The following is a 55,390-nucleotide window of genomic DNA, read 5'->3' on the forward strand; positions in this document are numbered from 1 at the left end:
CGGCGCCGTCGAGCGCCGCCACGCGCTGCGGATCACGTATTACACGGCGACCCGCGACGAGACCTCGGAACGCGTCGTGGACCCCATGCGGGTCCTCGTCGTCGGCCGCTGGGCCTACCTGGAGGCGTGGTGCCGCCGCGCGCAGGCGGTCCGGCTGTTCCGGGTCGACCGGATCGACGCCTCCACGGTGCTGGAGGAGCCCGCCCGCGTGCCCGTCCAGGCCGAGCCGACCGACACCCGCACCGGCACCCTCTTCCGCCCCACGCCCGACCTGCCGCTGATCACGCTGCGGGTCGGCCGGGGCGTGCGGTGGATCACCGAGCAGTATCCGTGCGAGGAGGTCGTGCGGGGGCCGGGGGAGCACTGGACGGTCTCGCTGCGCGCCTCCGACCTGGACTGGGCCCGCCGGATGGTGCTCGGCCTGGGCGCCGAGGTGTCGGTGGTCTCGCCGCCGGCCCTGGCGGAGTCGGTCGCCGCCGAGGCGCGGGCCGCCCTGTCCGCCTACGACGCGCCGGTCCCCGCGCTGCCGTAGGTCCACCGCTCCCCGTTGCGCCGCGCTGCCAGGGTGTCCGTCGTGGTCTAAGGTCGGTAGGTGCTCTGGTGGATCTCGGGCGGCATCGTCCTGCTCTCGCTCATCGTCCTCGTCGCCGCGGTGATGTCGACGGCGGGCCGCGTGCGTCAGTTCGATAACACCGCGCAGTCCCTGCAGCGGCGGCTCCTCGACGGCGAGAAGCGTCTGCAGCCCCACCTGGCCCGCCTGCAGCAGACCGCGGAGGCCATGCAGCCCCGCCTGGAGGCCATGCAGGAGCAGGCTTTGATCATCCAGGCCAGGCGCGGCGAGCTGGAAGACGCAGATCAGCGCCCTGCCGCCCGGTAACAGTAAAGAAACCTGGCGGATCAACCGGGCAATTAGCACCGTTGTCCGGACGGATGGTTGACGATCGGGCACCGGACCGTCAACACTCGTCAGGACTTCAGCGGCCGGACCCCTTCCCGCAACCCGGCCTCTGCCCGTCACCCGATGTCACCAGTACGATGGGTCGGGCAATACAAGACTGTGAGGTGGCTTCATAATGGGTGCACTCAGGCCGTGGCACATCATCGTGCTCGTGGTGGTGCTGATCCTGCTCTTCGGTGCCAAGCGTCTTCCCGACGCGGCGCGGTCGCTCGGCCGTTCGCTGCGCATCATCAAGGCGGAGACCAAGGGCCTCGCCGATGACGATGTCGACGCGAAGGCGGAGGCCCAGTCGGGTCGCGCGCCGCTGTCGGGCACGGTCGACGACAACAAGCCGTCGCCGGCTCCCATCGTCGACCCGGTCAACCGCGTTCCCGAGCGCTGAGGCGCCGTTCCGTCGTGAGTATCCTCGCCCGGCGGCGGAAAGAGCCGTCGCAGTTTGAGCGTGCCGCAGACGGCTCCATGAGCCTCATGGAGCACCTGCGCGAGCTGCGCACACGGCTCTTCAGAGCGTGCATCGCAATCCTGGTCGGCACGATCGTCGCGTGGTTCATCGCCGAGCCGGTGCTCAACTTCATCCAGCAGCCCTACTGCGACCTGATGGCCTCCAAAGCGATCCAGCAGTCGGCCAACCATGCGCTGCCGGACGGGTACAAGTGCCCGTTCGTCCAGCTGGGTGTCACGGACGTGCTGGTCCTGAAGCTGAAGCTGTCGCTGTGGCTCGGGCTGATCCTGGCCGGCCCGATCTGGCTCTACCAGCTGTGGGCGTTCATCGCGCCGGGCCTGCACCGGCACGAGCGCCGCTGGGCATATCTGTTCGGCGGGCTCGCCGGCCCGCTGTTCGCCGCCGGCGCCTACCTGTCGTTCGTGGTGGTCTCCGAAGGCCTGATCTTCCTGCTCAACATGACCGGCCCGGACATCTCCACCACGCTGGAGATCACCCGCTATGTCGACTTCGTGACCGGAATGATGCTGGTGTTCGGGCTGGCGTTCGAGTTCCCGCTCGGCGTCATGCTCGCCAACATCGCCGGCATCGTCACAGGCCGGAAGCTGCTGGGCTGGTGGCGGTTCGCGGTCTTCACCACGTTCGTCTTCGCCGCCATCGCCACTCCGACCGCGGACCCGTTCGGCATGACCGCGCTGGCCCTGGCCCTGTCGGCGCTCTACTTCGCAGCCGTCGGCTTTGCGCTGTTCAACGACCGCCGTCGCGGCCGCAACCGCCCGACGTATGCCAACCTCGACGACGACGAGATCTCGTCCCTCGACGACTACGTCCCAGAGCCGGTCGGCGCCGCGACCTCGGTCGGCGGCTACGACCCGATCGATGCCCCGACCTCGGTGGACGCTCCGACCCCGGTCGAGCGCCCGCGCTCCCTCGACAGCCGCTACGACGACATCACCTGATCCGGTCCCGCTCGGTGACCGCTGACCATAAACGGCCGACCTGACCGTTACCGCGCCCGCCATGGCGAAAGGCCCCGGCGGGCGCGGTGCTGTCTTTGCGCCGCTTGCTCCACGGGGATGTGAAGTCTGCTCGTCACGCAAGGTTCTGAGCGGTTCGCGACGATCGCCTTGCCGCCGGGCGCCACTCCTGCGGCGCCCCGCGATCGTCTGGAGGGCTGTCTCGCACGCTCTTCGATGTCTGAGGGGCGGTCGAGTGGGACGCTGGCCGGGGTGGGGTGCGGGGCCCTAGCATCCGTGCGTGAACATCGCGCTGCTCGCCAACCCGACCGCCGGTAAAGGGCGGCGGGCCGCATTGCTGCCCGAGGTCGTAGCGCGGCTCGAGGCCGGCGGGCACGCGGTCGACGTGGTCACCGCGACCACCCGCGACGGCATGGTCGAGCGAGGCAGGGCGGCCGTCGCCGGCGGGAAGGCCGTGGTCGCGATGGGCGGCGACGGGACCGTGCACCTGGGGCTGCAGGCGGTCGCCGGGACCGGGGCGGCGTTCGGGATCGTGCCCGCCGGGACCGGCAACGACTTCGCGGTCCGGCTGGGGCTGCCCGGCGACACGCTGCACGCCGCCGACGCGATCGCGCGCAGCACGGGGACACGGGACGTGGACCTGGCGCGGGTGGAGGGCGGCGACGGGACCACGGCGTGGTTCGGGGCGGTGATGGCGGCCGGGTTCGACGCGTTCGTCAACGAGCGGGCCAACCGGATGCGCTGGCCGCGCGGGCCGCAACGGTACAACCTGGCGATCGTCGGTGAACTGCTGGCGTTGCGTGCCCGCAGGTACACCATGCGGATCGACGGGAACGAGAGCGTCTTCGAGTCGGTGCTGGTCGCGATCGGCAACACCGAGAGCTACGGCGGCGGCTTCCGGATCGTGCCCGGCGCCGACCCCGCCGACGGGCTCCTCGACGTGGTCGTCGCCGAGCCGCTGAGCAGGCTGACGCTGATGCGGCTGCGGCCGAAGGTGTTCAAGGGCACGCACGTGCGGGACCCGCGGGTGTCGACGTTCCGCGCGAAGACGGTGGAGCTGGCCGCCGAGGGGGTCACCGTGTACGCCGACGGGGAGCGGATCTGCCCGCTCCCCGTGACGATCACCTGTGTGCCAGGTGCGCTGAACCTGATGTGTTAGGCGGCGTTGTGGATGCGGACGGTGACACCGTTCGCGGACGGGGTCGTGGAGACGTCCGACTCGGTGACGCCGTCGGGCAGCGAGAAGCTGCGGCTGAACGAGCTGGAGCTCGACGAGCTCGACGTGAACGTCGCGCCGCCCTCCGAGCTGTGCGACGAGGTGCTGGTGCCGCCGCCGCCCTTGATGGTGAGGCGGCCGCCGGACACCTGGACGTCGACGTTGCTCGGGTCGACGCCGTCGACGGTGATGACGAGGTCGTCACCCTCGGTCGCGGTCGACACGGAGGCGGCGTGGGAGCGCGAGGCGGCGTGGTCGACCTCGGACTCGATGCGGGCGAGGGCTTCTGACGGGTTCCAACGGCCTAACGGCATGGTGTCCTCCGGATAAGACGATCGGTATTCCCCTGCACTGTCGCTGCCTGGCGGGGAGCCGACAAGCGCACAGGCGGTGTTGCGACACAGGTTTCCCAACCGCGACGGAATTTAAAGCAGCCGCAGCACGGCGCTGAGGCCGTGGACCTTGCCAGGGTCACTCTCCGGGAGGACAAGGACGCTGCAGCCGGCCGCGGCGGCGCCCGCGTCCGCGGGGGAGTCGCCGACCATCAGGGTCCGCTCCGGGTCGGTCCGCAGCGTCGCGCACGCCTTCCAGAATATCGCCGGATCGGGTTTGCACCTGCCCACCTCGTACGACAGGACGAACGCGTCGACGAGATCCGCGAAACCCAGCTGGCCGGCCAGATCACGCAGGTCGAACCCGATGTTGGAGACCACGGCGACCGGCACGCCGCGCTCCCGCAGCGCCTGCAGCGTCGGGATGGTGTCCGCGTACAGCTGCCAGCCGTCGGCGACCAGCAGGCGGTCGTAGAGGGCCTCGGCCAGGTCCGCGTCGACGGTCGCCGCCAGCCCTTCGTAGGCGGCCCGGTGCGCCCGCACGGACAGGTCACGGTCCGCCCACACCTCGGCGAGGTGCGCCGGCACCCGGTGCGGCTTCGGCCCGCCGGCCCGCCCGGCCGTCGTCAGCCGGTCGGCGAGGACCGTCGCCCGGCCGCGGTCCAGGGTGGTGCCGAGGCTCGAAGCGGCTGACGTCACCCACCTGACGGGGTCCTCCACCTGCGCGATCGTCCCGTGGAAATCCAGGAGCACGGCCTCGACGGGCCGCCATGGACTTGGTGGTTCAGCGCTTTCCGGCACGCCAGCACGATACCCATGAGCGGATCCGGGCATCTTTCGCCTAGCCTTGGGGTCATGAACACCCCCGCCGAGCGGTACGAAGCGGCGCAAAGGCGGGCTGAGCGTCCTGCCCTGACCGAGTTCGTCGAAGAGCTGGAATTCGCCCTGGACCCGTTCCAGGTGGACGCGTGCGACGCCCTCGAACGCGGCACGGGCGTGCTCGTCTGCGCGCCGACCGGTGCCGGCAAGACCGTCGTCGGGGAGTTCGCGGTCCACCTGGCGTTGCGGCAGGGACGCAAGTGCTTCTACACGACGCCGATCAAGGCCTTGTCGAACCAGAAGTACAACGACCTCGTGCAGCGCTACGGCGCCGGGCGCGTCGGGCTGCTCACCGGCGACAACGCGATCAACGGTGACGCCCCCGTCGTCGTCATGACGACCGAGGTCCTGCGCAACATGCTGTACGCGGGCTCGGCGACCCTGGAGGGCCTGTCCTACGTCGTCATGGACGAGGTGCACTACCTCGCCGACCGGTTCCGCGGCGCGGTCTGGGAAGAGGTGATCATCCACCTGCCGGACTCGGTGACGCTAGTCTCGCTGTCGGCGACCGTGTCCAACGCGGAGGAGTTCGCCGACTGGCTCGTCACCGTGCGTGGCGAGACCACGGTCGTGGTCAGCGAGCACCGGCCGGTGCCGCTGTGGCAGCACATGCTCATCGACCGCCGGATGTTCGACCTGTTCCACGACGCCGAGGCCGCGCAGAAGCACGACGTGCATCCTGAGCTGCTGCGGTACCACCGTGAGATGCTCCGGCGCGCCGAGCTCGCGGGACCGAGGGGCGGCCGCCGCAAGGGCCCCTACCGGCCCGAGATCGTCGAGCGGCTCGACCGTGAGGGGCTGCTGCCGGCGATCCTGTTCATCTTCAGCCGGGCCGGCTGCGACGCCGCCGTCCAGCAGTGCCTCGCCGGCGGCCTGCGGCTCACCGCCCCCGACGAGCGGGTCGAGATCCGCACCATCGTCGAGTCCCGCACGAAGCACATCCCGAGCGAGGACCTGCAGGTGCTCGGGTACTGGGAATGGCTCGACGGCCTGGAGCGGGGCCTCGCCGCGCACCACGCGGGGATGCTGCCGGCGTTCAAGGAGGTCGTCGAGGAGCTGTTCGTCCGCGGCCTCGTCAAGGCCGTGTTCGCCACCGAGACCCTCGCGCTGGGCATCAACATGCCCGCCCGGTGCGTCGTGCTGGAGCGGCTCGTCAAGTACAACGGCGAGGCGCACGTCGACCTGACCCCGGGGGAGTACACGCAGCTGACCGGCCGCGCCGGGCGCCGCGGCATCGACGTGGAGGGGCACGCCGTCGTCGTCTGGGCGCCGGAGCTCGACCCGCGGCACGTGGCGGGTCTCGCCTCCACCCGCACCTACCCGCTCAAGTCCAGCTTCCGGCCGTCGTACAACATGGCGGTCAACCTCGTGGGCAGCGTCGGCATCACCGAGGCCAGGGAGCTCCTGGAGAGCTCGTTCGCGCAGTTCCAGGCGGACCGTTCGGTGGTCGGGCTGGCGCGGCAGGTGCAGCGCAACGTCGACACGATCGCCACCTACGGCGCCGAGACGAGGTGCCACCTCGGCGACTTCGACGAGTACTTCGGCTACCGGGTCGCGATCGCCGAGCGGGAGCGGGCCATCGCCCGGCAGGGCGCCCAGCAGCGCCGCGCGGCGGCACTGGAGTCCCTCGAGCGGCTGCGCCCCGGCGACGTCATCCGGGTGCCCACCGGCCGCCGGGCCGGCATCGCGATCATCATCGACCCGGGGATCGGCGGCCGCGGGTTCGGCGAGCCCCGCCCGCTGGTGCTCACCGAGGACCGGTGGGCCGGCCGGATCTCCGGCGCCGACTTCACCGCCGCCGTCGAGTCCCTCGGCCGGGTCAGGGTCCCGAAGCAGTTCAACTACCGCTCGGCCCAGGACCGCCGGGACCTCGCCGCCCAGCTGCGCCGCCTGTCGCTCGACCCGCCGCCGCGGGGACGTAGCCGCAATCGGGATATTTCGGACGACGCTGAGCTCGACCAGCTACGGGCCTCCATGCGGCGGCACCCGTGCCATCAGTGCCCGGAGCGGGAGGAGCACGCCCGCTGGGCGGAGCGCCGCTGGCGCCTGGAGCGCGACACGGAGGCGCTGCGCGGGAAGGTCGCCAACCGCACTGGCTCCCTCGCCCGCACGTTCGACCGGGTCTGCGGGCTGCTCACCGACCGCGGCTACCTGTCGGCGGGCGGCACCGTCACCGACGCCGGCCGGATGCTGGCCCGGATCTGGTCCGAGACGGACCTGCTCGTCGCCGAGTGCCTGCGCCGGGGCGTGTGGGACCGGTTGAGCGCGGCCGACCTCGCCGCCGCCGCGAGTGTCCTGGTGTACGAGGCCCGCCGCGAGTCAGACGACCGCGCCTCCATCCCGCGCGGCGACGTGTCCGAGGCGATCGACGCCACCCTCCAGCTGTGGTCGGAGGTGCGCGAGGACGAGGACTCCCGGGGCCTGCAGCTGACCCGGGAGCTCGACCTCGGTTTCGTCTGGCCGGTGTACCGGTGGGCCCGCGGCGAGTCCCTCACGAAGGTGCTCGGCAGCGTCCACGGGCTGGAGGGCGACATGCCGGCCGGTGACTTCGTGCGGTGGTCCCGTCAGGTCCTCGACCTGCTCGGGCAGCTCGCCGACGCACCCGGCGCCTCCGACGGCGTGCGCCGCACCGCCCGGCAGGCGATGGGTGCGATGACCCGGGGCGTGCTGGCATACAGCGTCATGACGTAGTGACACAGCGAGTTTTCACCCGGTCGGATTAGAAAATTTCGTTCGGATCCGCAATGATGCATTTCGCCGGGGGGCCAGTTCCGGCACGGGAAGGAATCATCGTGGGAGAGCTGCACCATTTCACGTACGGGCCGATCACCCCGATCTTCGCGTTCGCGATGTCGTTCCTGGGTTCCCTCCTCGGTCTGGTGAGCACGGCCCGGGCACGGGCGGCCACCGACACCCGGCGACGCGCCTGGCTGCTGGTCCTCGCGGCCTGGGCCATCGGCGGCACCGGCATCTGGGTCATGCACTTCATGGCGATGATCGGCTTCAGCGTCGTCGGCTCCCCGCTGCGCTATGACGTGCCCATCACCGTCGCGAGCTTCTTCATCGCCGTGGTCACGGTCGGCATCGGCCTGTTCATCGTCGGCCTCGGCAAGCCGTCGCTGCTGAAGGTCCTCATCGGCGGCCCGATCACCGGCGTCTCCGTCGCCTTCATGCACTACACGGGCATGGCCGCGATGCAGATCAACGGCTCGTTCGACTACAAGAGCAACCTCTTCTTCGCCTCCTACGCGATCGCCGTCGTCGCCGCGACCGTCGCTCTCTGGTTCACCGTCGTGGTCCGCGGCATCCCCGCGACGATCGCCGCGGCGGCCGTCATGGGCGTCGCCGTCTGCGGCATGCACTACACCGGCATGGCCGCCATGCACGTCAACCTCACCACCGACAGCCTGGCCACGGTCCCCGGCGTCGACGTCAACTGGTTCCTCGCCCCGATCGTCCTGTTCGTCCTGGTCGTGGTTATCGCCCTGGTCAGCGCCGTCATGGCCGTCCCCTCGGAGCGCGAGCAGGCCGAGACCGCCGCCGTCATGGACAAGATCGCCGCCGGCGACGCCATCCGCACCGCCACCGCCGGCCCGGTGTTCGGCGGCGGATCCAACACCAACACCACCCCGGCCGCCCCCGGCACCGGCCAGGCGTTCTCCGCCCGCGCCGCCAACGGCATCGCCGACGCCCGCCGTCAACGCGGCCGCTGACCGCTCAGCCACTCCCCACCGCCGTCGGGCAGGGCGCTACGCCCCTCCCGGCGGCGGCGCTGTCTCCTCTCCGAACTGCCCCGCCGCTCGCGGCGCGCCGGGTGAGGGACCGGTGAGCGGCGCGGCCGCTGACCGCTCAGCCACTCCCACCGCGCATCACCGACCCCGCGCAGCTGCCCACGGAGACGGCCGCGCTCCCCACCGACCCCCGTGGGTGGCGGGGTGCGGCTGTCGACACCGGCCTCGCCCGGCACCGGCTCGGCGACACCGCCCATGTCAGCGGCGGACCGGCACCGGGCGCCCCACCGCCACGACCAGGACAACGAGGAACGCGAGGCTCGCGGGAGGGGGAGAGGAAGAGGAATCTGGGGAGACCGTCGCTGGGCGGTGAGCGCCTGGCGGATAATGGGCGGGTGACCGAGGCCCGGCCCCGACTCAGGCGCACTGTCGGCGACTCGCTCGAGGACTTCGAGCGGGACCTGATCTCCAACCTCTACTACCAGCGTGGCACGACGATCCAGTCGGCCAGCGGGCCCGACGGGTATCACACCCTGGCGGTGACCGTCAGGGACAGGCTGGTCGACCGGTACGCGCGGACGGCGGCGGCGCACTACGCGGCCAATCCGCGGTTTGTCTACTACCTGTCGGCGGAGTATCTGCTCGGGCGGCAGCTGCGGCAGAACCTGCTGTACACGGACACGGAGCGGTGGGTCCGGCCGATCGCCGAGGACCTCGGCGTGTCGCTGGAGGCGCTGGAGGTGTACGACGTCGAGCCCGGACTCGGCAACGGCGGGCTCGGGCGGCTGGCGGCGTGCCTGCTGGACTCCATGGCGACGCTGGACATCCCGGCGGTCGGGTATGGCATCCGCTACGAGTTCGGCATCTTCAAGCAGACGTTCCGCGACGGGCAGCAGGTGGAGCGGCCCGACGACTGGACGTTCTACGGCAACCCGTGGGAGTTCCAGGCGCCCGACGACCGGCAGCTGGTCGGCTTCTACGGCGCCACGAAGGACGACCCGGCAGACCCCGAAGGCCTGAGGAAGATCTGGACGCCGGGGGAGACGGTGCGGGGCGAGCCGAGCCACATGCTCGTGCCCGGGTACGGCACGGAGACGGTCAACATCATCCGGCTGTGGCAGGCGCGGGCCAGCCGCGAGTCGTTCGACCTGGCCAGGTTCGGCGTCGGGCAGTACGTCGAGGCCGTCGACGACATCGTGAAGGCCGAGAACATCAGCAAGGTGCTCTACCCCGACGACAGCACCGAGCCCGGCCGGGAGCTGCGGCTGAAGCAGCAGTACTTCCTCGTCGCCTGCTCGCTGCGGGACATCATCCGCCGGTACCGGCTGCGCAACAGCAACTGGAACGGCTTCGCCGACAAGGTCGTCATCCAGCTCAACGACACGCACCCGGTCATGGCCGTCACCGAGCTGATGCGGCTGCTGGTCGACGAGCACAGGCTGGCCTGGGACGAGGCGTGGACGATCACCCGGCGCACGTTCAACTACACGTGCCACACGCTGCTGCCCGAGGCCCTGGAGACGTGGCCGGTCCGGCTCCTGGAGCGGCTCCTGCCCCGGCACCTCGAGATCATCTACATGATCAACCACTTCTTCCTGGAGGAGGTGCGGCAGGCGTACCCCGGCGACGACGACATCGTGCGGAGGATGTCCATCATCGGCGAGGGTGACGAGCGCCGGGTCCGGATGGCGCACCTCGCGGTCGTCGGCAGCACCGCCGTCAACGGCGTCGCCGAGCTGCAGACCAGACTGCTCGCGGAGACGACGCTGCACGACTTCGCGACGCTGTGGCCCGGACGCTTCCGCAACATCACCAACGGGGTGACGCCGCGGCGGTTCCTGCGCATGGCCAACCCGGCGCTGTCGGAGCTGATCACCGACGTCCTCGGTGACGAGGGGTGGCTGACCGACCTGGAGCGGCTGCACGGGCTCGGCCCGCACGCCGACGACCCCGCGTTCCGCGCCGCGTGGCGGGACGTGAAGCGGCACAACAAGGCCGGGCTCGCCACCGCCGTCGAACGCTCCACCGGCGTCCTCGTCGACCCCGAAGCGCTGTGCGACGTGATGATCAAGCGGTTCCACGAGTACAAGCGGCAGCAGCTGAAGCTTCTGCACGTGATCACGATGGTGAACCGGATCCGCGCCGACCCCGGCGCCGCCTACGTGCCGCGCACGGTGCTCTTCGGCGGGAAGGCGGCACCCGGGTACCACGCGATGAAGCTGCTCATCCACCTCGTCAACGCGGTCGCCGACGTCGTGAACACCGACCCGGTCGTCGCCCGGCACCTGCGGGTGGTGTTCCCGCCGGACTACAACGTGACGAAGGCGCAGTACGTCATCCCGGCCGCGGACCTGTCGGAGCAGATCTCCCTCGCCGGCAAGGAGGCGTCCGGCACGGGCAACATGAAGCTCGCCCTCAACGGCGCGCTCACCATCGGTACCCTCGACGGCGCGAACATCGAGATCCGTGACCGGGTGGGGGCGGACAACTTCTTCCTCTTCGGCATGGACACGCCGGCGGTGGCCGCGCTGCGCCGGTCCGGCTACTCGCCGCGGTCGTTCTACGAGGCGGACTTCGAGCTGCGCCTCGCCGTCGACACGATCGCCTCGGGCACGTTCGCGAAGGGCGACCGCGGCGTGTTCGCCCCCGTCGTCGACGCGATGCTGGGCCGCGACGAGTACATGGCCCTCGCGGACTACCGGTCCTATGTGGACTGTCAGGACGCGGTCGCGCAGGCGTGGACGGACCAGGAGCGGTGGACCCGGATGTCGATCCTGAACACGGCCCGGTGCGGCTTCTTCTCCTCCGACCGGACGGTCCGCGAGTACTGCGCCGACATCTGGAAGGTGGAGCCGGTCAGGGTCAGCCGGTAGCGTGCCGCTCCTGGGCCGCCTGGGCGGCGTCGCCGTGGCGCCGCGCCCAGGCGCCCATGGAGCGCATCGGCTCGATGGGCGCCGCGCCGGCCTCGGTCAGCTCGCAGTCGACGCGCGGCGGCGCCTCCGCGTACCGGCGGCGCCGCACGAGACCATTGGGACTCCAGGCGGCGCAGCGCGTCGCCCAGGACCTTCAGCGCAGGGCGAACTCGTCGGCGAGCCGGCCGGTGACGAGCTCGGCGTGGTTCGGCGAGGGCGTGGGCGGGTCGTCAGGCGGCGAGGGCGTCGACGATGCGTCTGGCGGCGCCCTCCAGGCCCCAGCGTTCGGCGAGGGCGAGCAGCGCGTCCGGGTCGGCGGGAGAGGTCGGCAGCTTGGTGTCGACGTCGCCGAGGTCGATGGTGCGGGCGACCGCCACCACGTCGCGGGCCGCCGTCAGGTAGTCGCGGCCCGCGACGATCTTCGCGCGGAGGCCCGGGGCGAAGCCGGACGCCGGGTCGTCGAGCGCGGCGAGGATGCCGTCGAGGTCGCCGTACCGGTCGACGAGGCGCGCCGCCGTCTTCTCCCCGACGCCCGCGACGCCGGGCAGCCCGTCGGACGGGTCGCCGCGCAGCGCCGCGAAGTCGGCGTAGCCCGCGGCCGGGACGCCGTACTTCGCGTGCAGGGCCGTGTTGTCGAGGACCTCCAGCTTCGCCACGCCGCGTCCGCAGTACAGGACGGTGACCCCGCGGGCGTCGTCGATGAGCTGGAACAGGTCGCGGTCGCCGGTGGCCACCTCGACTGGGCCGGGCTCGCGGGTGGCGAGGGTGCCGATGACGTCGTCGGCCTCGAAGTCGTGGGCGCCGACGGCGGTGATGCCGAGCGCGGCCAGGAACTCCAGGATGATCGGCACCTGCACCGACAGCGCGTCGGGGACCTCCTCGCCGCCGGCCGGGGTCAACCGGTGGGACTTGTAGGACGGCAGCAGCGCGACCCGCCACGCCGGCCGCCAGCTCTCGTCGAGGCAGCAGACGAGCCGGTCGGGCCGCCGGCCGCGCACGAGGGTGGAGAGCATGTCGAGGAAGCCGCGGACCGCGTTGACCGGGGTGCCGTCGGGCGCGACGGCCGCCTTCTCGGGCACGCCGAAGAACGCGCGGAAGTAGAGGCTGGCGGAGTCGACGAGCAGCAGAGGTCGGGCCACCCGACCACCCTACCGATGTTCCCTACCGCAGCACGTGCACCCGGGTGGTCGTGCCGGTCTGGCTGGTGTGCCGCTGCACGAGGTCGGCGAGGTAGTGCACCATGACGAGCCCGCGCCCGCCGCGCCCGCGGGCGGGCTGGAGGCGGCCGGCCATCACGTCGGTGAGGTGGCCGAAGTCGCGGACCTCGCAGACCACCCGCTCGTCGTCGTGCCAGGTGCGCAGGGTGCCGGACCCGCCGCCGTGCATGATGCTGTTGGTCGCCAGCTCGTTGACGGCGCTCTGCAGGTCGCCGATGCGGTCCGGCACCAGGTCCGCGTCGAGGCCGACCTCGGCGACGGCGCGGCGGACCCTGACCAGGTCGTCGACCTCGAAGCGCAGCGTCGTGGCGCCGAACGGCGGCTCCGACAGCGGCACGTTGTAGGTGTCGGTGATGCCGTACGGGTCGTAGGCGTCGCTGGGGGACCGGCCGCCGCCGTCGATCATCACCGGGTGCGTGGCGTAGGCGTCCTTCACCACCTGCGACTCGAGGCGGCTCGTGTCGTAGGGGCAGAGGATGGCCGCCTCGTGCCCCTGGAACGCCACGTTGATCATCGCCTCGTGCTGGACGCAGGCGGGATACTCGTCCTCGGAGCGGCCGGGCCAGATCGGCTCGCCGATGATGCGGACCCGCCGGCCGGCGTGCTGCTGCAGGAACCGGGTCAGCACCCACGGGATGATCCGGCCGGGGTTGCGGCCGGCCTCGGTCATGTCGTGGAACGCGACGACCTCGGCGAAGGCGCCGAGCCGCTCACGGATCAGCCGCACGTTGGCCGGTGGGGCGGCGACGGCGACGGGCTCGCCGAGGGAGACGCCGTCATAGATGAAGTTCATCGTGCCGTCGAGATAGGTCGCATGGTCGTTGTACAGGAGCGCCTCGTGGACGAACGGCTCAGTGAGCCGGTCGCCGGTGACGGTGCCGCCGTGTGCACTCATGAGATGCGCTGCTCATCTCGATTCGGGAACGGGTCGGGTCCGTGGATCGACCCGGCCTTTACTCAGGCGCCGAATGTAGACTACGCCACACCTCGCCGGTCGACACCTATCCGTTGGTATCGACCTCGGGCGGTCGACCCAAAACCCAAACGAACGTTAAGCTTGGACGCGTGTCCCAGAAGGAACAGCGACTCCGTGCCGCGCAGCTCGCCGCCACCACCGCCGGGCTCGACGCGTTGCTCATCCCACCCAGCGCCGACCTGCTATATCTCACGGGTTACGACGCGCACGCGCTGGAGCGGCTCACGCTGCTCGTGCTGCCCGCCGACGGTGAGCCGACCCTGATCGTGCCCCGGCTGGAGCGGCCCGCCGCCGAGGCGGCCGACCCGCACGGTGTCCGCATCGTCGATCACGTGGACGGTGCGGACCCGTATGACCTGGTGACCGCCGCGCTCGGCGGAGCGAAGCCCGACGCCGTCGGGCTCGGCAACCGGATGTGGGCCGAGCAGGTCCTCGCCCTGCGGGCCGCGCTGCCGTCGGCCGAGCAGCGCCTCGCCGGCGCCGTCCTCGCCGGGCTGCGGCTGCGCAAGGCACCCGACGAGGTCGAGGCGCTGCGCCGCGCCGGGCAGGCGATCGACGCCGTCCACGCCCGGATGGGGCAGTGGCTGCGGGCCGGCCGCACCGAGAGCGAGGTGGCCGCCGACATCGCCGCCGCGATCCGCGCCGCCGGGCACGCGACCGTCGAGTTCACCATCGTCGCGTCCGGCCCCAACGGCGCGAGCCCGCACCACGGCACGTCCGACCGGGTGATCGCCGTGGGCGAGCCCGTCGTCGTCGACATCGGCGGCCGGATGCCCGACGGCTACTGCTCGGACTCGACCCGCACCTACTGCGTCGGCGAGCCGCCCGCCGAGTTCGCCGCCTACTACCGGGTGCTCCTCGAGGCGCAGCGGGCCGCGGTCGCCGCCGTCCGGCCCGGGGTCACCGCCGCGTCCGTGGACGCCGCCGCCCGCGACCTGATCGCCGCCGCCGGCTTCGGGGACGCGTTCCTGCACCGCACGGGCCACGGCATCGGCCTGGACGGGCACGAGGACCCCTACATCGTCGCCGGCAACGACACCCCGCTCGAAGAGGGCATGGCGTTCTCGATCGAGCCCGGCATCTATCTCGCCGGGAAGCACGGCGCCCGCATCGAGGACATCGTCGTGTGCACGGGCACCGGCGTCGACCGGCTGAACACGCTGCCGACCGACCTGGTGATCCTGTGACCGCCGTCGAAAGGATCCTGCCGACGCAAGAGGCGGCCGACCTCATCGGCCTGGTGCAGGAGATCGCCGACGGCGAGCTGGCGCCGCGCGTCGACGACTTCGAGGCCCGCGCCCAGTTCCCCCGCGAGCTGTTCCGCCTCCTCGGCCGCGCCGGGCTGCTCGGGCTGCCGTTCGACGCCGAGCACGGCGGCGGCGGCCAGCCCTACGAGGTGTATCTGCAGGTCCTGGAGGAGATCGCGGCCCGCTGGCTCGCCGTCGCCGAGGGCGTGTCCGTGCACAGCCTCGCCTGCTATCCGACGGCCGCGTTCGGCACCGAGACGCAGCGCAAACGGCACCTGCCCGACATGCTCGGCGGCGAGCTGCTCGGCGCCTACTGCCTGTCCGAGCCGCAGAGCGGGTCCGACGCGGCGGCGCTCACCACCCGTGCGGAGCCCGACGGCGACGGGTATCGGATCAGCGGCACGAAGGCCTGGATCACCCACGGCGGCAAGGCGGACTTCTACAACGTCTTCTGCCGCACACCCGAAGGCATCTCGTGCCTGCTGGTGGACGCCGGCACCGAGGGGCTGCTGCCGCAGGCGCCCGAGCGGACCATGGGGCTGCGGTCCTCGACCGTCGCGCAGATCGTCCTCGACGGCGCGCACGTGCCCGCCGACCGGCTCCTCGGCGACGCCGGCGGCGGGTTCAGGATCGCGCTGAGCGCCCTGGACGGCGGCCGGCTCGGCATCGCCGCCTGCGCCGTCGGGCTCGCCCAGGCGGCGCTGGACTACGCGGTCGGCTACGCCAAGGAGCGGGAGCAGTTCGGCAGGCCCGTGATGGAGTTCCAGGGCGTCGGGTTCATGCTCGCCGACATGGCCACCCAGGTCTCCGCCGCCCGGGCGCTGTACCTGTCCGCGGCCAGGCTCCGCGACGCCGGCCGCCCGCACGGCGCCGAAGCGGCCAAGGCGAAGCTGTTCTGCACCGACGCCGCGATGAAGGTCACCACCGATGCCGTGCAGGTCCTCGGCGGCGCCGGCTACGTGCAGGACCACCCCGTCGAGCGGTACATGCGCGAGGCCAAGGTGCTGCAGATCTTCGAGGGCACGAACCAGATCCAACGTCTGGTGATCGCCCGGTCGCTCTGAGGATCGCGGCTGCGTCGACGTCGCGTGTCAGGTTAGGGTTCGTGCCGTGGAAGAGACCGATCGCGCGATCGTCGCGGCCCTCGCGGCCGACGGCCGGCTGTCCTACACCGACCTCGCCGAGAAGGTCGGCCTGTCGGTGTCCGCCGTGCACCAGCGGGTCCGCCGCCTGGAGCAGCGCGGCGTCGTCAAGGGCTACACGGCGCGGCTCGACCACGACGCGATCGGGCTGCCGCTGACGGCGTTCGTGGCGATCCGCCCCATCGACCCGTCCCAGCCCGACGACGCGCCCGACCGGCTCGCGAAGCTGCCGCAGATCGAGTCGTGCTATTCCGTCGCCGGCGAGGACTTCTACCTGCTGCTCGTCCGGGTCGAGAGCCCCCTCGCCCTGGAGCGGGTGCTGCAGGAGATCCGGACGGCGGCCAACGTCATCACCCGCACCACGGTCGTGCTGTCCACGCCGTATGAGAACCGGTCGCCGAGGATCTAACGCCGGGCGCGGGTGATCGCGTCGCCGACGCCGGCGGTGTCGGACAGGTCCGGCAGCACCACGTGCGCGCCCGCCGCCGCCAGCTCGCCGGTCGTGTAGCGGCCCGTCGCCACGGCCACCACACCCGCGCCCGTCGCGAGCGCCGCCTCGACGTCCAGGGGCGTGTCGCCGACGAGGACCGTCCGGCGGCCGTCGAAGTCGCGTCCGTACCGGTGCCGCGCCGCCGTCCTCGCGATGTCCACCAGGTTCGCCCGGACGGCATGGCTCCAGCCGTAGGCGCCCGCGTCGAGATCCAGGTGCTCGACGAGCCCGAACGGGCCGAGCTTCACCTCCGCGATCCGCCGCAGGTTGCCCGTCAGCACCGACTGCACCCCGGCGAGGGACGTGACGGCGGCCAGGGCGCCCGGCAGTGCCCGGCCGCGCACCGGCAGCAGGTGCGCCAGCTCCTCGAACGCGGTCTCCGCCGCGACCCGCAACGCCTCCAGGTGCTCCTCGTCCGCCGGTGCGCCGTTGAGCCGCAGCACGTCGTGCGCGATCGCCCGGTCGGTGCGCCCCGCCATCGCCGGCTGATGCGCGACCGGCCGCCCGTGCTGGCGAAGAAACGCCAGATCGTAGGCCTCACGACCCAGTCCATCGACGTCGACGAGCGTATGGTCAACATCCCAGAGCACCAGAACCTCGTCCACGAGACGCACTGTAGCGAAGCGAGGCAGAATGAGGCGGATGGGCGACATCGTGGTGGTCCGGCACGGCCAGACCGAGTGGAGCGCCGGTGGGCGCCACACCTCCAGGACCGACATCGACCTCACCCCGGAGGGTGAGCAGCGGGCCCGCGCGCTCAGCCGGGCCTTCGTGACGGCGGGCTTCGTCGCCGTCGTCAGCAGCCCCCGCCGGCGCGCGCTGCGCACCGCCGAGCTCGCCGGCCTCACCGTCACCGAGGTCGACGCCGACGTCGCCGAGTGGGACTACGGCACGTATGAGGGCCTCACCACGCCGGAGATCCTGGCCGGGCGGCCGGACTGGGACCTGTGGACCGACGGCTGCCCGGACGGCGAGTCGCCGGAGCACGTCACGGACCGGCTCGACCGCTTCCTGGCGCGGGTCCGGCCGATGCTCGTCGTCGGCGACGTCGCCGTCGTCAGCCACGGCCACGCGTCCCGGGCCCTGGCGTCCCGGTGGATCGGCGAGCCGGTCACGTTCGGCGCGCGGCTCAGCCTCGACACCGCCACCCTGTCCGTCCTCGGCCACGAGCACGACCAGCCGTCGATCCGCACCTGGAACTCGGCGGTATGAATCCCGCCGATAAATAGGGTTGTCGTCGTCGTGGATGCGCCCTATTGTTTTCATCAACACCGGATGAAACACGAATCGACAGGAGCCAGGCCATGACGCGGCACCCTTCCGAAGCACCGCAGCGGCGCCGGCCGCTCGGCGGCGGGGAAGTCGTGCTCAATGGCGGTCTCCGCGGATATCTCTGTGAGCGACTTCTGCAGCACCAGGGCAGGTGGAGCGGCTAGCATCCCGCTGGCACAACACCCCACCGCCCTTCCCGCAACCGGGAGCAGGGCGGTTTTTCTTTGCCCTCGCCGGCCGATTGACGCTGTTCTTTGACAATTCAAAAGTGGATGACGCACGTCTATATAAAGTGCGAAACAAGCGCCCGTGAGGCTGAGGAAGGTAGACCACTGGACTCTCAATCCGGAAGACCGGGTTCAACCCCCGGACGGGCGACGCAGCTCTGGTGGACTCGGCGGACACGCCGGTTTTCCGAACCGGAGAAGAGGGTTCGATGCCCTTGAGCTGTTCTGGTGCCCGGGGATGGGAACGCGAGGGGGACGCTCGCCTCCCGGGGCACCGGTACGTGCGGTTGTAGCTCAGTGGTAGAGCGTCGCCTTGCCAAGGCGAAGGTCCCGGGTTCAAGTCCCGGTTGCCGCTCCGTTGCTCGAGCCCGGGCGGGCCATCACCCCGCCCGGGCGCCTTGCAGGCTGGTGTAACCCGGCAACACATCCGGCTCTGAACCGGACATTGGGGGTTCGAATCCTCCGCCTGCAGCGCAAGCCCTCGTGGTCCAAAGGTAGAGGCACGGCGTTGAGGTCGTCGTAGTTGCGCGTTCGAATCGCGTCGAGGGCACGGCAGTACAGGCAGCACAGCACAACATGTCTTCGTAGCTCAGTGGAGAGAGCACCAGGTTGCGGACCTGAAGGTCGCTGGTTCGAGTCCAGCCGAGGACACGCAGTACCGCGCGCCGCTGGCTCAATGGGTAGAGCGGCTGGCTCTTAACCAGCGTGTTCGGGGTTCGAGTCCCTGGCGGCGCACTGCGGGGTGGAGGAGTTCGGTCGTCCTCGCCGGTCTCATAAGCCGGAGCATCGTGGGTTCGAATCCCACCCCCGCATCGTCGTGCAAGTGCTCGGCGCGGTGGACGAATTGGGAGAGTCGCCCGGCTTTCACCCGGGACACTGTGCGGGTTCGAGGCCCGTCCGCGCTACTGGACCGATCCGGCGTCGCCCAATCGGCAGGGCAAACGGCTGTTAACCGTTCAGGTCCCGGTTCGAGTCCGGGCGCCGGAGCAACACCACCATCATGCGGGTGCGCCGACGTCGGAGAGTCGGGCCTGGCTGTAAACCAGGTGCATCGCTCAGGGGGTTCGAATCCCTCCACCCGCACGCACCGCACGCCTTCGTAGCTCAGTGGAGCAGAGCGCCAGGTTCCGGACCTGAAGGTCGCTGGTTCGAGTCCAGCCGAGGGCACGCACGACCATGACCGTATGCCCGAGGGGTGAGGGAGCCGCCTGCAAAGCGGTACACGCCGGTTCGAGTCCGGCTCCGGTCTCAAGATCCGTCGTCCACCGGTCCATGAGACCATGTCGAAAACGCGGGAGCGGCTCCGTTTCCATGGTGACCGCTGCGCCGGACGGGCGCCGCGGCGGGGACGTGAGGAGCCTGAGATGGCGAAGTACCTGCTGATCGTGGACTACAACGGCGGCGACGTCGACACGCCGATGGACGAGTGGGCGCCGGAGGAGATCACGGCGCACATGGACTACTACGGCGCGCTGCGGCAGGAGCTGCTGGACAGCGGTGAGCTCTTCGACCAGCACGCGCTGACCGGCCCGGAGCACGCGAAGGTCGTGACCTGGGACGGGTCCGGCGCGCCGGTCGTCAGCGACGGGCCGTTCGCCGAGTCGAAGGAGATGCTCGCCGGGTTCCAGATCGTCGACGTCGTCGATGAGGCGCGCGCCATCGAGATCGCCGCGAAGATCTCCTGCGTGCCCGGACCGGGCGGGGTGCCGCAGCGGCAGCCGATCACGGTCCGGCGGGTGATGGACGCCGCCGACTACGAGCTGCTGACCTCCGAGGTCTGAGCCGGTGCGGGACCCTCTCGAGGACCTGCTGCGCGAGCTGGCTCCGCAGGTCCTCGGCGCGCTCGTGCGCCGGTTCGGGGACTTCGCCGCCGCGGAGGACGCCACCCAGGAGGCACTGCTGGCGGCCGCGACCCACTGGGACGCGGTCCCGGACAACCCGCGGGGCTGGCTGATCCGCACCGGTGAGCGGAAGCTGCTCGACCAGCTGCGCGCCGACCGGGCCAGACGGCGCCGGGAGGTGCTCTCGGTCGAGCCGCCGCCGCAGGTATACGACCGTGACGACACCCTTACCGTGCTGTTCCTGTGCTGTCATCCGGAGCTGAGCGAGGCGTCGGCGATCGCGTTGACGCTGCGTGCCGTCGGCGGGCTCACCACCGGCGAGATCGCCCGGGCGTTCCTGGTGCCGGAGGCGACGATGGGGCAGCGGATCAGCCGCGCCAAGCAGCGGATCCGCTCCCTCGACGCGCCGTTGCGGATGCCGGACGGGCCGCAGTGGGCGTCCCGGCTGCGGTCCGTGCTCCACGTCCTGTATCTGATCTTCAACGAGGGGTACGCCGGCGGCGGTGGCGAACTCGTGCGCGCCGGCCTGTCCGGTGAGGCGATCAGGCTGGCGCGGATGCTCCGCGAACTGCTGCCCGGCGACGGTGAGGTCGCCGGGCTTCTGGCGTTGATGCTGCTCACCGACGCGCGGCGGCCGGCCCGCGTCGACGCCGCCGGTGATCTCGTGCCGCTCGCCGAGCAGGACCGCGGGCGCTGGCTGCGGCCGCTGATCGCGGAGGGCGCGGCGGTGCTCGACGCGGCGTTCACCGCCGGCGCGGTCGGGCCCTTCCAGCTGCAGGCGGCGATCGCCGCCCTGCACGACCGGGCCGCGAGCACCGAGGGGACCGACTGGCCGCAGATCCTTGCGCTGTACGAGCTGCTCGAACGCATGACGGGCAGTCCCGTCGTCGCGTTGAACCGGGCGGTGGCGGCGGCGATGGTGCACGGGCCGGCCGAAGGGCTGCGACTGCTGGAGACGCTGGACGCGCGGCTGCCGGGCAGTCACCGGCCCGACGCGGTCCGCGGGCACCTGCACGAGCTCGCGGGCGACACGACGGCGGCGGCCGCGCACTACCGGGCGGCCGCGGCCGGCACCGCGAGCACCCCGGAGCGGCGCTACCTGACCATGCGCGCGGCCCGGCTCAACCACGCGGAAAACTGTCGTACCCCCGACGTACCGTGAGCGCATGACAGACGTCGAGACTTTTGTCGCAGGGGTGGCCGACGAGCGGCGGCGCGAGGAGGCCAGGCACCTCGTCGCGCTCATGGGTGCGGTCACCGGTCAGCCGGCGGCCATGTGGGGCAGCGCGATCATCGGCTTCGGCTCGCGGCACTATCGCTACGAGTCGGGCCGGGAGGGCGACGTCGCGCTGGTGAGCTTCTCGCCGCGCAAGGCCCAGACGGTGCTCTACCTGACCGGCGGCATCGACGTCTATCAGGACCTGCTCGACCGGCTCGGGCCGTATACGGCCGGCAAGGGCTGCCTGTATCTCAAGCGTGTCGCCGACGCCGACGACGCCGTCCTGCGCGAGATCGTCCGCCGGTCCTACAACATGATCTTGTAACGAGGGGTTCACGAGACATTCATGCCCTGATATATGTCGATGCGTGACGTCACCCGTCACGGATGGACCCACTCAGGGAGGGCCAGTGAGAACAAGCATTGCGGCGCTGATCGGCGCCGTGCTCGTCATCCCCGCGACGGCAACCGCCGCGTTCGCGGGACCCGCCGTCGAGGTGTCGGGCGGCCCTGCCGCCGACGCGGCCGGCGCGTCGGCCGCCGGCCGCGCGCTGCGGCTGCACGCCGCCGACGCGAAGGTCGCGGGCGGGGACGCGTTCCAGGTCTACCGCACCGAGGTCGACGCCGGCGGCGCGGCCCACGTGCGCTACACCAGGACCTATCACGGCCTGCGCGTCTACGGCGGCGACGTCGTCGTGCACACCGACGCCAAGGGGGCCTATGCGGGCACGTCCAACAGTCTCGACGCGCCGCTGCGGCTGAGCGTCACCCCGGCCGTCGCCGGCGTCGCCGCGCAGCGTGCCGCGAAGGCCGCGTTCGCCGGCCGGGTGACCGCGACCCGCACGCCGCAGCTCATGGTCGACGCGTCCAGCGGCACCGGGCGCCTCGCCTGGGAGAGCGTCGTGGAGGGCTGGGCACCCGACGGTCAGACCCCGTCGGTGCTGCACGTCGTCACCGACGCGACCAGCAACGCCGTCCTGGGCACCTGGGACGAGGTCGAGACCGTCGCCGGCACCGGGAAGACCATCTACTCGGGCAACGTCAGCATCGACACCACGCTGAGCGCCGGCACGTATCGGATGAGCGACCCGTCGCACGGCAACAACACCGCCTGCGACATGAACAACACGACGTCCGGCACGTGCACCGTCTTCACCGACGCCGACAACACGTGGGGCACCAACGCCAACAGCAACCGGCAGTCCGCCGGCGCCGACGCCTACTTCGGCGCCGCGAAGACGTTCGACTACTTCAAGAACGTGCACGGCCGCAACGGCATCTTCGGCAACGGCACGGGCGTGCCGTCGCGGGTGCACTACGGCAGCGCGTATGTCAACGCGTTCTGGGACGGGTCGCGGATGACCTACGGTGACGGCGCCGGCAACGCCCGGCCCCTGGTCTCCCTCGACGTCGCCGGCCACGAGATGGCGCACGGCGTGACGGCCAACATCGTCTCCGGCGGCCTCACCTACTCCGGCGAGTCCGGCGGTCTCAACGAGGCCACCAGTGACATCTTCGGCTCGATGGTCGAGTTCTACGCCAACACCGCCAGCGACCCGGGCGACTACCAGATCGGCGAGAAGATCAACATCCGGGGCAACGGGACGCCGCTGCGCTACATGTACAACCCCTCGCTCGACGGCTCGTCGCACAGCTGCTGGTCGACCAGCACCAAGAACGTCGACGTGCACTACAGCTCCGGCCCGGCGAACCATTTCTTCTTCAACCTCGCCAACGGCACCGGCAGCACCGCCTACGGCACGTCCCCGGTCTGCGGCTCGGCGCCCGCCGTCACCGGCATCGGCCGGTCGAAGGCCGAGCTGATCTGGTTCCGTGCCGTGAACCTGTACTTCACGTCCAACACCTCGTATGTCAACAGCTCCAACCCGGGCAACACGGCCCGGGCGTATTCGCTGCGCGCCGCGTCCGACCTGTACGGCAACTGCTCCACCGAGTACAAGGCGGTCAGGGCCGCCTGGACCGCGGTGAACGTCGCCGGCAACGACGCCGCCTGCCCGTAACCGGGCCCTCGGTGAGGCCCGGCCACCGCTCGGTGGCCGGGCCTTGCCATGCCCGGGTGAGTGACCGGCGACCGGGCTCGCCGGTCACGCACGTCGGGGTGCGGTCAGCACTCCTCCGCGGCGGCGGTCACGGGGTCAGCCAGGTGCGGAGCGGGGGCATCGCGGCGTCGGTGACGATCTGCACGTCGGACTCGTGGGGGGTGCTGGTGCCCTCCATGCCGCCGAACATGAGGGCCGTCGTCACGGTGCCGATGCGGATGTACGTGTCGAACGTCGTGACCTCGCCGTCGACCTCCTCCGTCGCCGGGTTGAGCCGCGGAGCGGTGGTCTCGATCCGGAACGCCTCGTCGCCGACGCCCTGCAGCGGGACCAGCTTGTAGGAGCGGCGGCCGTGCTTGTCGGGTTCGCTCGGGCAGGCGGTGACAGCGGCGCGGAGCTGGCTCATGAACGCCTCCGCCTGGCCTGCCTTCCAGATGGTGACGTTCTGGTTGATGATGTCGGCGGCCGACCTCCCCGGGTCGCCGACGTGGTGGAAGTGCGTGTCCCGGTTGCGCTGCGCGACGATCTGGGTCCTGGCGGGCAGCGCGCCCTTGCACGGGGCGCCGAACGTGACCGCGCCCCGGTCGGCGTCGGCGATGTCGGACCGGTTCGCCGCCGGCAGCTTCAGCATCGCGGTCGCGGGGATCGACGTGGGCGCCTTGGCCGTGGACGATCGTGTCGACGGCGCTTGTGCCGAGGGTGCCTGTGCCGAGGGCGCCGCCGACGCGGACTGCGACGGTTCGACGGTGACGACGGGGTCGGCGCCGCGGTGCCGCAGCACGCCCCAGGCGGTGCCGGTGACCCCGACGGTGACGGCGACGACGGCGGACGCGAGGAGGACCCGGGTGCGGGCGCGCCGGTCGGCCCGGCGCCGGATCGCCTGCGGCGAGCCGAGCGGTTCGCCGGCCGCGTCGCGGGCCAGGGCGCCGTACAGGTGGCTGAGCTCAGGCATCGTGCACCCCCACGCTGCGGGACGGATCGAGGTCGCTGAGGATCTCCGCGAGCCGGGCCCGTCCCCGCGACAGCCACGACTTGACGGTGTTGGGGGTGGTGCCGACCTCCTGCGCGATCTGGTCGACGGTGAGGTCGGCCAGGTAGAACAGCGCGAGGGCCTGCCGCTGCCGCACCGGAAGCTGCCGCAGGGCCCTGGTGAGCAGGACCGTGTCCTCGCTCGGCGGCCCGGCCGCCGCGGGTGGCCCGGTCCGCGCGGCGACGCTCAGCCAGCCGCGCTGCCGCCGCCACCGGTCGGTCGCCAGCCGCGTCACGACCAGGCGGATCCACGCCTCCGGCGACGGGTGCGCCGTCACCGTGTCCCACCGCCGCCAGGCCCGCGCGTACGCCTCCTGCACGATGTCCTGCGCCTCCGCCCGGTCGGCGATCACCGCGTAACCGAAGCGCAGCATCCGCACCGACGTGGTGCGGTAGAACTCATCGAATGCTCTTGGGTCCCGCACGTCCCCGTTCGCCCTCCCCGGTTGTGTGCCCGTCCTGTCCTGTAAGTGGATACGGGCGAGCGGCCCCGCAGGTTGCAGGCCCCGGCGGAGTGTAGACGCGGGTCAGAAGACGCGGAGCCGGCCGAGGGGCCCGACGAGCTCGCGCTCCTCGTATGCGAGGTGTGACAGCAGCGTGTCCCTGAGCAGCTCGACAGCCTTGCCCACCTCGCCGATTCCGTCCGGCCGTGACACCATCGCCACCAGCGCAGTGTCGACGCGTTCGAGCACGTCGGCGATCACGTGGTGCTCGGCCTCGAGGCGGTCCACGACGGGCACGAGCCGCGGGTCGGCCGCCCGTAGCCGCGGGAACAGCTGCACGTCCTCGAGCGTGTGATGGGTGGTGACGACCCGGCAGTAGCTCTCGCAGTACGTCCCGAGCGTCCACGAGTTCTGCCGCATCGTCATCGTGTTGATCATCGACCGCGCCGCACCCACGTCCATGGTGCCGGCGGCGACCTGCCCGACGAGGTCCCGCAGCTGCTCCAGCTCCTGCCGGAGGTGGTCGTGCACGTCGACCAGATGCTGCCCGGACGCCCGCTCGGCAGCGGTCAGCGGCACCTCGTCGACAGGCCCCGACGGACGCTGCGCCTCGTCCCACACCGTGATCCCCGGCGACGCGCCTTCGATCGTCGCTCCGGCGTCGGCACCCCTACCACCCGCGCCGGCCGCGCCGCCCCGTCCGGCGGCGACCAGGTCGCGCACCCGCGGTGCCACATCCTCGGCGAACCGGCGCAGCTCGGCGCCGCCGCCCGCCTGGACCATGAGGATGAACGTGCTGATCCCCTCGCCCAGGGCGAGGTCGGCCAGCTGCGGCGCCCACTGCTCGACGGGCCCGTCCAGGGGCGCCTGCCCGGCGACGATGTTGTACAGCCGCCGCACGTCCTTCGGGTCCCGCCCGGCACCGGTCGCGGCCTCGTCGATGCGCCGGTTGGCCTCGGCGAGCTGCGGCGGTGGCACGTACGGCGCACTGGGCAGCCACCCGTCGGCGACCCGGCCGACGAGCCGCAGCATGCGAGGCTTGACGCCGCCGATCCAGATGCCGATCGGGTGCGCCGCGGGCGGCCCGGGGTGCGCGCCGCGCAGCCGGTAGTGGGCGCCGTCGAACCTGGCGCTGCGCTCGTCGCTCCACAGCGCGCGGATGACCCGCACCGCCTCCTCGAGGGCCTCGATCGACGCGCCCGGCGTGAGCACCTCTGCGCCCATCCCGGCGATCGCGTCCCAGAACGCGCCCGCGCCGAGCCCGAGCTCGACCCGCCCGCCGGTGAGCACGTCCAGCCCCGCCGCGGCCCGGGCGAGCACGGCGGGCGGCCGCAGCGGTAGGTTGGCGACGTTGGGGAACACGGTCAGCCTGCTGGTCCGCGCCGCGATGAACGACAGTAGCGTCCACGCGTCCAGGAACCGCGCCTGGTAAGGATGATCCTGGACGCTGGCCAGATCCAGCCCGAGCTCCTCGGTGAGCACGGCGAGCCGCAACGTCTCCCCGGCGGTGGCCGCCTCGGCCGGCAGGAACGTCCCGAACCGCAGCTCATGCCCATAGTCGGTCATGCAGATATTCTGCCACACAGACGATTTCCGCCCACGGCCCGCCCCTGTGAGCATCCCCACCGAACCACGTGCCACCCCCGCGCCCCTCGTTCCCCCGCCGGTTGCAGGACACTGTGGCGCCACGAAGGTCTGACAGAATCGGGGGCGTGGACGGCACGGGGACTGGCGCCCGGTTCGGTGAGGTCGCCGAGGTGTACGACGATGCCCGCCCCGGCTACCCGCCGGAGGCCGCCGCGGCGGCACCGTCCTGGACCTGCGGACCAGTCTGACGCTCGCCCGGCGGGCGGTGGTGGCGTGACCGGAGGAGAATCGGCGGCATGTATGTCATCAAGGAGCGGTTCTTCGACATCGGCGACGATTTCGACATCACCGACGACTCGGGACAGGTGGTGCTGCACGTCGACGGCAAGGTGCTGAGCCTGCGTGACAAGCTCGTCATCGAGGATCCGCACGGCGCCGAGGTCGCGTCCGTGCACCGGCACCTGATCGCGTTGCGACCCACGTACACCATCGAAATCGGTGGCGAGAAGGCCGCTGAGGTGCGCAAGAAGCTCTTCACGCCGTTCCGCGAGAAGTTCACCGTCGACCTGCCGGGCGACGACGACCTGACGATGACCGGTGATCTGTTCGACCACGAGTACACCGTGGAGCGCGACGGTCGCGAGGTCGCCTCGGTGTCGAAGCGCTGGCTCAGCATCCGCGACAGCTACGCGGTGCGCATCGGCGACGGCGAGAACCATGTCCTGATCCTCGCCGCCGTCCTCGCCCTCGAGCTCGCGACGCAGCGCGAGAAGGACGAGGAGGAGAAAAAGAAGGCAGCGCTGCAGGACTGAGTCACAGCGTCCAGTAGCCGGCGTCGCCGTCGGCGAGCGGGGTCGCTGTCACCGGGCCCGGACGCCGTCCATGAGCAGGTCCAGGAGCCGGCCGGCCTGCTCGCGCTGCTCCGGGTCACCGGTGGCCAGGCAGATGCCGTTGATCGCCGTCAGGAGGTCGACGGGGTCGACGTCGGGACGCAGGACGCCGGTGGCGGCGGCGAGCAGGTCGCCCACCGCGGCGACGAGTCGCTCCCGGCTGTGCGCGAACGGCGTCCCGCCCGCGGCGATCACCATCTTCAACGCGTCGGCCAGCCCGCGCTTGGTGGCCATGTAGTCGACGAAGCGGTCCATCCACACGCGCAGCGCCCGGTCCGGCGGCTCCGCGGCGATCAGCTCCGGCACGGCGTCGCACAGCCGGGCGACTTCGGTGCGGTAGACCTCCTCGATCAGCGCCTCCCGGGTCGGGAAGTGCCGGTAGAGCGTGCCGATGCCGACCCCGGCCTGCCTGGCGATCGCGTCGAGGGTGACCTCCGGGGCGTCGGCGAGGGCGACGACCGCGACGTCGAGAAGGCGGGCGCGGTTGCGCTGCGCGTCGGCCCGCAACGGTCGCTGGGACATCACACTCCCCGAGGGTTGGCAATCGGAGGATGCTCCGCTTATCGTGGGGAGCGGGTAGTGGAGGCTCCTCCACTTCCGATCTTACAGGGGGACACCATGGCACCCATCACCACGCCGTTCGGCCGCGAGTCGACCGCCCGGCAGGTCATCGAGGGCATCGACCTGACCGGCCGGCGTGCCGTCGTGACCGGCGGCGCCTCCGGCATCGGCGTCGAGACCGCCCGCGCCCTGGCCGGGGCGGGCGCGGAGGTCACCCTGGCCGTCCGCGACGGCTCCGCCGGCGACCGCACCGCCGAGGACATCGCCGCGACCACCGGCAGCAAGCAGGTCCACGTCGCCCGGCTCGACCTCGCCGACCAGGCGTCGGTGCGCGCGTTCACCGCCGCGTGGGACGGCCCGCTGCACATCCTGGTCAACAACGCGGGCGTGATGGCCACACCGCTGATGCGCACGCCCGAGGGCTGGGAGATGCAGTTCGCGACCAACCACCTCGGCCACTTCGCGCTCGCGACCGGCCTGCACGCGGCCCTCGCCGCCGAGGGCGCCCGCGTCGTGAGCGTCAGCTCCAGCGCCCACCTGCGCTCCGGCATCGCCTTCGACGACATCCACTTCGAGCACCGTGCGTATGAGCCCTGGTCGGCATATGGGCAGTCGAAGACGGCCAACGTGCTCTTCGCCGTCGAGGCCACCCGCCGCTGGTCCGGTGACGGCATCCTCGTCAACGCGCTCATGCCCGGCGGCATCCGCACCGGCCTGCAGCGCCACGTCACCGAAGAGGAGCTCGACCGCCTCCGCGCCGCCGCCGGCGTCGGCGCCTTCCAGTGGAAGACCACCGAGCAGGGCGCCGCCACGTCGGTGCTGCTCGCCACGTCCCCGCTCCTGGACGGCGTCGGCGGCCGCTACTTCGAGGACTGCAACGAGGCGGGTCCGGTGGAGGAGGGCGACAGCCGGCGTGGGGTCGCGGCGTATGCCGTGGACCCGGCCTCCGCCACCCGCCTGTGGACCGTCTCGGAGACCACCCTGGCCCGCTGACGCGCCTGCCCACCCCGCTCGGACGGGGCCGGCCCCGGGTGCCCGGACGGACACTGCGCGACCCGTTCCCTGGTGAGGGGGGCGGGTCGCGCAGCATCGACGAAGGGCTAGATGCGGACCGCGACGACCGTGTAAGGGGTGGTCGGGGTCGGGGGAGTGGTGAAGCGGGCGTTCGGCAGGTAGAGGCGGTCGCCGAACCTGGCGACCGTGGTCGGCACGTCGAAGCGCGGATCGGTGACCGAGGCGATCAGGGTGCCGGTGCGGCCGTCCTTCGAGAGTTTCACGGACGTCAGCAGGTTGGCGCGGTTCTGCACCACATACAGGGTGCGGCCGACGGTCAGCAGGCCGTCGCCGTTGACGAGGGTGAGGCCGGCGATGCGCGACGTGTTGCCGGTGGCGGGGTCGACCCGGAAGAGGAACCCGGTGCTGGACTGCACGGCGATGAGGGCGCGGCCGTCGGGGGTGAGGGTGATGCCGTTGAAGTTGAGACCGTCGGGGTTGAGGACGAAGTCGCCGGTGAGGGGGAGGGTCTCGAACGTCGCGGGCAGCGCGCCGTGGCGGCCGAGGGTCAGCTTGTAGATGACCGCCTTGTTCGAGTCGGTGAAGTAGGCCGCGTGCGAGGTGAGCACCACGTCGTTGACGAACGTGGGAGCACCCGGAGCGAACTGGTAGGAGGCGAGGACCGCACCCGTGCGGACGTCGATGACCCGGGCGTTGCCGGCGTTGCCGCCGGAGACGAAGAGCCGGCCGCGCTGGTCGGTCTTCATGCCGAGGGACTGGGTGCCGACGGCGGGGCTGATGACGGCGCCGGTGCCGGTGATGAGGTTGGCGCGGTAGATGCGGCCGTCGGCGCGGGAGCCGAAGTAGGCGAAGGGGCCCGGGCCCGTCGCGATGCCCTCGGGCTGGAAGCCGTCGGGCAGGTTCAGCGTCGCGGGCAGGGACGTGGTGGTCGAGGCGGACGCCGGTGCGGACACCAGCACCGTGGCCAACGCGACGGTCAGGACGGCTGTGACGCGCAGGTATTTCGACATGTCGTTGTGTACCCCGGATTCGGCTGGTCGAGTTCATGTCCCGGCGGATCCGCTCGCCGGTGCCCGTGGGCGGGCGGGTGCCGGCGCGAGCGGGACCGGCCGTCCAGAGGTCACAACGGTCGCATCGGCGGTGCGGGACGGTTGTTGAGCGTTCCGGACCCCGCCGGCCACGAGCACCGGCGGGGTCCGGAGAAAAAGCGCCGGCCCGGGAAGCCGCCGCCGGGCAGAAGCTGCCTACAGGAAGCGGTAGGCCGTCCCGCCGCGCACCGGTGCGACCCGCACGCCGGAGCTGGGGTTGGCGGCCTCGACGACCTTGCCGCCGCCGATGTAGATGGCGACGTGCCCGGACGTGTGGATGACGTCGCCCGGCATCCACTGCCCGGACGGCACGCGCCGGCCGCGGGCGGCGATCTGCTCGCTCTGGTGCGGCAGCTTGATCCCGGCCCGCGCGTAGGCGGCCGACACCAGGCCGCTGCAGTCATACGTGTTCGGCCCGGAGGTGGCGTACACGTAGCGCTTGCCGACCTGCGCGAGGGCGAAGGACACCACGGTCCCGGCGGCGCCGGACGGCGGCTTCACGGTGGTGGTCGACGACCCGCCGGAGCCGGTGGTCTTCTTCGGTGCCGGCTTCTTCGTCGCCGGCTTCGACACCGGGGGAGCGGCGATCACCGGGCGGGTGTCGGCGTCGCGGGCGCTCGGCGCGGCGTGGGCCACGAGCCGCAGGGTCCGGTACGCCTTGTCGGCGTGTTCGTAGGCCGCCAGCTGCGTCTCCTGCTCCGCGAGCGAAGCCGGGGCGGAGACGTCGAGCGGGGGTGGTGCCGGTTGGGCCGCTGCCGCGGAGGGTCCGAGCCAGACGGCGGTGAGGGCGAGGGCGGTGGTGCCTGCTGCGATGCGGTGCAGCGGCTGACGTGCGTTCAGGATGACTCCACGGTCGGCCCGGTGCTCTCGTGCGTGTCTCGGGGATGCCTGCCGCTGTGGAAGCCGGCCGGGCCCCGAAGTACCGGGCGAATCGGACGATGTGGTTGCCGGCCGTCATGAGGGCCGTGGGCGACGCTAACCGCACCATCCGCTCCGCGTTGTCAGGCGTGAAATCACTCACAGACGTGATTGCCCGCCTGGATCCGTGAATCGCCGGATATGTCCGAGCCGAACGGCCCACCGCGAAGGACCCGGTCGACCGACCTCTCCCGGCGACCTCACGTTCCTGACCGGATCAACCGCATATGCTGCGATTCATGGGTATTCCGTGGGCTCTCCACGTCCGGGCGCTGCGGATCGGCGTGTTGCTGGCCGTCGCGACGACGGCGACGGCCTGCGGCGGCGGGAACAACCCGTCCGCCGGGGCCGGCTGCGCGCCGTACTCCGGCTACGAGGGCCACCACGGCACGACCGTCACCGTCTCCTCGTCGATCCGCGACGTCGAGGCGGACAAGCTCGCCAAGGCCTGGGAAGGGTTCCAGGTCTGCACCGGCATCGCCATCGAGTACGACGGCTCCGCCGGCTTCGAGGCCGAGCTGCCCGAGCGGGTCAAGGCCGGCAACGCCCCGGACCTCGCGCTCTTCCCGCAGCCGGGCCTGCTGACCAGCATGGTCCGGGCCGGCGCCCTCAAACCGGCCGGCCCGCAGGTGGCCGCCAACGTCGACCGGTGGTTCTCCGCCGACTGGAAGCGCTACGGCAGCGTCGACGGCGTCCTGTACGGCGCACCCGTCGACGCCAACGTGAAGTCCTTCGTCTGGTACTCGCCGAAGTACTTCACGGAGCACGGCTACACGGTGCCGAAGACGTGGGCGCAGATGCTCGACCTCAGCGACCGCATCGCCGCCGACGGGGTGAAGCCCTGGTGCGCGGGCATCGAGTCCGGCGTGGCGACCGGCTGGCCCGTCACCGACTGGCTCGAGGACACGCTGCTGCGCACCGCCGGGCCCGACGTCTACGACGCGTGGGTCGAGCACCGGATCCCGTTCGACGACCCCGCCGTCGCCGCCGCGCTCGACCGGGTCGGCGGCATCCTGCGCAACCCGGCCTACGTCAACGGCGGCTACGGCGGCGTCGACAGCGTCGCCACCACCGCGTTCCAGGAGGGCGGGCTGCCGATCCTGCAGCACGACTGCGCGATGCACCGGCAGGCGTCGTTCTACAGCACGTGGTGGCCGTCGACGGCGAGGGTCGCCGAGGACGGCGACATCTACGCGTTCTACCTGCCGCCGGTCGACCCCGCCGCCGGCCGTCCCGTGCTGGGCGCCGGGGTGTTCGCGGGCGCGTTCACCGACCGGCCCGAGGTGCAGGCGCTCGCCGCGTACCTCGCCACGCCGGACTTCGCGGGGCGCCGGGCCGTCAGCGGCGACATCGTCAGCGCCAACAAGGGCCTCGACCGCGACCTGCTCACCTCGCCGGTGTCGAAGCTGTCCGCGGAGCTGCTGACCGACCCGGCGGTCACGTTCCGTTTCGACGGCTCGGACCTGATGCCCGCGTCCGTCGGCGCAGGCACGTTCTGGACCGAGATGACGGCGTGGGTGAAGGGCACCGACACGGCAACCGCGTTGCACCGCGTCCAGGGCACCTGGCCGGGCGAGCCGTCTTAGCTTCAGCCGCCGCACGCCGATGTCAGCGGTGTGTACAAGCGGGTGCGGCGCTGGGCAGGCGACCGCCGGATCGCCACGAAGATCATCAGTGTGTCGCTCGTCGTCACCGCGATCTTCACCGCGTCCGGCGTGGTCGGGCTGCTCAACCTGCGCCGGCTCGTCGCCGAGCAGGACCACGAGTACAAGGTCAACGTCGTCGCCCTGGCGAGGATGACCGCCGTGCGCTCGGCCGTGGGCTCCCAGCAGGAGTCCGTGCTGTCCTACATCCTGTCCGAGCCCGGCTTCTACCGCGACAGCTACGCGGAGGTCATCACCGAGACCGACAAGGCCATCGACACGGACGTGGGCGCGCTGACCCGCATCGGGTTGCCCGCCGCCGAGCACGAGAGCCTACGTTCCTTCGCGGCCACGATCACCATGTGGCGCACCGCCCGCGACGCGGCCCTCGAGGCGGCCCGCTCCGGCGACCAGCGCAAGGCCGCGTCCGTGGTGCTCGTGCGCTCGGAGGCGATCGCGCGGGCCGTCAAGGACCGTGCCTCGAGCTTCCTGGACCAGCTCGTCGACGCCGTCGACGACGGTGCCCGCCGGACCCGGGCCAACAGCGTGCGGACCGCCCAGCTGATGGGGCTGCTGCTCGGCATCGGCGCGATCACCGCCGTGCTGTTGTCGGCGCTCGCCGCCCGCACCATCTCCAGGCCGCTGCGGGAGGTCGTCGACGTCCTCGCCAGGGTCGCCCGCGGTGACCTCAGCCGCCGGGTCGAGCTCGACCGGGCCGACGAGGTCGGGCAGATGGGACGATCGCTCAACGAGACGCTCGGCGTGCTGCGCAACGCGTTCGAGGAGGTGCACCACCGCGCCTCGCACGACGGCCTGACCGGCCTGGCGAACCGGGCGCTGCTGCGCGAGCGGCTCGGCGCGGCCCGCGACCACGCCCGGCAGGGACTCGCCGTCGCGATGCTGCTGGTGGACCTCGACGGCTTCAAACAGGTCAACGACGCGCACGGGCACGTCGCCGGCGACCATCTGCTCACCGTCGTCGCCGACCGGCTCCTGGCCGGGGTCCGCCCGTGCGACACCGTGGCCCGCCTCGGCGGCGACGAGTTCGCGGTGCTGCTCGACGGCATGGCCGGCCGTGAGGACGTGTACGCCGTCGCCGACAGGCTCCTCGCCGACGTGCAGGTCCCCACCGTCCACAACGGCGCCACGCTCACCCCGCGGGCCAGCGTCGGCGTGTCACTGTGGGACGGCGAGATCCCGATCGACGACCTCATGCACGACGCCGACGTCGCCATGTACGCCGCGAAGACCGGCGGCAAGGGCCGCGTCGTGCACTGCCCCCGGACCCGGACCGGCACCCCGACCTGAGGACGGCGACCCCGGGGAGCCGGCCGGGAACGCGGTCACCGGAAGGCGTCGGCGGGGTCCGCGTAGGCCATCATCAGCACGACCCGGCCGTCCTCGACGGTGAATACGTCCGCGACCGTCGCCTCGTGCCGGCCGCCGTCGCGCAGCACGCCCCACACGTGGTGCACGATCACGATCTGGTCGCCGCGGCGGTGCGCGACCGGCTCCGAGTGCAGCTCCGACCAGCCGTCGTAGGACGCCCGCAGGTACGCCGCGACCGCCGCCGGCCCGCGATGGTGCCCGCCGCCCGGGAACTCGTCGGGCTCCACCCAGTCCACGTCCGGCGCGAGACCGGCAACCGCGGCGTCGATGTCACCCTGGGCGAACGCGGTATAGGCGCGCAGTACCAGAGCGATGTCGAGGTCGAGCTCCTCCGCCGTCCAGGAGCCGCCGCCCGCGCTGTGCTCCGGTGCGGGCAGGTCGGGCACCCGGGAGTACCGGCGACCCCGCCCTTGCAGGCCGGTCCGCGCCGTCACCGGCAGCGCCACGAGGTGCACCCCCGCGGGGACCGCGAGCCGGCCGGTGCCCCACCGCACCCAGACCGCGACGCGGCCCGCCCCGGCCTCGGCGGCGAGCTTGTCCACGGTCCGCTTCCGGTCGCCGTGGTCGACCTCCACCACGACCGGCGGGCCGTCCGGCCGGGCGCAGGCGACATCCAGGACGGAGTGCTGCCGCTCGTACGGCGGCGGCAACGGCACCACGCTCGCGGCGCGGCGGTACGTGCGCCACCCGCGGCCCTCGGCCCACGCCACGACCGCGTCGACGAGCAGGCCGGTGACGTCGTCGGCACCGCGGTCGGCGAACGTGACGGCCTCCAGTTCCGCGACGAGCGACGCGACGATTTCCACAACAGCACGCTACAAGGCCCGCCGCAGCGAGTTGCCGACGCGACGATGTCCATGCTGGAACGCTACAAGGCAGACGCTCTGGCACGCTCAAAGGTTGATAGCCCTGCAGATGGGATTTGTCATGTTGAATCGGTCATGGCGCGTGGTTAGCGTCCGAACCATGACGAACAAGCTCACCCGCCGCGCCGCCATCGCGCTCGGCGCCGGTGCCGCCGCCGTCCCCGTCGTCGGCGCGCCCGCCTCGGCCGCCCCCGCTCCCGGTGCCGCTCCTGGGGCCTCTCCCTCTGCCGGGACCGACCGCTCGCTGCCGCCCGCCGAGCGCATCCGCCGCGTGTACGAGCGGCAGAAAGCACGCGCCGGCGGCACCTGGCACTCGCACATCGCCCTGGTCGACGCCGCCGGGGTGCCGCAGCCGGTGGTGCAGGACGACGCCGACCACGTCACCAAGGGCTACAGCGTGCAGAAGCTCGCCGTCGCCACCGCCGTCATGGACAAGATCGACCGCGGCGAGCTGCGCCTGGACCAGAAGCTGGACCTGCGGGCCGACATCATCCTCGGCGGCACCGGCATCTACTTCCTGCACACCGTGTGGGGCGACGACATCACGGTCGCGAACTTCCTCACCGCGATGCTGCTCGTGTCCGACAACACGGCGGTGCGCATGTGCGGCCGGGTCGTGCCCGCCCTGGAGATCAACGAGATCCTCGCCGCGAAGGGGTTCACGCACACCCGGGTCGAGCCGGTCGCCAACCCGAACCGGTTCTTCCTCGGCGACACCACCCCGCGCGAGATCCACGACCTGCTGTGGCGCCTGGCGACGAAGACGCTGCTGAAGCCGGCGTCGTGCGACTTCCTGCTCGGCGTCCTGCGCTGGATCAACGGCTACCACGACGGCATCCGCCGCAACATGTCCTCGTCCGAGCGCAGCCGGGTCGCCTCGAAGTACGGCCAGGACTTCAACACCCTCGGCGCGTCCCGGCACGAGGCCGGCATCATGTTCGGCGCGGACGGCGCCCCGGCCCTCGTCTACGGCCTGTTCGCCGAAGGCCTCGGCGACCTCGACAACTACGGCGCGACGCACCCCGCCGTCGAGGCGCACGCCGTCCTCGGCAGGGCCATGTTCGACGTCGTCGAACGCACCACCGTCCCGGCGATCACCGCCAAGCAGCCGCTCAAGCCCTTCACGGCGGTGGACGGCGGCTGATCCGGTCCAGGACCGCGTCGAGGAGCGGGCCCGGCGCCTCGTCCGGGATCCAGTGGCTGACGCCGGGCAGGGTCACGAAGCGGAAGTCTCCGGTCACGTACGCCGCGCACCGCCGGGCGGCGTGGCCGGAGATCGCCACGTCCCGGTCGCTCCAGACGAACGTGGTCGGCACCGTGACCGGGCCGAGCCCCTTGAGGTCGTGGCCGGAGATCGCCCGGTACCAGTTGAGCGCCCCGGTCAAATGCTCCGGCGGGATCGTCCGGTGCCCGGCCGCGATCCGCCGCAGCAGCGCCCCGCCGCGCGCGGCCAGCAGCTTCTCCGGCAGCCACGGCGTGCGGAAGAACACCATGTACGCCGACTTGAACAGCTGCGCCGGATCCCGCTGTACCGACGTCGCGTACGCCACGGGGTGCGGCACGGACACGGCGGTCAGCGTGCGGACCCGGTCCGGGTGCCGGCCGGCGAGATGCCAGGCCACCGCGGCGCCCCAGTCGTGCCCGACCACGTGCGCGTCCGGCAGCCCGAGCGCGTCCAGGACGGCGACGGCGTCGGCGACGATCTCGGCCATCCGGTAGGCGTCCCTGCCCTCGGGCCGGGCGCCGGGGGAGCAGCCGCGCTGGTCCAGCGCGAAGGTGCGCAGGCCGGCGTCGTGCAGCCCGCCGGCGATGCCGTCCCACTCGCGGCTGTCCTGCGGGAACCCGTGCAGCAGCAGGACCGGATCGCCCCCGTCCGGCCCGCCGGTGTGCACGTCGAAGGTCAACCCGCGAACGTCGATGCGCATCGGGTGACGGTACATTGAGGCGCATGGTCGATCGGTACCGGTCGCAGTCCGCCTACAGCGACCCGGGTCCGTATGCCGGGCTGCTCAACCACCTGCCGACGGACGTCCCGGGCCTGGTGGGCGTGGTGCGCAACGTGATCGTGCACTACTACGCGCAGGGCCTGTCGTTTGTGGGCGAACGACTGTCCGAGGTGGACGCCCGGTGGATGTCGCGGATCCTCGCCGCGGACCGGTCCCGGCACACGCGCCCGCTCGGCGCGCCCCGTGAGCCGAAGACCCGCGTCGTCGGCTGCGCCCGCGACTTCACCCTCCTCACCGTCGCCGCGCTGCGGCACCGCGGGGTCGCCGCCCGCAGCCGGATCGGGTTCGCGGGCTACTTCGGCGACGCGTTCCACTACGACCACGTCGTCGCCGAGTACTGGAACGGTGAGCGCTGGGTCCGCGTCGACGCCCAGCTCGACCCCGCCACGCCCGATGTCGACACCTTCGACGTGCGGCACTTCATCACCGCCGCCGAGGCGTGGACCCGGCACCGCCGGGAGGAGATCGACGCCGACAACTTCGGAGCGGACCCGGTCGGCCCGTACCGCGGCCACCGCTTCCTGCTCGACCAGGTCCGGCACGAGCTCGCCCACCGCGAGCGCGACGAGCTGCTGCTGTGGGACGAATGGGGCGCCGTCGACGAGGACCTCGCCGACTGGGTCGCGCAGCGCCTCGTCGCCGCCGACGCGGGCGACGCGGACGCCGAGCAGGAGCTCACGGAGCGTTACGCCACCGACGCGGCCCTGCACCCGGGCGGCCGTGTGCACTGCGTCTCCCCGAGCGGCCTGGACGCGTGGGTGGACCTCTGACCACTGTCGTGCGCTGAGACCGCCGGCCTGGACGCGTGGGTGGACCTCTGACCGCCGTCGTGCGCTGGGAACCGCCGGCCTGGACGCGTGGGTGGACCTCTGACCGCCGTCGTGCGCTGAGACCGCCGGCCTCGATGCATGGATCGGCCTGCAGGCGCTCTGGAGGTTCCGCCGGGAGGGAAGAAACACATCGGTGGGGAAAAGGCAGCGGGCGGTGGTGCGCATCCTGGACAATGGCCTGCGGCGTGATCACAGGTCGATCACGTTCACTGGGTGCCGCCAACCGCGCGGCGGGGGGAAAGCGTCGGAGGTTGTGTGAGCCCAACTCTCGGCGGGGTGACGGGGCCCGCCCAGCGGGCGACCCTGCCCACGATCCCGCGTCAACGTGTCCATGACCGCGTCACCGGTACACCGGCGGCACCGGCGAGCCGCAGGACCCGCGTCGCGACCGTCGGGGCCGTCCTCGCCGGCGTGGCGGTGCTGCTGCTCGGCTATCTGCGGATGGCCCGCGCCACCCCCACCAACAGCGACGCCGCCGCCAACGCGCTGCAGGCGTGGGACATGCTGCACGGCGACGTGCTGCTGCGCGGCTGGACGCTCAGCGACGTGTCGTTCTACCCGACGGAGCTCGTCCAGTATGCGCTGATCGAGGTCTTCTACGGCCTCGACCAGGACGTCGTGCACGTGGCGTCGGCGACCACCTACATCCTGCTGATCCTGTTCGCCGCGCTCGTCGCCAAGGGCACCGCGACCGGCCGCGCCGGGTGGGCGAGGGTGGCGGTCGTCGTGGCGACCCTGCTCGTCCCGCAGCCGCACGGCGGGTGGGCGATCGTGCTGTACGCGCCCGACCACACCGGCACGGCCGTGCCGCTGCTGCTCGCCTGGCTGCTCGTCGACCGCCGGGACACGATGCCGCTGCTGCGGCGGTGGTGGCCCGTCGGGGTGCTCGTCGTGCTCGCCCTCGCGCAGGTCGCGGACCCGCTGGCGATGTTCGTCGGCGCGGCCCCGCTGGCCCTGGTCAGCGCCGCCCGGCTCGTCCGGGACCGCACGTGGCGGGGCACCGACGCGCACCTGCTGCTCGCCGGCGCCGGGTCGATCGCCCTGGCGCACGCGCTGCTGGCCCTGATCTGGTGGGGTGGCGGCTTCGCCGTCCACTCGCCGGTCGCGCGCTTCAGCCCCGTGGCCGACCTCGGCGGGCACGTGGTCACCGCGGCGACGGCGACCGCGCACAACTTCGGCGCCTACCTGCCGACCCTCGACGGTCCGGTCGACCTCGCCGCAGGCCTGGTCAACCTGGCGATGCTGCTGCTCGCCGTCGCCGCCGTCGGCACCGTGGTCGCCAGGTTCTTCCGCGCCGGGGGTGACAGCGACCGGGTCGGCGAGGTGATGACCGCCGCGATCCTGGTCAACCTGACCGCGTTCGTCGCCTCGACGCAGGCCGGCGACATGGGCAGCGCCCGGCAGATCGTCACCGTCCTGCCGTTCGGCGCCGCCCTCGCCGGGCGGATCTGGGGCGAGCGGCTCCTCGCCGCCGGCCCGGCCGCGCGCCGGGTCATGGCGGCCGCGGCCGTCGTGCTCGTCGTGGCGTTCGCGACCCAGTCCGCCGCCGCGAAACCGGAGCCGCCGGAGGCGCACGAGGTCGCGGCGTATCTCGACGCGCACGACCTGCGCTACGGCCTGGGCAGCTACTGGGGCTCCAACACCATCACCGTCGCCACCGGCGGGCGGACCAGGGTCGCGCCGGTCATCGGGCCCGACATCCGCTCGTTCCGCTGGGAGTCCGACGCCGACTGGTACGACGCGACGAAGTACGACGCGCGGTTCCTCGTCGTGGACCTCAAGCACGCCCGGTACGGCACCGTCGACGCCGCCGTCAGCCAGTTCGGCCCGCCGGTCGAGCGGCACGACTTCGGCCGGTGGGCGCTGCTGATCTACGACCACAACCTGCTCGTCGGCCTGCCCGCGCAGTGCGGTGGACTCGCCGCCGCGACCCACACCCACTGCCCGCCGCTGGCGCCGAAGATCCCCGGCGCCGGCCTCCTGGAGAGGTAGCCGCCCGGTCCCGCGGGCCCGCGTGGAGTCACGGCGCCGGCCCGGGACCGGTTCGTGCGGCGGACCGTCCTGTCGCGGACAGGCATAGGCTGTCGTCATGGCGATCGAGTTCTCCGAGACGGTGCCCGTGGGCGCTCCGGCCGAGGTGGTCGGCCGCATCATGTCCGACGTGGCCCGCTGGCCGGAGTGGACGGCGTCGGTGTCCGTGGTGCGGCGCGCGGCGACCGGGCCGCTCACCGCCGGCGAGACGATCGTCGTCGAGCAGCCGAAGCTGCCGCCGTCCACGTGGACCGTGACCAGGGTCGGCCCGACCGGCTTCGAGTGGACGTCGCGGTCCACCGGCATCCGCAACGTCGCCGGGCACTGGGCCACCGACGCCGGCGACGGCACCAGCGTCGCCGTGCTCACCCTCTCCTTCGCCGGCCCGCTCGCCCGGCCGTCGCTGCTGTTCTATTCGGGGCTCGTCCGGCGGTACATGGCGATGGAGGGCGAAGGCCTGTGCGCCGCCGCGGAACGTCACGGCTGAGCCTCCGAAAGTTTCGCGGCTATTTCGAACCTGGGTCCGTAGGTGTACGGTCCCGGGCAGGCGCCGGGACCGGCAGCTGCTTTCGAAACGTTGCGAGAGGGCGGTGGCATGGCGACGAAACGCCCGACCATGGCGGAGATCGCGCGCGAGGCCAACGTGGCGATCTCGACCGTGTCGAAGGTCCTCAACGGGCACACCGACGTCTCCAGCACCACCCGCAAGCACATCGAGCAGCTCCTCGCCGACCGTGGCTACCAGCGCCCGCACGCGTCGCGCCGGCCCGGCCGCCGCAGCGACCTCGTCGACCTGGTCATCAACGAGCTCGACAGCGTCTGGGGCCTGTCGATCCTGACCGGCGTCGAGGAGGTCGTCGAGGCCGCCGGCCTGGGCCTGGTCGTCTCCGCCGTGCACAACCGGGAGAGCCTGACCAGGCGGTGGCTGGAGTCGCTGCTCGCCCGCGGGTCGCAGGGCGCGATCCTGGTGCTGTCCGAGCTCAGCGAGCACCAGCGGGCCGAGCTCTCCCGCCGCCGCATGCCGTTCGTCGTCGTCGACGGGGTCAGCCAGCCGCCGCCGGACGTGCCGTCGATCGGCGCGACCAACTTCGCCGGCGGGTACGCCGCGACCGAGCACCTGGCCGGGCTCGGGCACCGGCGGATCGCCGCGATCGGCGGGCCGGAGCAGCTGCAGTGCACCCGCGCCCGGATCGCCGGCTACCGGGCCGCCCTCGAGTCCGCTGGGATCGCCTCCGACCGGCACCTGGTGCGGTACGGAAACTTTCATCACGACGGCGGCCTGCGGGCGATGGCAGGGTTCCTGGCGCTGCCCGACCCGCCGACCGCCGTGTTCGCGGGCAGCGACCAGCAGGCGACCGGGGTCTACGAGGCGCTGCGGCAGGCCGGGCTCGGCGTCCCGCACGACGTGAGCGTCGTCGGCTTCGACGACCTCAACTTCGCCGGGTGGACGGCGCCGCCGCTGACCACGGTCCGCCAGCCGCTGCACGAGATGGGGGTCGCCGCCGCCCGGACGCTGCTGCGGATCATCGCGGGGGAGCGCCTGGAGTCGACCCGGATCGAGCTCGCCACCCGCCTCGTGGTCCGGGAGAGCACGGCCGCGCCGGCGCTGGTGCCGTCCCTGTAACGGCCGTCATACCCGCCATGCGGGATCGGGGCTGCCGTGACCAGCGGTGGAGCGCGACGATGAGGGCATGGGCAAGGTCTACGAACGCATCGACGGCCGGCTGCGCGCCTTCATCGAGACGCAGCACATCTTCTTCACCGCCACCGCGCCCCTGTCCGGCGACGGCACCGTCAACCTGTCCCCGAAGGGGCTGACCGGGTCGTTCGCCGTGCTCGACGAGCTGACCGTCGCCTACCTCGACTTCGCCGGCAGCAACGCCGAGACGGTCGCGCACCTGCGGGAGAACGGGCGGATCACGCTCATGTGGTGCGCGTTCGACGGGCCGCCCACCATCGTGCGGGTGCACGGCCGCGGCGAGCCGGTGTTCCGCGACGATCCGCGCTGGCCCGAGCTGATGGCGCACTTCCCGGGCATCGACACGACCCTGCACGGGCTGCGCGCCGTCATCGTCGTGCACGCGGAGCTGATCCGGGACACCTGCGGCTACGCGGTGCCGTTCATGACGTACGACGCTGACCGTGACCTGCACGGCAGGCGCTTCGCCCGGGAGGACGACGCTTCGCTCGGGAAGTACTTCGAGAGCAAGGAGCACGTCGCGGTCAGTATCGACGGGCTGCCCGGCCTGCCGCTCCCGCTGCCGCCGACCCCCGCCGGGGTGACCTCGGCGGTACAGGACGGAACCTGACCGCACCCGTCGGCAGGATGGGTGCTGACAGCGAAGTCTCCGCGAACGAGGGTCCAGTCATGCCGGGTAACGTGCCACCTGTCGCCGACGAGCGGTCAGGGCGGCTCACGTTCCTCGACCAGCAGCGTCCGGGAGGCCGGCCGGCCCTCCGTGGCGCCACCTGCCGGCCGCTGATGGCCGCCGCGGAGGGCTGGCCGGCCACGCCCTGGGTGCAGCCCTGGGAACCGGCCACCGCCACCGCGCAGCCGGTCTAGCCTGGGGTTCATGGCAGTCCCCGCGAGGCGCGCGGCCGTCGCGGCGCTCGCCGCGGCGGTGACCGCGAGCGGCACCGCGATGCTGTCCGGCGCGGGTCACACCGCGCCGGCCGGCCGGCTCGCCGCCGTCCAGGTGTCCCCGGCGCCGGGCCCGGCGCGGGTGGACCGGCCGATGCCGGTCGACCCGTCCGCCTCGGGGTCGGTGGCCGCGTCGCCGTCGATGTCACCGCCGCCGCCCGGCTCGTCGCCGTTCGCCTCGGGGTCGGTGTGGGCGGCGGTGAACTGCGCGACGGTCCGCATCCGGCTCAGCGGCGGCGGCCCCCCGACCGACTCCGGTGGCCCGCTCGTGCCGCCCGCCGCGACCAGCGTGACCCGGTGCGAGACGCCCCTCGCCAGCAAGGCACCGGCGGTGACCGGGGTCGCCGCGCCGAGGGTGCTCACCGGCGGCGTCGACCGGCTCACCGCCGTGCTGAACGCGCTGCCGACCCTGCCCGCCGAGCAGGCGTGCCTGCCGATCACCATGCCGGTGCAGCTGAGCCTGGTGTTCACGTTCCGGGCGCAGGAGCCCCTGGTCGTGGTCGTCGACCCGACCTGCTCGGCGCTGATCGCGGGGGACCGGGCACGGTCGTACACCACCATGAACCCGATCCCCGTCTTCGACGCCCTGTTCAGCGCCCAGCCCTCCCCGGGCTGACCGCCCGGGGAGCCCGCCCGCGGCGTCAGCCCAGCTTGAGCCAGAGCGCGCCGAGCGGCGGGACGCGCAGCCGCGCCGAGGCGGGCAGCCCGTTGCACGGCTCGGAGACCGCCTCGACGGCGCCCATGTTGCCGACCCCGGAGCCGCCGTAGACGTCGGCGTCGGTGTTGAGGATCTCCGCCCAGCGGCCGGTGAACGGCAGGCCGATCTGGTAGTGCTCGTGCGGGTGGGCGGCGAAGTTGACGATGATCGCGACCGCGGAGCCGTCGGCGCCCCACCGCAGGTAGGAGAAGACGTTGCCGCTGGAGTCCTCGTTGTTGATCCAGCGGAACCCGTCGGGCGTGATGTCCTGGCTCCACAGCGCCGGGGTCCTGCGGTACACGCCGTTGAGGTCGCGGACGAGCCGCTGCAGGCCGGCCCGCTGCGGGTCGTGCAGCAGCCCCCAGTCCAGGCCGCGCTCCTCGCTCCACTCCTGCTCGTCGCCGAGCTCGCAGCCCATGAACAGCAGCTGCTTGCCGGGGAACGACCACATGTAGGCCAGCAGCGCGCGGGTGTTGGCGAGCTTCTTCCACAGGTCGCCGGGCATCTTGCCGACCAGCGAGCCCTTGCCGTGCACGACCTCGTCGTGGCTGATCGGCAGCATGTAGTTCTCGCTCCACGCGTACACCGTGGCGAACGTCATCTGGTTGTGGTGGTACTGCCGGTACACCGGGTCCTTGGCGACATAGGTCAGGGTGTCGTGCATCCAGCCCATGTTCCACTTGAAGCCGAACCCGAGACCGCCGGAGTCGGTGGGGCGGGTGACGCCGAGCCACGCCGTCGACTCCTCGGCGATCATCATGATCCCGGGGTGGTGCTTGTAGACGGTCGCGTTCGCCTCCTGCAGGAAGGAGATCGCGTCGAGGTTCTCCCGGCCGCCGTACTGGTTCGGCGCCCACTCCCCGTCCTCGCGGGAGTAGTCGAGGTAGAGCATGGAGGCGACCGCGTCGACGCGCAGGGCGTCGGCGTGGAACTCCTCGCACCAGTAGAGGGCGTTGGCGACGAGGAAGTTGCGGACCTCGGAGCGGCCGAAGTCGAAGATCAGGGTGCCCCAGTCGGGGTGCTCGCCGCGCCGCCAGTCGCCGTGCTCATACAGCGGCGTCCCGTCGAAGCGGGCCAGGGCCCAGGCGTCCTTCGGGAAGTGCGCCGGCACCCAGTCGAGGATGACGCCGATGTTCGCCTGGTGCAGGCGGTCCACCAGATAGCGGAACTCGTCGGGGCTGCCGAAGCGGGCCGTCGGCGCGTAGTAGCCGGTGACCTGGTAGCCCCACGAACCGCCGAACGGGTGCTCCATGACGGGCAGGAACTCGACGTGGGTGAAGCCGAGGTCGCCGACGTACTCGGTCAGCTGGTCCGCGAGCTCCAAGTAGGACAGTCCGGGCCGCCACGAGCCGAGATGGACCTCGTAGACGCTGACCGGCGCCTCGTGGGTGCGGCGCTCGGCGCGCTGGGCGATCCACTCGGTGTCCTTCCAGTCGTACGTGGAGCGGTGCACCACGGACGCGGTCGCCGGCGGGATCTCCGTGTGCTGCGCCAGGGGGTCGGCCTTCTCCACCCAGCCGTCGTCGGGGGTCAGCAGCCGGAACTTGTACCGGTCGCCGGCCTGCGCGCCGGGCACGAACAGCTCCCACACGCCGCTGCCGCCGAGGGACCGCATCGGCCAGCCGGCGTGCGCGTCCCAGCCGGTGAAGTCGCCGACGACCCGCACGCCGCGGGCGTTGGGCGCCCACACCGCGAACGCGACCCCGCCGGGGCGGGTCTGCGCGCCGAGGACCGTCCACAGCCGCTCGTGCCGGCCCTCCTGGATGAGGTGCAGGTCGAGCTCGCCGACGGTCGGCAGGTGCCGGTACGGGTCGTCGGTCACCACCCCGTCGGTGTCGATGCGGTAGTCGGTGACGATGCCCGGCAGCTCCGCCTCGAAGACGCCCTCGCCGTGCACCTGCCGCATCGGATGGCGCTCGTCGTCCGCCACGACCGTGACGGTGCCCGCGCCGCGGCGCAGCGCCCGGATGACGGTCGTCCCGGCCGCAGAGCCACCTACGGGGTGGGCGCCGAGGACGCCGTGCGGGTCGTGGGACCGGCCGGCGATGAGGTCGTCGAGGTTCATAAGCTCCGTCACCTGGGTTCCGTCAGCGAGCCGTTGACCAGCCGGTCGATGGACTGCAGCGGGATCCGCAGCCAGGTCGGCCGGTGCCGGGACTCGTACGCGGTCTCGTAGACCGCCTTGTCGAGCTCGTACGCGCACAGCAACGCCCGGTCCTCGCGGGGGTCGTAGCCGGCGGCGGCAGCATAACCGTCGCAGAATGCGGCCCGGTTACGGTCCACCCACTGCCGGGCCCGCTCGGCGAGCGCCGCGTCGCGCTCCTCGCCGATGAGCAGCTGGTAGGCGGCATACTCGTAGGAGCGCAGCATCCCGGCGACGTCGCGCAGCACCGAGTCGGGGCGGCGGCGTTCCTCCACCGGTACACCCGGCTCACCCTCGAAGTCGATCAGCAGCCACGACTCGGGGGTGCGCAGCACCTGGCCGAGGTGCAGGTCGCCGTGGATGCGCTGGACGGTGACCGGGTCGTCGCCGGCGTTGCGGAAGATCGCCTGCGCGCCGGGGACGAACTCGGCCAGCTGCGGCACGGCCTGCACGGCGGCGTCGAGCCGGGCCAGCATCGCCTCCGCGGGCGCCGGCGCGGTCCCGCTGCCGAGCTCGACGGCGAGGGTGCGGTGCACGTGCGCGACCGCCTCGCCGAGCCGCCACGACTCGGCGGCGAAGTCACCGCCGACCTCGTCGGGGTTGAGGTCGTGCTCGGCGAACAGGTCCCGGGCGCTGGTCGCCGCCATCGCCCAGCCCTCCGCGGAGTTCTGCGCGTACTCGGTGACCATGGCGAGCGTTACGGGCACGCCGTCCTCGCTGCTCTCCACCGCGCCCAGCAGCCGGGCCACGTTGGGGCAGCCGGCGCGGGCGAGGACCCGGTTGAGCTCCAGGTCCGGGTTGAGGCCCGGGGTGACCCGGCGGAAGACCTTGAGGATCGCGGCGCTGTCGAACACGACGCTGGTGTTGCTCTGCTCCACGTCGACGACCCGGGCCGGCGCCTGCACGGGCAGCGCCACGCCGGGCTCCGGCACGAACCGGACGCCATCCACGGTCGCGCCGGTGTCGATGAGGCCGAGGAGCCGCTGCGCGGACTGCTCGTCGTAGAGGGCGTCGGAGCCGGTGCGGTCGCCGTCTGCGCCGATCAGCGCCGCCGCCGCGAGCTCGGTGATCACGTTGAGGTCCCAGCCGACGAACACCTGGTAGCGCTCGGTCCCGCCGTCCTCGTAGTGCGCGTCGAGCAGCACGTGGTCGACCTGGTCGGGCAGCGGCGTGACCACCGCCGGGCGGACATCGGTCAGGGTGCGGTTGCGGCCCGCGTACCACCGCTGATGCGGCAGCCAGTCGGTGAACGGCAGCGAGGTCATGGGATGCGAATCTCCTCAGCTCTGCTCAGCCGGCGGGCCGCACAGCTGAAACCAGTAGAAGCCGTGGCCGGGCAGCGTGAGCAGGTAGGGCAGCTGGCCGATGTTCGGGAACTGGACGTGACCGGTGAGCTCGATCGGGGTGTAGCCGGCCCACTGCTGCAGGTTGAGCTCGATCGGCTGCGGGAAGCGCGACAGGTTGTTGACGCACAGCACGACGTCGTCGTCGTGCAGGCGCACGTACGCCAGGACCGACGGGTTCGAGCCGCCGAGCTCGCGGAACGTGCCGACCGCGAACGCCTCGTGCCGCCGCCGGACCTGCAGCATCGTGCGGGTCCAGTTGAGCAGCGACGTCGAGCTCTCCTTCTGCGCCTCGACGTTGACCGACTGGTAGCCGTACACGTGGTCCTGGATCGCCGGCAGATACAACCTCCCCGGATTCGCCTGGGAGAAACCGGCGTTGCGGTCCGGGGTCCACTGCATCGGGGTGCGCACGCCGTCGCGGTCGCCGAGCCAGATGTTGTCGCCCATGCCGATCTCGTCGCCGTAGTACAGCACCGGCGAGCCGGGCAGCGACAGCAGCAGCGCGGTGAACAGCTCGATCTGGTTGCGGTCGTTCTCCAGCAGCGGCGCCAGCCGCCGCCGGATGCCGACGTTGGCGCGCATCCGCGGGTCCTTGGCGTACTCCGCGTACATGTAGTCGCGTTCCTCGTCGGTGACCATCTCGAGGGTCAGCTCGTCGTGGTTGCGCAGGAAGATGCCCCACTGGCAGTTCGCCGGGACCTCCGGGGTGTGCGCGAGGATCTCCGAGATCGGGAAGCGCGACTCACGGCGGACCGCCATGAAGATGCGTGGCATCAGCGGGAAGTGGAACGCCATGTGGCACTCGTCGCCGTCGCCGAAGTACTGCACGACGTCGGCCGGCCACTGGTTGGCCTCGGCGAGCAGGACCCGGCCGGGGAACTCGTCGTCGATCACCTTGCGGCAGCGGCGCAGGAACTCGTGCGTCGCCGGCAGGTTCTCGCAGTTGGTGCCCTCGTCCTCGAACAGGTACGGCACCGCGTCGAGCCGGAACCCGTCGATGCCCAGCCCCAGCCAGAACCGCAGCACGTCCAGCATCTCCCGCTGGACCTCCGGGTTCTCGTAGTTGAGGTCCGGCTGGTGGTGGAAGAACCGGTGCCAGTAGAACTGCCGGCGCACCGGGTCGAACGTCCAGTTCGACTCCTCGGTGTCCACGAAGATGATCCGCGCGTCGGAGTAGGCGGTGTTGTCGTCGCTCCACACGTAGTAGTCGCCGTACGGCCCGGCCGGGTCGCGCCGCGACTCCTGGAACCACAGGTGCGAGTCCGACGTGTGGTTCATGACCAGGTCGGTGATGACCCGGATGCCGCGCTTGTGGGCCGCGTCGAGCAGCGCGACGAAGTCCTCGACGGTGCCGAAGTCCGGCAGCACCTTGTAGAAGTCACGGATGTCGTAGCCGCCGTCGCGCAGCGGCGAGTCGTAGAACGGCGGCAACCAGATGCAGTCAACGCCGAGCCACTGCAGGTAGTCCAGCTGGTTGATCAGCCCCTGCAGGTCCCCGGAACCGTCCGCGTTGGAGTCGGAGAACGCTCTGACGAGCGCCTCGTAGAACACCGCGCGTTGATACCAGGTGGTGTCGGTCGGCACCAGCCGCGCCGAACTGAAGTCGCTCGCGGATGGATGCTCGACCGTGCCGTCCGTGACGTGGGTGCCTTCAACCGGACTGACCGGATCCGTCATGCTGCCACCTACCTTGTGCAGTTACCGGTGACGGTGCACCGTGAACACGTGCGCCGGCTCGTAGAGAGGGTCGAGCCGGACCGCGTTGTGTTGTCCCCAGTCGAAGGTCGCACCGGTGAGCTCGTCGCGCACCGTGAACCGCTCGTGCCAGTCGAAACCGAGCGCGGGCATGTCCAACGTCGTGTTACCCCACTGGACGTTCTGCGAATCCAGCGAGACGACGACCAGCACCGTGTTGTCGCTGTCGGGGTCCCGCTTCGAGAAACACAGCACCTGTGCGTTGTCGATGCCGTGGAAGACGGTGTTGCGCAGCCAGTGCAGCGCGGGGTTGTCGCGCCGGACATGGTTGAGCCGCTTCAGATACGGCGCCAGGGACTCCCCGGCGGCCTCGGCCGCGGCCCAGTCGCGGGGGCGCAGCTGGAACTTCTCGTTGTCCAGGTACTCCTCGGACCCCGGCCGGTGCAGGTGCTCGAACAGCTCGAAGCCCGAGTACATGCCCCAGGACGGGCTCAGCAGGCTCGCCAGGACCGCCCGGATCTTGAACATCGGCGGCCCGCCGTGCTGCAGGTGCTCGGGCAGGATGTCCGGCGTGTTCGGCCAGAAGTTGGGCCGCATGTAGTCGGCGGCCTCGATCAGCTCCTGTACGTACTCCCGCAGCTCCCACGCCTGCACGCGCCACGTGAAGTACGTGTACGACTGCGTGAACCCGATCTTGCCCAGGCCGTGCATCATCGCGGGCCGCGTGAACGCCTCGGCGAGGAACAGCACGTCGGGCTCGACGGACTTGACCTCGTCGATGATCCAGTGCCAGAACCCGACCGGCTTGGTGTGCGGGTTGTCGACCCGGAAGATCTTCACGCCCTGCTCGACCCAGTGCAGCACCACCCGCAGGATCTCGTCGCGGATGCCGAGCGGGTCGTTGTCGAAGTTCAGCGGGTAGATGTCCTGGTACTTCTTCGGCGGGTTCTCCGCGTAGGCGATCGAGCCGTCGGCGCGGGTGGTGAACCATTCCGGGTGCTCGGTGACCCACGGGTGGTCCGGCGCGCACTGCAGCGCGAGGTCCATCGCGATCTCGACCCCGGCGTCCTCGGCGGCGGCGAGGAACGCCCGGAAGTCCTCCAGGGTGCCGAGGTCCGGGTGGATCGCGTCGTGGCCGCCCTCCTCGGCGCCGATCGCCCACGGCGACCCGATGTCCTGCGGCCCGGCCACCAGGGTGTTGTTCGGGCCCTTACGGTTGACCCGGCCGATCGGGTGGATCGGCGGCAGGTACACCACGTCGAACCCGAGGTCGGCGACCTCGGCCAGGCGCGGGATCGCCGACCGGAACGTGCCGTGCGTGACGGGCTTGCCGTGCTCGTCGACGACCGCGCCCTGGGAGCGGGGGAAGAACTCGTACCACGCCGAGAACAGCGCCCGCTTCCGGTCGCACCAGATCGGCAGCTCCGCGGAGCGGGTCACCTGCTGGCGCAACGGATGGCGCCACAGCACGTCGGTCAGGCCGAGCGCCGGGGACACCCGCGCGAACAACGGGATCGAGGCGTCCGCCAGGGCCTGCGCGGCGCCGGTGACCCGGGACCGCTCCGCCGCCGGGACGCCGGTCGCCGCCTGGTTGAGCAGCGCCGCGCCCTCGGCCAGGTCGTTGCCGAGGTCCTGCAGGCCCTGCCCCGCGCCGATCTTCTTGGTGACCGCGTCGTGCCAGGTGAGGTACGGGTCGGAGAACGCCTCCACGGCGAACGTCCACGCGCCGACCGCGTCGGGACGCACGGCGCCGAGCCAGCGGTCGGTGCCGGCCGGGCCGGGACCCATCCGCGTGAACGGGCCCTCCTTGCCTTCGGGGGAGATGAGGACCACGTTGCAGCCCATCATCGAGTGGCCCTCACGGTAGGAGACCGCGGTGACGGGGACGAGCTCACCGACGACGGCCTTCGCCGGGAACCGTCCGCCCTCGACCTGAGGGGTGACCTGCTCGATCGGGAACCGGTCCTCGGTCACGACACTCGGACCGGTGGCCGCCTGCCACGTGCCCGCGGGCGCGTCGGCGACCACCACCGGGTCGTCGGAGGCGAGCGCGGTCTCGGTGTCGGTGCGGGCGATGTCAGGCGCTGCGGGGGTCGGGGTACCCATGATCCTCACCGTATCGAATCCACGCGGGGTTGGCAGCGTTAGCGTCGTCTTCCTACGGCTCGATGCGTTGACCCTTGCCGATGACCACGATCCCGCCCTCGGACACCGTGTAGCGGGTCCGGTCCTTCTCCAGGTCGACGCCGATCTCCGCGCCCTCCGGGACGATCACGTTCTTGTCCAGGATGGCGTTGCGCACCACGGCGTGCCGCCCGATGTCCACGCCCTCCATCAGCACGGACCCCTCCACGTGCGCCCACGAGTGGACCTTCACGTTGGGCGACACCACCGAGTTCTCCACCAGCGCACCGGAGATCACGGCACCGGGGGAGATCATCGACCCGACCGCGCGGCCGACCCGCTCGCCCCAGCCGTGCACGAACTTCGCCGGCGGCCACGGGCTGTTGCCCGTGTAGATCGGCCACTCGAAGTTGTACAGGTTGAAGACCGGCTGCACGGCGATCAGGTCCATGTTGGCCTCGTAGAACGAGTCGAGGGTCCCGACGTCGCGCCAGTAGCCCTTGTCGCGTTCGGAGCTGCCGGGCACGATGTTGTTGCTGAAGTCGTAGACCGCCGCCTCGTGCTTGTCGACGAAGTACGGGATGATGTTGCCGCCCATGTCGTGCTTGCTCGACGGGTCCTGCGCGTCGCGGGTGACCGCCTCGATCAGCGCCGCGGTGGTGAAGATGTAGTTGCCCATCGACGCGAAGATCTCGTCCGGCGCGTCCGGCAGCCCCCGCGCGTCGCGGGGCTTCTCGCGGAACGCGGAGATCCGCCGCCCGTCGTCGGCGACCTCGATCACGCCGAACTGGTCGGCGCTGGACAGCGGCTGGCGGATCCCGGCGACCGTCACCGACGCGCCGGACTCGATGTGCTGGCGCATCATCTGCTCCGGGTCCATCCGGTAGATGTGGTCCGCGCCGAACACGATCACGTAGTCGGGCCGCTCGTCGTTGATGAGGTTCAGGCTCTGGTAGATCGCGTCCGCGGACCCGGCGAACCAGCGCGGGCCGAGCCGCTGCTGCGCCGGCACCGGCGTCACGTAGTTGCCCAGCAGCGTCGACATCCGCCACGTCTTGGTCACGTGCCGGTCGAGGGAGTGCGACTTGTACTGCGTCAGCACCACCATCTTCAGATAGCCGCCGTTGGCCAGGTTCGACAGGACGAAGTCGATCAGCCGGTAGATGCCGCCGAACGGCACGGCCGGCTTCGCCCGGTCAGCGGTCAAGGGCATCAATCGCTTGCCCTCGCCGCCGGCGAGGACGATCGCGAGGACTTTTTTGGCGGCCATGGTCGAGACGCTAAACGTGTCCGGCGTGTTGCGCCAGACGAACGCGATTAGTGTTTGGGTGTGCGTGTAGACCTGCTCACTCGAGAGTATCCCCCCGACGTTTACGGTGGAGCCGGCGTTCATCTGGAGTACCTGGCGCGGGAGTTGCGCCGGCTGCCCCTGGACGTCCGGGTCCACTGTTTCGGTGCCCCTCGCAGCGAAGCCGGTGTCGTCGGCTATCAGGACCCGCCCGGCCTGTCAGGGGCCAACGCCGCCCTGCGGACCATGGGCGTCGACCTTGAGATGGCCGCGGGAGCGGCCGGCACCGATCTGGTGCACAGCCACACCTGGTACGCCAACTTCGCCGGGCACACCGCCAAACTGCTGCACGGTGTCCCGCACGTCATCACCTCCCACAGCCTCGAACCGCTGCGCCCCTGGAAGGCCGACCAGCTCGGCGGCGGCTACGCGCTCTCATCCTGGTGCGAGCGGACCGCGATCGAGGCCGCCGACGCCGTGATCGCCGTGTCCGCCGGGATGAAGGCAGACGTGCTCAAGGCCTACCCGCGCGTCGACGCGGACCGGGTGCACGTCATCTACAACGGCATCGACACCGAGCAGTACGCGCCGGACCCCGGCCTGGACGTCATGCAGAAACTCGGCATCGACCCCGCCCGGCCCAGCGTCGTGTACGTCGGTCGCATCACCCGCCAGAAGGGCCTGCCCTATCTGCTGCGCGCGGCCCGGAAGCTGCCCGCCGACGTGCAGCTGGTCCTGCTCGCCGGCGCCCCCGACACCCCGGAGATCGCCGCCGAGGTCACCGCCCTCGCCGACGAGCTGCGCGCCACCCGGTCCGGCGTCGTCTGGGTCCAGGAGATGCTGCCCAAACGTGAGGTCATCCAGGTCCTCACCCACGCGACCCTGTTCGTCTGCCCGTCGATCTACGAGCCGATGGGCATCGTCAACCTCGAGGCGATGGCCTGCCAGACCGCGGTCGTCGCGACCGCCACCGGCGGCATCCCCGAGGTCGTCGCCGACCGCGAGACCGGCCTGCTCGTGCCGATCGAGCAGGTCACCGACGGATCCGGCACCCCGCTGGACGAGGCGAAGTTCGTCGCCGACCTCGCCGACGCGATGAACGAGCTCCTGGAGGACCCGGGCCGCGCCGCCGAATTCGGCCGGGCCGGACGGCAGCGGGCCCTCGACCACTTCTCCTGGTCGGCGATCGCCCAGCAGACCCTCGACGTCTACCGCTCGGTGTCGTAACCCACGCAGTGGTGCTGGACCGCCCACGCCAGGCGGTCCAGCCAGCTGTCCGGGTCGTGGACCGGGTGACCGGACCAGTCGACGCTCATCGACCGGACCGCGTCCACGTCGAGCGCCGGCAAGAGACGGCGCAGGCGCGGCGGCAGGTTGACCCCGTCGAGCTCGCCGAGCAGCACCGCGTCGTAGACGTCCTTGCCCAGCGCGGCACCCTCCAGGGTCAGGTCCTCGGCGAGCCACCTGAGCTTCCACAGCAGCGACAGCTCCCGGCTCGCCGTCCACACCGCCGTCGGCGGGCCGCCGGAGCCGCGCGGGACCGCGGTCAGCACCGGCGGCTCCGGCAGCGCCTCGTCGTAGGCGAAGTCCAGCTGGACGTCGCCGGTCAGGTCGCCGTGCCGCCATGGGATGTGGACCCGGGCGCCGCTGCCCCCGCCGTAGTCGAGGTCGTAGCCGGCGTAGTTCCAGTCGGCGTCCGGCTGGGCGTCGCCGACGTCGAGGACCGCCCCGCCCGGGGTCCGCGGCTGCCGCTCCAGCAGGTCCAGCACCGCCAGATGCGGCTGGTCGGCGGCGTCGGCGTCCACCGCGTGGACCCAGTGCAGGCCGTCCGGCGGCAGCAGGGCCCGGACACCGCCGGTGGCCTCGTCCTGGAACTCCCACGGCTGGGCACGGCCCGCGCCCTGCGTCGCCTCCGGCCAGTACTGCACCGGGTCGATCCGCTCCAGGAACGGGTGCGGGTCGCGGTCGTCCAGCCCCTGCACCGCCACGGGCCGGACGACCCAGTCGAGGTCCCCCGGCGGTCTGGCCCGGCCACCGACCCACGCCGGCATCGTCATGCTCCCGCGCAGCACCAGGGCGTCGCAGATCGGGTCGGCGGCGACGACGGCCAGGACATGGTCGAGGACGTCGCGGTGCGCGGTCAGCTGATCCATCCGGCGTCCAGGTCAGGGTTGTCGTCGACCAGCACGTACTCCTCCTCGACCTCGACCGGGGTCAGGGCCAGCCCGGCCAGCAGCGCATCGAGGCGCTCCCTGGCCTGACGCCGGTCCACGTCGTAGCACCGCTGGGTCACGAACCGCTCGTGCCGGCCGTCGTCGCGGACCCGTCTGGCGTTGCGGGACAGGTGCGCGCCGTGCGCCTGCGCCGTGCCGCGGACCGCGTCGACCTGCGCCCCGGTCAGGACCAGCTTCACGTGGTGCTCGAAGTAGCCGCCGGCCACCGGCGGGTGCCAGGGCGCCGCCTCGATCTTCACCCGGCGCACCACGAAACCGTCGGCCCGCAGCCGGTCCACGAGGGCCCCGGCCGCCGCGCGCTGCCCCGTCAGGTCGCCGCGCCCCCTGCCGGTCAGCATCGGCTGGTCGGCCGCGGCACCCCGGTCCAGCTCGATCCGCGTGTACTTCAGACCATTGCCCGCGGCCCAGTCGGCGAGGCGGTCGTCGTACACCACCGTGAGATGCGTTTCGAAGTCAGCCACGGACTCAGCCACGGACTCAGCCACGGACATGGTCCCGGATGAGCTGGCCGATCGCGTCGGCCTGCTCGACGTTGGCGAGGTGGGCCGCGCCGGGCAGCACCACCAGGCGGCTGCCGGTGATCCCCTCGTGGATGCGTTCGCCGTGCTCCGGCGGCGTCGCCGGGTCGTCGGCGCCGGCGATGACCAGGGTCGGCGCGGTGATCCGCGGCAGGTCCTCGCGCAGGTCCATGCCGCCGATCGCCTCGCAGCAGCCCGCGTACCCCTCCGCCGGGCACGCGGCGATCATCGCCCGGTAGGGGGCGACCTTCGCCGGCAGCGCCGCCCGGAACCGTGGGGTGAACCAGCGGCCGAGGACCGCGTCGGCGATGCTGCCCATGCCCGCGGTCCGGACCTGCCCGGCGCGGGCGGCCCAGCCGTCGGCGGGCGGCAGGTGCGCCGCCGTGCAGATCAGCACGAGGCGCTCGATCCGCTCGGGCGCGTTCGCGGCGAGCCACATGCCGACCATCCCGCCCAGGGACAGCCCGCAGTAGGAGGCCCTGGCGATGCCGAGCCGGTCGAGCAACGCGAGGACGTCGCGGCCGAGCTCGTCGATCCGGTATGGCCCCGGCGGCGCGGGCGAGGCGCCGTGCCCGCGGTGGTCGAAGCGCACCACGCGCAGGTCGGCGAGCGCGGGCAGCTGGGGGCGCCACATGTCGAGGTTGCTGCCCAGCGAGCCGCCGAGCAGCAGGACCGGCGCGCCCTGGGGTCCACTGGTGCGCTGGAACAGCGTCGTTGCCGTCACCGCGTCGTTGTACCACGCCACCGGCCCGGGGGACCCCGGCCGAGGTGTCAGCGTGTGAACAATGCCGCTGCGAAGACCGCGACGACCCACGTCCAGAGCAGGGTGAACCCGGCGTACCCGGCCCGGTGCAGCCGCGATCCGCGCCAGGTCGACGGCGGGAACGCGACGAACTGCGCGGCCCACCGCAGCCCCCAGAACACGCACTCGGCGCCGAGGACCGCCGCCGGGACCCGTCCGGGCGCGAGCAGGTCGGCGGCGAGCAGCAGCGGGGCGAGGCCGAGCAGGACACAGCTGACGCCGATGAAGAAGGTGTGGGTGTACAGCACGTGCCGGGTCAGCGGCCGCAGCGCCGCGAACTGGGGCCGCCAGCCCAGGATGCCGGGGAGTGCCACGTGGGCGACGCCGAGGGCGACGAGCACCGCCCCGACGAGGCGCAGCTGCAGGTCGATGGCGGTCACCGGCGGAACACCAGGGCCCTGATCAGGGGCGTCATCGTCGTCTCCGCCGCGAGGGTGAGCCGGGCGGCGCCGGCCTGCCGCAGCCATTC

Annotated in this window: 54 protein-coding genes and 13 tRNA genes (2 of these 67 running past the window's edge); 43 read left to right on the forward strand and 24 right to left on the reverse strand. The window is 71.8% G+C overall.

Going from position 1 to position 55,390, the window contains the following annotated elements; genetic code table 11:
* From ABZS58_RS23180 to ABZS58_RS23200, 5 genes are all read left to right on the forward strand, one after another.
* A protein-coding gene (locus tag ABZS58_RS23180; protein WP_354784644.1) for a WYL domain-containing protein crosses the window boundary here: on the forward strand, positions 1-532 show its 3' portion. It extends 434 nt beyond the left edge of the window; the window shows 532 of its 966 coding nt (coding positions 435-966); the start codon falls outside the window, past its left edge; the stop codon is at positions 530-532.
* A 60-nt stretch (positions 533-592) separates the two neighbouring features.
* Positions 593-877, forward strand: a complete 285-nt coding sequence (locus tag ABZS58_RS23185; protein WP_354784646.1) for a hypothetical protein — start codon at positions 593-595, stop codon at positions 875-877.
* A 196-nt stretch (positions 878-1,073) separates the two neighbouring features.
* A complete protein-coding gene (gene tatA, locus ABZS58_RS23190) occupies positions 1,074-1,340 on the forward strand; it encodes a Sec-independent protein translocase subunit TatA (RefSeq protein ID WP_354784648.1) in 267 nt (88 codons plus the stop codon).
* A 77-nt stretch (positions 1,341-1,417) separates the two neighbouring features.
* Positions 1,418-2,359 carry a twin-arginine translocase subunit TatC gene (gene tatC, locus ABZS58_RS23195; protein ID WP_354784650.1) on the forward strand — a complete coding sequence of 314 codons (942 nt, stop codon included), beginning with the start codon at positions 1,418-1,420 and terminating at the stop codon, positions 2,357-2,359.
* 298 nt (positions 2,360-2,657) lie between these two features.
* Complete coding sequence (locus ABZS58_RS23200) at positions 2,658-3,536, forward strand: diacylglycerol kinase (RefSeq protein WP_354784652.1); 879 nt, start codon at positions 2,658-2,660, stop codon at positions 3,534-3,536.
* Here ABZS58_RS23200 and ABZS58_RS23205 read toward each other — a convergent pair.
* Complete coding sequence (locus ABZS58_RS23205; protein WP_354784654.1) at positions 3,533-3,907, reverse strand: Hsp20 family protein; 375 nt, start codon at positions 3,905-3,907, stop codon at positions 3,533-3,535. The two genes, ABZS58_RS23200 and ABZS58_RS23205, sit on opposite strands and share 4 nt — an antisense overlap.
* A gap of 111 nt (positions 3,908-4,018) precedes the next feature.
* Entirely contained in the window at positions 4,019-4,759 is a 741-nt protein-coding gene (locus tag ABZS58_RS23210; protein WP_354784656.1) for an HAD-IA family hydrolase, read from the reverse strand.
* Positions 4,760-4,780: 21 nt separating this feature from the next.
* Between ABZS58_RS23210 and ABZS58_RS23215 the strand changes: the two genes are divergently transcribed.
* From ABZS58_RS23215 to ABZS58_RS23225, 3 genes are all read left to right on the forward strand, one after another.
* On the forward strand, positions 4,781-7,495 hold the full coding sequence (locus ABZS58_RS23215) for a DEAD/DEAH box helicase (RefSeq protein WP_354784658.1): 2,715 nt from the start codon (positions 4,781-4,783) through the stop codon (positions 7,493-7,495).
* A gap of 101 nt (positions 7,496-7,596) precedes the next feature.
* Complete coding sequence (locus ABZS58_RS23220) at positions 7,597-8,517, forward strand: MHYT domain-containing protein (protein WP_354784660.1); 921 nt, start codon at positions 7,597-7,599, stop codon at positions 8,515-8,517.
* Positions 8,518-8,930: 413 nt separating this feature from the next.
* Positions 8,931-11,408 carry a glycogen/starch/alpha-glucan phosphorylase gene (locus ABZS58_RS23225; RefSeq protein WP_354784662.1) on the forward strand — a complete coding sequence of 826 codons (2,478 nt, stop codon included), beginning with the start codon at positions 8,931-8,933 and terminating at the stop codon, positions 11,406-11,408.
* On the opposite strand, the gene ABZS58_RS23230 is transcribed toward ABZS58_RS23225, so the two are convergent.
* From ABZS58_RS23230 to ABZS58_RS23240, 3 genes are all read right to left on the reverse strand, one after another.
* Positions 11,398-11,556: a hypothetical protein gene (locus ABZS58_RS23230; protein WP_354784664.1), complete on the reverse strand. Its 159-nt coding sequence runs from the start codon at positions 11,554-11,556 to the stop codon at positions 11,398-11,400. The genes ABZS58_RS23225 and ABZS58_RS23230 overlap by 11 nt on opposite strands.
* Positions 11,557-11,677: 121 nt before the next feature.
* On the reverse strand, positions 11,678-12,586 hold the full coding sequence (locus ABZS58_RS23235) for a 5'-3' exonuclease (protein ID WP_354784666.1): 909 nt from the start codon (positions 12,584-12,586) through the stop codon (positions 11,678-11,680).
* Between the two features lie 22 nt (positions 12,587-12,608).
* A complete protein-coding gene (locus ABZS58_RS23240; RefSeq protein ID WP_354784668.1) occupies positions 12,609-13,559 on the reverse strand; it encodes a sensor histidine kinase in 951 nt (316 codons plus the stop codon).
* Between the two features lie 170 nt (positions 13,560-13,729).
* Between ABZS58_RS23240 and ABZS58_RS23245 the strand changes: the two genes are divergently transcribed.
* Genes ABZS58_RS23245 through ABZS58_RS23255 form a run of 3 tightly spaced genes read left to right on the forward strand, consistent with a single transcriptional unit; the run spans position 13,730 to position 16,438 of the window.
* Complete coding sequence (locus ABZS58_RS23245) at positions 13,730-14,827, forward strand: Xaa-Pro peptidase family protein (RefSeq protein ID WP_354784670.1); 1,098 nt, start codon at positions 13,730-13,732, stop codon at positions 14,825-14,827.
* Entirely contained in the window at positions 14,824-15,951 is a 1,128-nt protein-coding gene (locus tag ABZS58_RS23250; protein ID WP_354784672.1) for an acyl-CoA dehydrogenase family protein, read from the forward strand. The genes ABZS58_RS23245 and ABZS58_RS23250 overlap by 4 nt, the downstream gene beginning before the upstream one ends.
* A 46-nt stretch (positions 15,952-15,997) precedes the next feature.
* The gene (locus ABZS58_RS23255) at positions 15,998-16,438 is read left to right on the forward strand and encodes an Lrp/AsnC family transcriptional regulator (protein WP_354784674.1); all 441 of its coding nucleotides are present in this window, start codon (positions 15,998-16,000) and stop codon (positions 16,436-16,438) included.
* Here the strand turns inward: ABZS58_RS23255 and ABZS58_RS23260 are convergent.
* A complete protein-coding gene (locus ABZS58_RS23260; protein WP_354784676.1) occupies positions 16,435-17,124 on the reverse strand; it encodes a haloacid dehalogenase-like hydrolase in 690 nt (229 codons plus the stop codon). The genes ABZS58_RS23255 and ABZS58_RS23260 overlap by 4 nt on opposite strands.
* Before the next feature lie 37 nt (positions 17,125-17,161).
* Here ABZS58_RS23260 and ABZS58_RS23265 point away from each other — a divergent pair, with 37 nt between their 5' ends.
* The 18 genes from ABZS58_RS23265 (at position 17,162) to ABZS58_RS23350 (ending at position 23,099) form a co-directional block, all read left to right on the forward strand.
* Entirely contained in the window at positions 17,162-17,731 is a 570-nt protein-coding gene (locus ABZS58_RS23265; protein WP_354784678.1) for a histidine phosphatase family protein, read from the forward strand.
* A 364-nt stretch (positions 17,732-18,095) separates the two neighbouring features.
* A tRNA-Glu gene (locus ABZS58_RS23270) sits at positions 18,096-18,169 on the forward strand.
* A 1-nt stretch (position 18,170) separates the two neighbouring features.
* Positions 18,171-18,243 (forward strand) — tRNA-Gly (locus ABZS58_RS23275).
* 58 nt (positions 18,244-18,301) lie between these two features.
* Positions 18,302-18,373 (forward strand) — tRNA-Gly (locus ABZS58_RS23280).
* A 44-nt stretch (positions 18,374-18,417) separates the two neighbouring features.
* A tRNA-Gln gene (locus ABZS58_RS23285) sits at positions 18,418-18,490 on the forward strand.
* A 5-nt stretch (positions 18,491-18,495) separates the two neighbouring features.
* Positions 18,496-18,568: transfer RNA gene (locus ABZS58_RS23290), tRNA-Leu, on the forward strand.
* 28 nt (positions 18,569-18,596) lie between these two features.
* Positions 18,597-18,669 (forward strand) — tRNA-Arg (locus ABZS58_RS23295).
* Between the two features lie 11 nt (positions 18,670-18,680).
* Positions 18,681-18,753: transfer RNA gene (locus ABZS58_RS23300), tRNA-Lys, on the forward strand.
* Position 18,754: 1 nt separating this feature from the next.
* Positions 18,755-18,831: transfer RNA gene (locus ABZS58_RS23305), tRNA-Met, on the forward strand.
* A 16-nt stretch (positions 18,832-18,847) separates the two neighbouring features.
* A tRNA-Glu gene (locus ABZS58_RS23310) sits at positions 18,848-18,923 on the forward strand.
* A gap of 9 nt (positions 18,924-18,932) precedes the next feature.
* Positions 18,933-19,005: transfer RNA gene (locus ABZS58_RS23315), tRNA-Asn, on the forward strand.
* Between the two features lie 15 nt (positions 19,006-19,020).
* A tRNA-Tyr gene (locus ABZS58_RS23320) sits at positions 19,021-19,101 on the forward strand.
* Between the two features lie 10 nt (positions 19,102-19,111).
* Positions 19,112-19,185: transfer RNA gene (locus ABZS58_RS23325), tRNA-Arg, on the forward strand.
* Between the two features lie 11 nt (positions 19,186-19,196).
* A tRNA-Cys gene (locus ABZS58_RS23330) sits at positions 19,197-19,267 on the forward strand.
* 115 nt (positions 19,268-19,382) lie between these two features.
* Positions 19,383-19,799, forward strand: coding sequence for a YciI family protein (locus ABZS58_RS23335; protein WP_354784680.1), 417 nt, complete (start codon positions 19,383-19,385; stop codon positions 19,797-19,799).
* A gap of 4 nt (positions 19,800-19,803) precedes the next feature.
* Positions 19,804-21,021, forward strand: coding sequence for a DUF6596 domain-containing protein (locus ABZS58_RS23340; RefSeq protein ID WP_354784682.1), 1,218 nt, complete (start codon positions 19,804-19,806; stop codon positions 21,019-21,021).
* A gap of 4 nt (positions 21,022-21,025) precedes the next feature.
* Entirely contained in the window at positions 21,026-21,403 is a 378-nt protein-coding gene (locus tag ABZS58_RS23345; RefSeq protein WP_354784684.1) for a DUF1801 domain-containing protein, read from the forward strand.
* An 85-nt stretch (positions 21,404-21,488) separates the two neighbouring features.
* Positions 21,489-23,099, forward strand: a complete 1,611-nt coding sequence (locus ABZS58_RS23350; RefSeq protein WP_354784686.1) for a M4 family metallopeptidase — start codon at positions 21,489-21,491, stop codon at positions 23,097-23,099.
* A gap of 127 nt (positions 23,100-23,226) precedes the next feature.
* On the opposite strand, the gene ABZS58_RS23355 is transcribed toward ABZS58_RS23350, so the two are convergent.
* The 3 genes from ABZS58_RS23355 to ABZS58_RS23365 all read right to left on the reverse strand — a co-directional run bounded on the left by ABZS58_RS23355 (position 23,227) and on the right by ABZS58_RS23365 (position 26,176).
* On the reverse strand, positions 23,227-24,090 hold the full coding sequence (locus ABZS58_RS23355) for a hypothetical protein (protein WP_354784688.1): 864 nt from the start codon (positions 24,088-24,090) through the stop codon (positions 23,227-23,229).
* Entirely contained in the window at positions 24,083-24,592 is a 510-nt protein-coding gene (locus tag ABZS58_RS23360) for a SigE family RNA polymerase sigma factor (RefSeq protein ID WP_354784689.1), read from the reverse strand. Before ABZS58_RS23360 ends, ABZS58_RS23355 begins: the two co-directional genes overlap by 8 nt.
* Positions 24,593-24,694: 102 nt before the next feature.
* A complete protein-coding gene (locus ABZS58_RS23365) occupies positions 24,695-26,176 on the reverse strand; it encodes an LLM class flavin-dependent oxidoreductase (protein ID WP_354784691.1) in 1,482 nt (493 codons plus the stop codon).
* A 146-nt stretch (positions 26,177-26,322) separates the two neighbouring features.
* Between ABZS58_RS23365 and ABZS58_RS23370 the strand changes: the two genes are divergently transcribed.
* Together ABZS58_RS23370 and ABZS58_RS23375 are read left to right on the forward strand one after the other, a co-directional pair.
* Positions 26,323-26,445: a hypothetical protein gene (locus ABZS58_RS23370; protein WP_354784693.1), complete on the forward strand. Its 123-nt coding sequence runs from the start codon at positions 26,323-26,325 to the stop codon at positions 26,443-26,445.
* 48 nt (positions 26,446-26,493) lie between these two features.
* Positions 26,494-27,009: an LURP-one-related family protein gene (locus tag ABZS58_RS23375; RefSeq protein WP_354784695.1), complete on the forward strand. Its 516-nt coding sequence runs from the start codon at positions 26,494-26,496 to the stop codon at positions 27,007-27,009.
* 48 nt (positions 27,010-27,057) lie between these two features.
* Here ABZS58_RS23375 and ABZS58_RS23380 read toward each other — a convergent pair whose 3' ends face one another.
* Complete coding sequence (locus ABZS58_RS23380; protein ID WP_354784697.1) at positions 27,058-27,609, reverse strand: TetR family transcriptional regulator; 552 nt, start codon at positions 27,607-27,609, stop codon at positions 27,058-27,060.
* Between the two features lie 96 nt (positions 27,610-27,705).
* Here ABZS58_RS23380 and ABZS58_RS23385 point away from each other — a divergent pair, with 96 nt between their 5' ends.
* Positions 27,706-28,641, forward strand: coding sequence for an SDR family NAD(P)-dependent oxidoreductase (locus ABZS58_RS23385; RefSeq protein WP_354784699.1), 936 nt, complete (start codon positions 27,706-27,708; stop codon positions 28,639-28,641).
* Positions 28,642-28,748: 107 nt separating this feature from the next.
* On the opposite strand, the gene ABZS58_RS23390 is transcribed toward ABZS58_RS23385, so the two are convergent.
* Positions 28,749-29,672: a superoxide dismutase gene (locus ABZS58_RS23390; protein WP_354784701.1), complete on the reverse strand. Its 924-nt coding sequence runs from the start codon at positions 29,670-29,672 to the stop codon at positions 28,749-28,751.
* A 234-nt stretch (positions 29,673-29,906) separates the two neighbouring features.
* Positions 29,907-30,386: a C40 family peptidase gene (locus ABZS58_RS23395; protein ID WP_354784703.1), complete on the reverse strand. Its 480-nt coding sequence runs from the start codon at positions 30,384-30,386 to the stop codon at positions 29,907-29,909.
* Positions 30,387-30,907: 521 nt separating this feature from the next.
* Here ABZS58_RS23395 and ABZS58_RS23400 point away from each other — a divergent pair.
* Both ABZS58_RS23400 and ABZS58_RS23405 read left to right on the forward strand, forming a co-directional pair.
* Positions 30,908-32,254, forward strand: a complete 1,347-nt coding sequence (locus tag ABZS58_RS23400) for an extracellular solute-binding protein (protein ID WP_354784705.1) — start codon at positions 30,908-30,910, stop codon at positions 32,252-32,254.
* Between the two features lie 42 nt (positions 32,255-32,296).
* A complete protein-coding gene (locus ABZS58_RS23405) occupies positions 32,297-33,619 on the forward strand; it encodes a diguanylate cyclase (protein WP_354784707.1) in 1,323 nt (440 codons plus the stop codon).
* Positions 33,620-33,654: 35 nt separating this feature from the next.
* Here the strand turns inward: ABZS58_RS23405 and ABZS58_RS23410 are convergent, their stop codons facing one another.
* On the reverse strand, positions 33,655-34,506 hold the full coding sequence (locus tag ABZS58_RS23410; RefSeq protein ID WP_354784709.1) for a nuclear transport factor 2 family protein: 852 nt from the start codon (positions 34,504-34,506) through the stop codon (positions 33,655-33,657).
* Positions 34,507-34,666: 160 nt separating this feature from the next.
* Here ABZS58_RS23410 and ABZS58_RS23415 point away from each other — a divergent pair, with 160 nt between their 5' ends.
* Complete coding sequence (locus ABZS58_RS23415) at positions 34,667-35,710, forward strand: serine hydrolase (protein WP_354784711.1); 1,044 nt, start codon at positions 34,667-34,669, stop codon at positions 35,708-35,710.
* Here the strand turns inward: ABZS58_RS23415 and ABZS58_RS23420 are convergent.
* Positions 35,688-36,491: an alpha/beta hydrolase gene (locus ABZS58_RS23420; protein WP_354784712.1), complete on the reverse strand. Its 804-nt coding sequence runs from the start codon at positions 36,489-36,491 to the stop codon at positions 35,688-35,690. The genes ABZS58_RS23415 and ABZS58_RS23420 overlap by 23 nt on opposite strands.
* A 23-nt stretch (positions 36,492-36,514) precedes the next feature.
* On the opposite strand from ABZS58_RS23420, the gene ABZS58_RS23425 reads away from it, so the two are divergent.
* The 7 genes from ABZS58_RS23425 (at position 36,515) to ABZS58_RS23455 (ending at position 42,690) form a co-directional block, all read left to right on the forward strand.
* Positions 36,515-37,342, forward strand: coding sequence for a transglutaminase domain-containing protein (locus ABZS58_RS23425; RefSeq protein WP_354784714.1), 828 nt, complete (start codon positions 36,515-36,517; stop codon positions 37,340-37,342).
* 315 nt (positions 37,343-37,657) lie between these two features.
* Positions 37,658-39,394 carry a hypothetical protein gene (locus ABZS58_RS23430; protein WP_354784716.1) on the forward strand — a complete coding sequence of 579 codons (1,737 nt, stop codon included), beginning with the start codon at positions 37,658-37,660 and terminating at the stop codon, positions 39,392-39,394.
* A 97-nt stretch (positions 39,395-39,491) separates the two neighbouring features.
* Complete coding sequence (locus ABZS58_RS23435) at positions 39,492-39,920, forward strand: SRPBCC family protein (protein WP_354784718.1); 429 nt, start codon at positions 39,492-39,494, stop codon at positions 39,918-39,920.
* Positions 39,921-40,028: 108 nt separating this feature from the next.
* Positions 40,029-41,057, forward strand: coding sequence for a LacI family DNA-binding transcriptional regulator (locus ABZS58_RS23440; RefSeq protein WP_354784720.1), 1,029 nt, complete (start codon positions 40,029-40,031; stop codon positions 41,055-41,057).
* Between the two features lie 67 nt (positions 41,058-41,124).
* A complete protein-coding gene (locus ABZS58_RS23445) occupies positions 41,125-41,742 on the forward strand; it encodes a pyridoxamine 5'-phosphate oxidase family protein (protein ID WP_354784837.1) in 618 nt (205 codons plus the stop codon).
* Between the two features lie 59 nt (positions 41,743-41,801).
* Positions 41,802-41,996 carry a hypothetical protein gene (locus ABZS58_RS23450; RefSeq protein ID WP_354784722.1) on the forward strand — a complete coding sequence of 65 codons (195 nt, stop codon included), beginning with the start codon at positions 41,802-41,804 and terminating at the stop codon, positions 41,994-41,996.
* A gap of 10 nt (positions 41,997-42,006) precedes the next feature.
* The gene (locus ABZS58_RS23455; protein ID WP_354784724.1) at positions 42,007-42,690 is read left to right on the forward strand and encodes a hypothetical protein; all 684 of its coding nucleotides are present in this window, start codon (positions 42,007-42,009) and stop codon (positions 42,688-42,690) included.
* A gap of 25 nt (positions 42,691-42,715) precedes the next feature.
* On the opposite strand, the gene glgB is transcribed toward ABZS58_RS23455, so the two are convergent.
* Genes glgB through glgC form a run of 5 tightly spaced genes read right to left on the reverse strand, consistent with a single transcriptional unit; the run spans position 42,716 to position 51,349 of the window.
* Positions 42,716-44,836, reverse strand: coding sequence for a 1,4-alpha-glucan branching protein GlgB (glgB, locus tag ABZS58_RS23460; RefSeq protein WP_354784839.1), 2,121 nt, complete (start codon positions 44,834-44,836; stop codon positions 42,716-42,718).
* A gap of 8 nt (positions 44,837-44,844) precedes the next feature.
* The gene (locus tag ABZS58_RS23465) at positions 44,845-46,179 is read right to left on the reverse strand and encodes a maltokinase (protein ID WP_354784726.1); all 1,335 of its coding nucleotides are present in this window, start codon (positions 46,177-46,179) and stop codon (positions 44,845-44,847) included.
* A 15-nt stretch (positions 46,180-46,194) separates the two neighbouring features.
* Entirely contained in the window at positions 46,195-47,937 is a 1,743-nt protein-coding gene (gene treS / locus ABZS58_RS23470) for a maltose alpha-D-glucosyltransferase (protein WP_354784727.1), read from the reverse strand.
* A 21-nt stretch (positions 47,938-47,958) separates the two neighbouring features.
* The gene (locus ABZS58_RS23475) at positions 47,959-50,061 is read right to left on the reverse strand and encodes an alpha-1,4-glucan--maltose-1-phosphate maltosyltransferase (protein WP_354784729.1); all 2,103 of its coding nucleotides are present in this window, start codon (positions 50,059-50,061) and stop codon (positions 47,959-47,961) included.
* Positions 50,062-50,113: 52 nt separating this feature from the next.
* Complete coding sequence (glgC, locus tag ABZS58_RS23480; protein ID WP_354784731.1) at positions 50,114-51,349, reverse strand: glucose-1-phosphate adenylyltransferase; 1,236 nt, start codon at positions 51,347-51,349, stop codon at positions 50,114-50,116.
* Positions 51,350-51,409: 60 nt separating this feature from the next.
* Here glgC and glgA point away from each other — a divergent pair, with 60 nt between their 5' ends.
* Positions 51,410-52,594 (forward strand): glycogen synthase, encoded by a 1,185-nt coding sequence (glgA, locus tag ABZS58_RS23485; protein ID WP_354784733.1) that lies wholly within the window; start codon positions 51,410-51,412, stop codon positions 52,592-52,594.
* On the opposite strand, the gene ABZS58_RS23490 is transcribed toward glgA, so the two are convergent.
* The 5 genes in view from ABZS58_RS23490 to ABZS58_RS23510 are tightly spaced (at most 47 nt apart) and all read right to left on the reverse strand, a layout consistent with a single transcriptional unit that may run on beyond the window.
* Positions 52,576-53,520: a nucleotidyl transferase AbiEii/AbiGii toxin family protein gene (locus tag ABZS58_RS23490; protein ID WP_354784735.1), complete on the reverse strand. Its 945-nt coding sequence runs from the start codon at positions 53,518-53,520 to the stop codon at positions 52,576-52,578. The genes glgA and ABZS58_RS23490 overlap by 19 nt on opposite strands.
* Positions 53,508-54,062, reverse strand: coding sequence for a hypothetical protein (locus ABZS58_RS23495; protein ID WP_354784737.1), 555 nt, complete (start codon positions 54,060-54,062; stop codon positions 53,508-53,510). Before ABZS58_RS23495 ends, ABZS58_RS23490 begins: the two co-directional genes overlap by 13 nt.
* 16 nt (positions 54,063-54,078) lie before the next feature.
* Complete coding sequence (gene pcaD, locus ABZS58_RS23500; RefSeq protein ID WP_354784739.1) at positions 54,079-54,843, reverse strand: 3-oxoadipate enol-lactonase; 765 nt, start codon at positions 54,841-54,843, stop codon at positions 54,079-54,081.
* Between the two features lie 47 nt (positions 54,844-54,890).
* Entirely contained in the window at positions 54,891-55,301 is a 411-nt protein-coding gene (locus tag ABZS58_RS23505; RefSeq protein WP_354784741.1) for a hypothetical protein, read from the reverse strand.
* Positions 55,298-55,390, reverse strand: the final stretch of a protein-coding gene (locus ABZS58_RS23510) for a methyltransferase domain-containing protein (RefSeq protein ID WP_354784743.1). The gene runs 600 nt beyond the window's last position; only the last 93 of its 693 coding nucleotides appear in the window; its start codon lies beyond the right edge, outside the window; its stop codon occupies positions 55,298-55,300. The genes ABZS58_RS23505 and ABZS58_RS23510 overlap by 4 nt, the downstream gene beginning before the upstream one ends.

The organism is Dactylosporangium sp. NPDC005555 (assembly GCF_040605635.1).
Taxonomy (GTDB): domain Bacteria; phylum Actinomycetota; class Actinomycetes; order Mycobacteriales; family Micromonosporaceae; genus Dactylosporangium.

Bases quoted from the DNA above. Each gene is read 5' to 3' on its own strand.
- ABZS58_RS23345 (WP_354784684.1), top strand. From the start codon at position 21,026: ATGACAGACGTCGAGACTTTTGTCGCAGGGGTGGCCGACGAGCGGCGG.
- ABZS58_RS23210 (WP_354784656.1), bottom strand. From the start codon at position 4,759: ATGCCCGGATCCGCTCATGGGTATCGTGCTGGCGTGCCGGAAAGCGCT.
- ABZS58_RS23445 (WP_354784837.1), top strand. From the start codon at position 41,125: ATGGGCAAGGTCTACGAACGCATCGACGGCCGGCTGCGCGCCTTCATC.
- ABZS58_RS23475 (WP_354784729.1), bottom strand. From the start codon at position 50,061: ATGGGTACCCCGACCCCCGCAGCGCCTGACATCGCCCGCACCGACACC.
- ABZS58_RS23385 (WP_354784699.1), top strand. From the start codon at position 27,706: ATGGCACCCATCACCACGCCGTTCGGCCGCGAGTCGACCGCCCGGCAG.
- glgB (WP_354784839.1), bottom strand. From the start codon at position 44,836: ATGAACCTCGACGACCTCATCGCCGGCCGGTCCCACGACCCGCACGGC.
- ABZS58_RS23425 (WP_354784714.1), top strand. From the start codon at position 36,515: ATGGTCGATCGGTACCGGTCGCAGTCCGCCTACAGCGACCCGGGTCCG.
- ABZS58_RS23215 (WP_354784658.1), top strand. From the start codon at position 4,781: ATGAACACCCCCGCCGAGCGGTACGAAGCGGCGCAAAGGCGGGCTGAG.
- tatC (WP_354784650.1), top strand. From the start codon at position 1,418: ATGAGCCTCATGGAGCACCTGCGCGAGCTGCGCACACGGCTCTTCAGA.
- ABZS58_RS23450 (WP_354784722.1), top strand. From the start codon at position 41,802: ATGCCGGGTAACGTGCCACCTGTCGCCGACGAGCGGTCAGGGCGGCTC.
- ABZS58_RS23375 (WP_354784695.1), top strand. From the start codon at position 26,494: ATGTATGTCATCAAGGAGCGGTTCTTCGACATCGGCGACGATTTCGAC.
- ABZS58_RS23365 (WP_354784691.1), bottom strand. From the start codon at position 26,176: ATGACCGACTATGGGCATGAGCTGCGGTTCGGGACGTTCCTGCCGGCC.
- ABZS58_RS23205 (WP_354784654.1), bottom strand. From the start codon at position 3,907: ATGCCGTTAGGCCGTTGGAACCCGTCAGAAGCCCTCGCCCGCATCGAG.
- ABZS58_RS23265 (WP_354784678.1), top strand. From the start codon at position 17,162: ATGGGCGACATCGTGGTGGTCCGGCACGGCCAGACCGAGTGGAGCGCC.
- ABZS58_RS23380 (WP_354784697.1), bottom strand. From the start codon at position 27,609: ATGTCCCAGCGACCGTTGCGGGCCGACGCGCAGCGCAACCGCGCCCGC.
- ABZS58_RS23465 (WP_354784726.1), bottom strand. From the start codon at position 46,179: ATGACCTCGCTGCCGTTCACCGACTGGCTGCCGCATCAGCGGTGGTAC.
- tatA (WP_354784648.1), top strand. From the start codon at position 1,074: ATGGGTGCACTCAGGCCGTGGCACATCATCGTGCTCGTGGTGGTGCTG.
- treS (WP_354784727.1), bottom strand. From the start codon at position 47,937: ATGACGGATCCGGTCAGTCCGGTTGAAGGCACCCACGTCACGGACGGC.
- ABZS58_RS23420 (WP_354784712.1), bottom strand. From the start codon at position 36,491: ATGCGCATCGACGTTCGCGGGTTGACCTTCGACGTGCACACCGGCGGG.
- ABZS58_RS23455 (WP_354784724.1), top strand. From the start codon at position 42,007: ATGGCAGTCCCCGCGAGGCGCGCGGCCGTCGCGGCGCTCGCCGCGGCG.
- ABZS58_RS23435 (WP_354784718.1), top strand. From the start codon at position 39,492: ATGGCGATCGAGTTCTCCGAGACGGTGCCCGTGGGCGCTCCGGCCGAG.
- ABZS58_RS23390 (WP_354784701.1), bottom strand. From the start codon at position 29,672: ATGTCGAAATACCTGCGCGTCACAGCCGTCCTGACCGTCGCGTTGGCC.
- ABZS58_RS23415 (WP_354784711.1), top strand. From the start codon at position 34,667: ATGACGAACAAGCTCACCCGCCGCGCCGCCATCGCGCTCGGCGCCGGT.
- ABZS58_RS23335 (WP_354784680.1), top strand. From the start codon at position 19,383: ATGGCGAAGTACCTGCTGATCGTGGACTACAACGGCGGCGACGTCGAC.
- ABZS58_RS23400 (WP_354784705.1), top strand. From the start codon at position 30,908: ATGGGTATTCCGTGGGCTCTCCACGTCCGGGCGCTGCGGATCGGCGTG.
- ABZS58_RS23240 (WP_354784668.1), bottom strand. From the start codon at position 13,559: ATGAGTGCACACGGCGGCACCGTCACCGGCGACCGGCTCACTGAGCCG.
- ABZS58_RS23355 (WP_354784688.1), bottom strand. From the start codon at position 24,090: ATGCCTGAGCTCAGCCACCTGTACGGCGCCCTGGCCCGCGACGCGGCC.
- glgC (WP_354784731.1), bottom strand. From the start codon at position 51,349: ATGGCCGCCAAAAAAGTCCTCGCGATCGTCCTCGCCGGCGGCGAGGGC.
- ABZS58_RS23490 (WP_354784735.1), bottom strand. From the start codon at position 53,520: ATGGATCAGCTGACCGCGCACCGCGACGTCCTCGACCATGTCCTGGCC.
- ABZS58_RS23440 (WP_354784720.1), top strand. From the start codon at position 40,029: ATGGCGACGAAACGCCCGACCATGGCGGAGATCGCGCGCGAGGCCAAC.